Raw genomic sequence first — 56,784 nt, 5'->3', positions numbered from 1 at the left:
ATAGGTCTCCCGGGGAGTATGTCCGAACCGTTGACACTGCCCCACCGCCAATCATAAAGTCCAGGGCCTTGGAGCGCTCCAGAGGCGGTAGGCGTACGCCATGCCGTAGCTGGCGGTGCCGAGCGTGCGCAACCCGGGTCGGTCGAATTTCTCGAATCGATGGAGGTCAGGCGACAGCATGGCACTCGAAGAGCGGCGGCCTGGACAATCGCGTACAAGGGACAGTCGCAGGGGCGTGGAGGCGGATGTCGGCCGACCAATGCTCGAAGCCGTCCGTGAGTTGGTGAGTGATGGCGTCGAACCCGCGGAGAGGCGTCTCGTCCGTGGCGAGCGAACAGTCCTTCCGCACACGGTCCCCGACCGTTGGATCTCAGGCCGTGCGCCGCGTGGCGTGCTGACCAGTCACCGCAGTCAGGCGTCGATCCCGGCGCCCGGAGCGCTCGATCCGCACAGCCTCGTTGTGCGTTCTGTCGAAGGGCGGACGCTGCGACCAGGCGTCGACTATGCGGTCGACGACGTCTGGGGGACGATCGGTCTGGCCGAGGCAGACGCCTCCCCCTGCGAGGTCGACTACGCATACTCGCTGCTACGCATCGACAGTGTCGTGGAGACCGCGACCGGCGGACTCACGATCGTCGAAGGGCAGAGCCACCTCACCACGCCACGACCCCCTACCAGCTCCGTCGGCGCGCGGCTTGTAGCGACCATCTTCGTGCCGTACTTCAGCGATGGCCGCGATGTGCAGGTGCTCGTGCGACGCGATGGGCCGCGGACGGTCACAGCGCCTCAGCAACACCTGCTTGCGGCCACGAGCGCCCGGCTGCGGGCCGGTGAAGAGGTCAGGATCGTGTGCTGGGGGGACAGCGTGACCGCCGGAGGCGATGCCTCGTCGGACCGCGCGTCCTACGGCGCGTTGGTCGAGCACGGCTTGCGGACCATGGGCGCCGACGCTCGGGTCACGACCGTGGCGGTCGACGGTTCGAACTCCGCGCAGTGGCTGGGCCGAGGTGAGAAGGCCGGCTGTCGTTGGTCGCGTGTCGCCGAGGCGAGACCACATCTGGTGGTCGTGGAGTTCGTCAACGATGCCGAGCTCGACCCAGAGACGTGGCCCGGTCTCTACCTTGATCTGAAGTCCCGAACCGAGGCGATCGGTGCGGAGCTGCTCATCACGACGCCTCACTTCACGATGGCCTCAATGATGCGATCCGACCACGCTGCGGTGGATACCGACGAACGTCCGTACACGCGGTTCCTACGCGACTTCTGTCGCTCGGAGCAGATCGCACTTGCTGATGTGTCAAGACGCTACGAGCACCTGGCACTGGAGGCAGTGCCATACCACACCCTGCTGAACAACGGCATCAACCATCCTGACGACCGCGGACACGCTCTCGCGGCCGAGGAGATTCTCGCCTGCATGGGGCGCAACACCCCACGATCCGAAGGAGACGAGTCATGAACCGAGGCATGGACAGAAGGGCAGTCCTCCGTGGAGGGCTGGGGCTGGCCGCTGCCGCCGTCGGCGGCTCGTCACTCGCCGCCTGTACGGTCGGCGAGCAGACCGCGCCGACCACGAAGGCCAAGCGCAATCTGGTCATTGTGCAGTGGACGAACGTGCCCGCGGTGGAGGTGACCAAGAAGATCAACGCCGCGTTCGAAAAGGAGAACCCAGGCGTCACGGTTACGATGCGCCACGCACCGAACCCGAACAACGCCTATGGCGCACTCGTCAACAGCCAGCTGGCGGCGAAGTCGGTCGACATCATCGCCCAGTTCCCGCTGACTCCCTCGGCGTTCCCACCCAAGTACACCAAGCAGAAGCCGGGTGGCTTCGCCGCACTGGTTGCTGCGGGTAAGGCTGTTGATCTCAAGGACGCCGGGTTCATGAAGCGGTACGACAAGTCGCAGCAGCAGTACGCGTTCGGCTACGAAGGCGGCCAGTACGCGCTCATGGCCGCTCAGTATCCCGCCTACGGAGGCTTGTTCTACAAGAAGGCGCTCCTGGAGAAGCACAACGTTGCGCTGCCGTCTACCTGGGACGAGCTGATCCAGGCGTTCGACACGCTGAAGTCGAAGGGCGTAACTCCGGTCTTCCTTGCCGCCAAGGACGGATACCAGGCGTTCATCTGGCACGGCATTCTGACCCAGACGTTGATGGCAGGAAAACCGGCCGAGAGCGCCGCGGAGGTCGGTGCGGCACGGGCCGAGGCGTTCTGGCAGGGCACGGTGACCTGGAACGATCCCTTGCACCACGAGGTGGCGGCCAAGTACCTGAAGGTCATGCAGTACACCCAGAGCAACGCCTCTGGCGTGTCCGCTCTGACAGCGCCGGGAGTTTGGGCGGTGAAGGAGGACGACTTCCCGTTCCTCATCGATGGAACGTTCGACGCGGCCACCATCGTTAAGGCCAACCCCAAGCTCGATCTCGGCTTCTTCACGATGCCCTCGAGCAACGACGCAGCAGTCAATCGGGTCGTGCTCAATCCGGACCTGTCGTGGGTCGTTCCGACATCGGCGCCCAACAAGGACCTCGCCATGAAGTGGCTGGAGTTCTTCTCCCGCGAGGACAACTACAAGCAGTGGCTGACCGCGACCGGTTCCAACTCGACACAGCCCGGCGTGACGACCAACGAGGTGCCATGGATGGACTGGCTGAACGAGCATCAGGAGGGCGCCTGCCTGAACATTCCCGGTCCATGGATTCCGACCGGTGCCGCACCCGAGGCGGGCGGACCGGTCCTCGGAGACATGGTGCCCATAGGCAAGACGAGCGTGAATGACGAGCTGCGTCAGGCAGCGGATGCCTACGCGAAGGCCCGGAAGGCATAGTCGGATGGCAAGCTCAAACTCCTGTCCCTTCGGGACAAGGCGGACGCGAGCATGGATACCATGGCTGAGCATCGCAGTGCCGACCATCGGATGGACGATGTTCGGGCTCTATCCGTCGGTCGCGACCTTCTTCTACTCCTTCACGCAGTACTCAGGGGTTCCTGGTACCCCGCTAAATGTCTGCGGCCTCTGTAACTATGCGGCAGCGACTAGCAGTCTCCTGTCCAACGTCGCCGGCGCTATATGGACGACGGTGAAGTTCGCCGTGGGCGTCACCGTCGTCCAGACAGCCTTGTCACTCGGCCTCGCTCTCATTTTCCAGCGCCGCGGCCGGTCGTTCACCTTCTACCGAGCGATCATCTTCCTCCCCGGCATCCTGAGCGTTCCGATCGTAGGCGGGATGTTTTCGCTGCTCCTCGACCCAGTATCGGGGCCCGTAGGGGAACTGTTCCGTAACGCATTCGGCATCGAGTCGGCCTTTCTCGGATCCGGCAGGATCTCGCTGTTCCTGATCATGGGAATCACCATCTGGATGGGATGCGGCTATGGGATGATCATCTTCATCGCCGGGCTGAGGGCGATCCCCCGCGAGTCGTACGAGGCCGCTTCCGTGGACGGAGCCGGCCGGTTCCGCACCTTCAGGCACATCACGTGGCCGCTACTCGCGCCGGCAACGACGGTGTGCGTCTTCCTCACCTCAATGGCTGCGCTCGGTGAGTTCGCGCTGGTACTCGTCCTGACCGAAGGCAACTTCGGGACCAAGACGCTCGGCGTCTACATGTTCACCTCAGCCTTTGGCACGAGTAGCCAACTGGGATACGGGTCGATGATCGCGATCGTGCAGTTCTTTCTGACCTTGCTGATCGGTGGAGGCCTGTTGCTTGCACTGCGACGCCGGGAGGTGACCCTGTGAGCAACCAGCTCACCAAGGGTCTGGACCGAGGGCAGCCTGGAATGGGTACTCCACCTTGGAGCGATTCGGGAAGAGCGACGAAGGTGGTCGGTACGGGACGCTCCATCCTGCAGGTTCTCAGTCGCCATGGCGCGTATATCCTGTTGAGCGCAGGGATTTTCGCGCTGCCCCTCGTCTATCTGGCGGTCCAGGCATTCAAGCCCTACACGGAGTTCCTGCGGAACCCAACCGGTCTTCCGTCGGGATGGACGGCGACCAACTTCAGTGACGCATGGCAGCAAGGGGAGTTCGCCCGGCAACTGGTCAACAGCCTTGTCTATGCCAGCATGCCGACAGCTATCAGTATCCTCCTCGGCGTGTTCCTCGCCTTCCCAATCGCCCGCGGATACTTTAAGCAGACAAACCTCCTCTATGGACTCTTCGTCTTCTCCGGATTCCTCCCTGTCGGGTTGATCCCGCTATTCATCGAGGCCCAAGCGCTCGGCTTGTACAACTCGATGATGGGGTACGTCGTAATGAACAGCCTCGTGGGTGCGGGCTTCTTCTTCTTCGTCGGTTACATCAGGACGATCCCACGAGAACGCGACGAGGCAGCGGCAATGGACGGCTGCGGGTACGTCCGGTTCATATTGACGATCATCATCCCGGAGATGAAGCCGGCGTTGGCGGCCTTCGGCGTCTTCGGATTCGTTGCGGCATGGAACAACATGATCCTTCCCCTGGTCATGCTCGCCGACGAAGACCTCTGGCCAGTCACCAGGGGCCTCTACTCCTTCCTCGGCGAGAACGTCCAGAACTGGCCACTCATCTCAGCGGGCATCATCATCGTCGCCGCGCCGGTAGTCTGCGTCTTCGTACTTGCGCAGCGGTACCTCGTCGAAGGCGTGGCCGGCGGTGCAGTCGCCGGCGGCCACGCAGTCGCGGCCCAGGTGAGCCGGAACGACGGATAACGCAGCAGCGAAGAGAACACCCGCGTGCTAGCCGCGGACGACCGGGGCGACCCGGCCCGCCTCATCGGGCGCCGGGGCCCACGACCACCCGTCCGCCGACGATCACCGTGTCGCGCGAGGGCGCGCGGGTCACGGCGTCCTGGAGGTTCTCCGCGTCGAGGAGGACCATGTCGGCCGGGGCACCCGGCGCGAGGTCGTGAGCGGTCCGGCCGACGAACCCGGCGCCCGCGCACGTGGCAATCTCCACTGCCGAGCGGAGGTCCTCGTCGTACCGCCACCCGGAGAGTCGAGCCAGCGTCCCCGCGAGTCGCAGCATGTCGCCGTCGCCGAAGGGCCCCCACAGGTCGCGGATCCCGTCGGTGCCGAGGCCGACCGGAACACCGGCGTTCCGAAGCATGTCGAGGGGAAGCGGGGACGCCGTGATCGGCGCGACAGTGGTGAGCGAGACTCCGGCGTCAGCCAGTCGTTCCACCAGGTCCCGTTGCCGGGCCGGTGGGACATCGCCCAAGGCGAACCCGTGCGCGATGGTGACCCGCCCGGACATGCCGGTCGCCTTCGTGCGCTCAACGATCAGCTCGAACTGGAACGCGCCAAGCTCCCCGGAGTCATGCAGGTGGATGTCGAGCCCGACGCCTCGCCGCTCCGCGAGGTCGAACAGCGCGTCGAGTTGGCCCACCGGGTCGCGGTCGATCGACGCGGGATCGAGCCCGCCGACCAGGTCGGCGCCCTCGGCCGCCGCCCGGTCGAGCAGGTCGAGCACGCCCGGGCGACGCAGCACACCGTCCTGCGGGAACGCCACCACCGTGAGCGCGAGGCCCGGATCAACGGCCGCGACGGCCTCGCGTACGACCTGGATGCCGTCCAGACCGACGCCCAGGTCAACGTCCACATGGCTGCGGAACGCCGTCGTACCGGTCCGGACGAGCTCGCGCACCAGGGCGACCGTGCTCTCGAGGTCGGGAATGCCGAGTTCGCCGCGGTGGGCGCGCTCGTGGGCGATCCGGCCCTGCGTGCCGGACTCGCCGGCGTAGGACACCCACGGTTTGCCCCACCAGGACTTGTCCAGGTGCGCGTGGGCGTTCACGAACGACGGAATCGCGAGCAGGCCACGGCCGTCGACCACCTCACCGCGGACGTCCGGGGCCTGGGCCACAGTCGTAGCGGACGCCCGCTCGACCGCCACGATCGAACCGTTGTCGACATGGATGTCGCTGGCATCCCCACCCCAAGGACGGACGTTGCGCAAGACGATCCGGGACATCTGCTGCCTCCTCTGCTCCCACGGCCGCACCGAAACTCACGACCGGGCGACGACACTGCGGAAAAATGGTATACCAAATCTCAGGCGGCCCGGCCCGGCAGGCGGGGTCACGGGAGGCCGTTGCGGGCGACCAGAGGGGCGGATGACCTCGATACGATGCGGCCATGGGCGACCGGACCGAGGACGAGACTGAGTCAGCGCGGGTCGCACGAGTCCTGCGCGAACAGATCGTCGACGGCATTCGCACCCCGGGCTCCCGCCTCGTCGAACGCGACCTCGCGGCGGAGCTCGGCATCAGCCGCGTACCGGTACGGGAAGCGCTGCGCGCCCTGGCCGGCGAAGGCCTGGCCGTCCCCCGGCGAAACACCTGGATGACCGTCCGGACCTTCACCGACCGCGACATCGACGAGCTGAACGAAGTCCGCATCGCACTCGAGCCACTCGCCGTTCGCCGCGCCGCCGAGCGCCGCGACCCCGACGCCCTGCGCCGCATGAAGCAATGCCTCGACACGCAGGGCCGTGCGACCGCGCGCAGGGACGCGACCACCGCCCGGCGCGCCGCCGCCGATTTCCACGAAGCCATGACCGAAGCCAGCGGCAACTCACTGCTCGCCGAGATGTCCTCCTCGCTCGCCGGCCGGATGCGCTGGCTACTCGGCCAGTACGACGACCTGGAACCGGTATACGACGAGCACCGGGAGCTCTACCTCGCCATCGAGGCTGGCGACGCGAGTGCCGCCGCCGCGCTCGCTCGCCGCCATCTCCGCGCGGCCACGACCCGAGCGCGTAAGCCGACACGCCTCCGGACGTAGCGGCCACTCATCGATGAGGTCCAGCTTCATGAACATCGAGGCTGCCGTCGGGCCGGCGTAGAGCGCGATGTCCTTCCCAGATTGACGTTTCGACTCCTGGATCTGGCTGGCGATATCGCCTTTCAGTCGGGTGGTCGGACCCCATGGCGAGAGTGGTCCGGAGCCGTTGGAAGAGCACAAGCTTGGGAATGGAATTGACCAGCTTGGCCTGCACACGTTCGATCTCTGAGGCCGGGTCGACCTCCGCGCTGAGCCAGCACGGTGCGCAGGGTTCGTACGCCTTCCTTCCGTAGATCTGGATGTCGATCGTCTCGAGGACGTCGGCCAGAATGTGTTGTGGTATGGCACTATCACAGGCATGCTTCGTCGATATGGCGTCAGTGTTGCGCTGCTGACGGGGGTGGTGGCCGGTTGCTCCCAGCCGCCTTATCAGCTGCCGGACCGCACCACACAGGCCGTTCAGGCGGAGGAGCGACAGATCGCTGCGCGGCTGCCGGCCATGTTGTTTCAGGGCCCGGGCAGGTGTCAGGTCCGGTTCCTGGGCAGAGAGGGATCGTCGGCGTTTGTGTGGGCGGTCTGCGCGTCCGCACCGACAGCCGGAGTACCGTCAGAAGGCCTCTCGATGCCGCTGCGGCTGGACGAAGACCAGGTTGTGAAACCCGCCGACGGTGCCGGATACGCGGACAGTGTGAAGCGGATGTTGCCGCCCGGCCTGTCAGACCTTGTGCTCCGCGAGCACGACAAACTGCGCCCATAGCCGTCCTGGCCGGACCCGATCGGAATGCCGCACTCAGCGGCGCCCCTCGCCGACAAGACCCTTTCGGGTGCTCGCTGTAATTCCGCCGCCTTCGCACCATCCGAGAGGCTTGCTATTAGCGTCCGCGCCGTTGGCGGTAGTTGTCGATTGTCACGACGAGCAGGAAGGGTCCCCACAGCAATAGAGGCGCATATTCAGCGTAGGCGACAGTAAGCGTTCGTCGGCTGTTCGAAATGGTTTCTACCTCTTCCGGGTGCCAGATCAAGCGCCCGCGCGTTCCGACCACTGGTGGTTCACCACGGGCTCTTCCCCTGGTGCAGCGCAAACTCGACGCTGCGTCGCCCTTCGTGCAGTGCGAGCCGGAGTCGGTCCGGTTCCATACGCAGGTCTGGCCCACCGATCGCCACGGCCATCGGGTAGTCGGCATCGATCGAAGCCAGTGGGATCGCGCCGGACATCGACGTTCCCGACCAGCCTTCCAAGATCAGCACGTCGTGAACGACGTTCTCCATCGCCCAGGCCATCGCGGCACTCTCATCTGGTGGCAGGCCGGGCCCGCCCGTCCAGCCGTATTGTTCGCGAGAGGCACTCAGCACGGTGCAACCCTCGTCGAAGCCGAGCGTGACCAGCAGGCGCATCGCAGCCGACGACTGCTGCAGGGGAAGTGTCGTCGCCGTCACCGTTTCGTGGCCGGCCATGCTCCGAACCAGATAGATCAGCCGGCCATGGCGCAGCATGCACAGGTTGACGAAGCTGCCGTGATGCTGCTGTGCAAAGTCTTCGATGACGCCTCGCGCCCGGGCGATCGCGTCGATACTCGTCGCGGCCTGCACGAAATTCAGCAACCCGAAGTCGGCCCGGTACCCACCCGGACCCTTACGCGCGTAACCCATCGACGTCAGCGTGCCGATGATCCGCGAGATCGAACTCGGATGCAGACCGACCCGGCGACCGAGCTCAACTCCCGTGAGCGGGCCGCCGGCGGCGACCAGGTGCTCCAGGATCTCGATCCCGCGCGCCAACGCCTGCACTTGACCATCGCGGTCGATGCCGCCCGGGGAATCGTCTGCGGTGCGCACGACGAAAGTCTAGAGTTTGCCTGAGGCATACCAATAGGCCGCCTATTGCGTATTACGCAATAGGCCACCACGACAGCATCGCTATCCCGGCTGTCCCAGCAGCTCTCCTGCCCGCGGCGGTCGACGCACTCAACCCTGGCTGAACGACGCGGCCCACTCCGCCACGCGGGCGGCGCTCTCCTGCTCGGACAGATCCTCGACGCGCGTCATGATCGACCACCGCACGCCGAACGGATCCCGGATGCTCGCGTACCGATCGCCGGAGACGAAGGTCGACGGCGCCTCGCGGACGGTCGCGCCGGCGGCCACGGCCCTCGCGGCCGTCTCGTCGACGTCCGGGACGTACAGGCCCATCGAGTAGCAGTCGTCACCGCCCACAGGGGCGGCGACGAGGTGGTAGTCCGGCATGGGCTCGCCGATCTGGAGGTGCCCGCAGCCGAAGTCGAGCTCGGCATGGGCGACGACGCCGCCCATCTCGGTGACTTCGACGACGCGCGCGCCGAACACATCGACGTAGAACGCGATCGCCTCGCGGGCGCCGGAGATGGCGAGGAACGGGGTGAGCGAGGTGGATCCGTTCGGGCGGCCGCCGGTGGTGTGGGCGCCGGAGACGCCGCGGGTGCTCGCCGCGGGGGTGCCCGGCGCGTTGGGGGTGCTCGTCGTGCTCATGCCGCGACGGTACGGCGCGTCGCCTGCAGCGGTCTTGGAGATACGCGACACGTTCTACGCTGGAGCGATGACGGACGCGACGCGCGGGGTGATCTTCCCGGGCGCGGCCCCGCGGCTGACGCGAGCTCTCCCGGATCCCGCGCTCGCGGATCTCGTCGCGTGGTACTGGATCCCGGAGTGGGAGCTCGCCGACGGCACGGTCTCGCGACAGCTGATCCTGCCGTATCCGGCGTGCAACCTCGTCGTCGATCCCTCGGGGGTTGTGCTGTCCGGACCGGCCACCCGGCTCGCGGAACGCGAACTCACCGGACGGGGGTGGGCGGTAGGCGCGCTGCTGCGACCGGCGGCGACGGCCACGCTCCCGGTGGAACCCGCCGCGAGCGTGGACCGGGAGCTGCCGCTGGAGCTGCCGGACCTCCACGACGCGGTCTGTCGTGCGTTCGCCGGCCCCGACCGGCACGACCGCGCCGTCGCGGCCTTCGATGCGTGGTGGCAGACGCGCCGGGTGCCACCAACGCCGGAGGCCGAGCTCGCGGGACGCCTTACCGAGCTACTGATGAGCGACTCGCGCATCCTCCGCGTCGAGGACGCCGCCGCGGCGCTCGCGGCGTCGGCGCGCACCCTGCAGCGCGTCGCACACCGCTACTTGGGAGTGCCGCCGTCGGCGATGATCCGTCGCCGACGGCTGCAGGAGGCGGCGCAGCGGATCCGCGAGCATCCGGACGAGCCGCTGGCGGGCCTCGCCGCCGAGCTCGGCTACACCGACCAGGCGCACCTGGCGAACGACTTCCGCACCGTCCTCGGGTTCACGCCGAGCGCCTACCGCCGCGACGTCTGAGCGAGGCGATCCCCCGGATGCCCAGCCCTGCCACCCGTCACCTGTAGGCACGGAGCTTGATCACGTGCGCATAATCATGACCGTTGGTCGCGAGCACCCGGACCCGGAGCGCATCGCCGGTGCGCGGCGGCGTCAGGTGGTGCCGGCGGTGCCGGCGCCGGTTGCCCCGGACCCGGTCGATCGGCTGCCAACCGTCGCGGGTGTGTAGTTCCAGGTCGTAGTCGCGTACCAGCGTCGGCAGCACCTCGTCCGGGGTGCGGTGGTGGTGCAGGTTGATCAGGTCGGTGGCTACGTCGTCGTCAAGCACCAGTTGCACCTCCGACAGGGTGACCGGGGTGTCCCAGCGCAGCTCGACGGTCGGCGTCGGGTCGGTGTCCAGGTCGGCCGAGGACCACAGTTGCGGTCCGCCGTACGGACGGGCGTACCCGCCGACCAGCCGGTCCGCCGCGAGCGTGCGGATCGGGTCGACCACCCGGAACACCACCCCGTCGTGCGGACCGATGGCTCGCCACTCGCGGAACTGCTCGGACCACTTCTCGTCCTCACCCGCATCGCGCCGACGCAGGTGCGCCACGCCCGGCACCCAGTCGGTGCTCGCCCACAGCCGGACCGCCGGGTTCGCCCGGACCACGACCAACACGTTGTCGCCCGCGTCGGTCCGGTCCGGGCCATGATCATCGTGATCGTGGATGGCCGGGACCGGATCGATCTTCACCCACTGCTTCTCCCCCGGCACCAGCGGCACGTCGGCGCGCGCCACCAGCCGGTCCGGGAGGTAGTTGCGCGGTGCGCTGGTGCGACGGAACTCCGCCTGCAGTGTGGTCGGGCCGTCGACGTCGGCGAGCAACTCGAGCGCCCCGGGCGCGGCACCAAGGGGCAACACAATGCCGAGATCGCGATCCAGCGGCCATGTCTCGCCGGACAACTCGCTGCCGAGCACAGTCCGGGTGGAGCTGACGTGCACGGTCGCGGCCCGCGCCAGGTCGTCGGGGTCGTCGTTGAGCACCCCGACCACCGACGCGTCGGTCCGGACCAGCGCGCGACGCATCCGGGTGAACTCCGGCCCGGCGAGCTCGTGCGGGGTCAGTCCGGCGGCGAGCGCCACCGCCGCCCCGAGCCCGGCTGCCTCGCCGAGCACCGCACAGGTCGCCATCACCCGGGTCGAGCCGAACGCGACGTGCGACGCGGAGATGTTGCGGCCGGCCATCCAGAGGTTGGTGACGTTGCGGGAGTACAGCGAGCGCAGCGGGATGTCGTACGTACCGTCGGAGTACCAGTGCCGCGACCCCGGCTCGGTCGCGTAAACCCCGCCCGGCGGGTGCAGGTCGATCGACCAGCCGCCGAACCCGATCGCGTCGTCGAATACGGTCTGGCCGAGCACATTGTGCTGGGTGAGCACATGATCACCGACGAACCGGCGGTACTCCCGCTTGCCCGGCACCGACCCGATCCATTCCAGGGTGAGGTTCTCGACACCGTCGTACCGTCCGGAGTTCTTGATGTGGTCCCAGATCCCGTACACCACGGCCTGCAGCTCGTCCCGGATCCGCTCATTGTCGGCGACGACGTCGAGCTCGCCGCCCCATTCGATCCACCAGAACGCGCACCCCTTCATGTCGGTGCGGATCACCCGGTGGTCCGGGATCGCGGTGGTGCCGAGATCGACCGCGAAGCTCGGCGGGACGAACTTCGACGGCTGACCGGCATCCTTGCTGTAGAACAGGATCGTCGATCCGAGCGTGTTGTTGTCCGGCACCTCGGGTGCCCACGGTTCGCCGAACACCTCGCGCGCCTCGCGTCCGGTCATCACCTCGGCGCCGGCGAGATGACCGACCAGTCCATCGCCCGTACAGTCCAGGAACACCGGCGAGGTGAAGGTGATCGACTTTTCCGACCCCTGCTGCCAGCCGGTGACCGCGGTGATCGTACGCCGGTCGGCAGGCCCGCTCGCGGCTACCTCATGCACGTCGGTGTTCAGGAACAGGGCGATGTTCGGTTCGGCCCGGACCGCCTCGAGCACGGTGAGATCCCAGTAGTACGGGTTGCCCTCCGGGTTGCGGAACTGGTTCTCCACGAACAGCTCGCCCATGATCCCGGTCTCCCGGGCCCACTGGTGCACCCCGTGCGCGGTCGCCCCGCACACCCACACCCGGATCTCCGAGGAGGCGTTGCCGCCCAGCACCGGGCGGTTCTGCACCAGCGCGACCCGGGCGCCGTGCCGGGCCGCGGCGATCGCGGCGCACACTCCGGCCAGTCCGCCGCCGACAACCGTGATGTCACTGGCATGGTCGAGTCGGTGCACGATCGCGATCCTCCTTGGCGGACAGGGGTTGGGTCACTTCAGCCCAGCGTGGGCGAGCGATTCGACGAACCGATGCTGGAAGATCAGGAACACCACGAACACCGGCACGATGGCCGACACCGATACCGCTCGGCGGATCGTCTGCGGTGCGCACGACCGAGAGCCTAGGGTTTCGTTGAGGAATGTCAACGGGTGTCATTGCGCAATGCGCAATGAACCGCAACGTGCATTCCGACCGGGGTTCGGCGCTGTTAGCTACATGGTGAGCGTCAGCGGAGACAGGTTCACCCGCCGGGCGGTCATGCGAGCAGGGCTTCTCCGGTTCGGTAGAGCTCGATCATCAACGGCCGCAGCGCCTCTCCGCGCGGAGTCAGCTGGTAGGTCACGCGGGAGGGGAAGCCTCGCGTGATCTGTCGCTCCACGATGCCGTGTCCGCGGAGTTCGGCCAGGCGGTCGGTGAGGACCTTGTCGGTGAGGGTCGGCAGTCGTTTGCGGAAGGCCCCGTACGAGAGCGGTCCGTGGAGGAGCTCGCGGATGAGGAGGGTGCTCCACCGGCCACTGATCACGCGGAGGGCCACCTCGACGGGACAGGCCTCGTCGGGCCGGGCGCCGCGTCCGGCCGGTGTGGGCACCAACTCGGGATCCCAGCTGCGCACCGTTTGGTAAGCCACGACGCCTCCTGATCGACTCGTTGCATGAAGAATTCAATGATCCCGCTCACGACGGACCCCGCGAAGCACCCGCACGTGTTCGCCGCCGCGTTCAACACCGGCGACCCGGATCAGGTGGAGCGGGTTTACGAGCCGGACGGGCTCCTGGTCGCCCAGCCCGGTGGGCCGGTCGCGGGCGCTGCGCGTCGGGCCGCGAACGCGAAGCTCATGGCGCTGGGGCTGCCGATCACAGTTACGCCGCGACACGTGTACGTCAACGGAGATCTGGCCCTGCTGATCGTCGACTGGGTCATCGCGCCGACTGCCACCGACGGCCAACGTGTAGAAATGCGCGGCACAGCCACCGACGTCGCGCGACGCGGCACGGACGGGTTCTGGCGCTACGCCATCGACAACCCCTGGGGTACAACCGCCGGGTGACCGACCTCTCATGCCGGCCACGCTCGGGACGTACCCCATTAGGCCGGATCGACCTGGACCGGCTTGTGCTGAGTCACCCCTCCGGTATCTGAGCCAGGTCGACGTGCTGGACCTTGTAGTTGCCTTTGGTCACCGGGGCGAACGGGGCCGGAGCCATGCAGGTGCCGACCGGCGCTTCCTCCCATTCGCCTTTGGCGTTCTGGTCGAGGTTGACGACCGTCCAGGACAGGCCCACGCGGTCGTGTCGACCGTTGTCCTGGACGCTGAAGCCGAGCCGCTTGCCGACCCACTCCTGGACCGGCTGGTCCGCCTTGGTGATCTTCGCGGTGAGGGTGGCCATGCCAGGCGCGGTGACCAGGCAGTCCACTGTCCCCTCGGCATGGAAGGTCTTCTTCCAGGCAGCGACGTAATGCGAGATCTTCACCGTGCCGCGCGCGTCGGTTGGCAGCCCCTTCGGTGCGCCGGGGATCGGACGGGTGTAGGGGGTGGCGGTCGCGTCGAAGTCGAAGTGGCGGACGTCCTGGTCCGGGTAGAACGGCAGCATGAAGTCGGCCGCACCGGTAACGCGTGCGACCTTCGACTCGGCTGGTTCGGCCTGCGCGGTGGCGGCGATACCGGCGACGACGGTCGCGGCGACGGCGGTCAGGGCAGCGAGCTTTGTGGTGATGTTCATGGGACGATCCTCCACAAGCGGCCGGACCGAAGCCTCCCCCGAAGGAGGGATCGTCTTCCCCACAAGAGGGATCGATTGATCGTTTCCCCCGAAGGTAGCAAGCGGATAGATCTGATATAGGCAGTCTGCTCATTGATGAATATTGCGTGGCTGGATTCGGGAGGCATGGCTGGCCTCGGCTGACCGTGAGCCGTCGTGTAGCTCGATGAAGTCGGGCCGCAGTGAAGCCATGTCAGTCTCCAGTCCCCCGCGAGCACGCGACTCCGATGTTGAAGGCGAGCTGCGACGACAGCCTCGAGGCTCTCGCCACGCGGTGAGCGGAGTTTCACCTCTTCCGTTTCCCACGCGTCTTGGCGCCCGACACTCGTGTCAGTTGAGTTCGTACCAGGTCAGCGATCTGGTCGCGACTGATCGGTGTCGCAGGCTCCGTCGTCACCTGCTGGAAGAGGAGCCCATCCAGCAGCGGGGTGAGGCAACGGGCGAGCTCGGCGGCGTCCGAACCAGCGATCCCGCGAAGCATGGTCGCCAGCAACCGGTGAACCTGTTCGGTGGCGCGTGCGAGCGGCTCCCGCAGTTCTGAACGCCGCGTCGCTTCGAGTGCCAACTCGTACCGAGCAATCTGACGCCGGCGATCAGTGGTCGACCATCGGTTCAAGGTGGCGGTCAAGTAATCGATGAATCGATCGAAATCAAGATCCTGGTCCGGCACCTCCTGCTCATCCAGCGAGACGAGCCGATCCAGCACCGCCTGCACGAGGGCAGTTCGTGTCCGGAAGTAGTACGCGGTCGCCCCCTCAGGCAACCCGGCAGTGCGGTCAACGGCGCGATGGGTGAGCCCGCGCATACCCTCGGCCGCGAGCGTCCTGATCGCGGCATCAGCAATGTCGGTACGTCGTCCCATATCCGTCATCCCCGGGGATGCTGGCGCGCGCGGCCCGCCGAAAGCTGGGCAGCCGCCAGCAGTCCCACCGCCACGCTCCATAACAGCAGGTATCCGCCGAAGATGCCGCCCCCGAGTTCGGTCGTCGCGGCACGGATGACCCCGCCGAGCCCGAAGCTCAGCAAGAAGCAACCGATCGCGATCAGAGGCACGGCGATGATCCAGCGGTTCAACCGGGCTGCGAGCGGCGTCAATGGCACCAGGGTGATCAACAGGAAGAGCACCCCGACGGCGACGTTGCCCCACTGCGCGGCAGCAACCGCGTCGGTGTTACCGAAGCGTGCGTAGTCAGCCGGGGTGACCCGCGGACCGCCATGGATTCCGAGCTTTCCCTCGATCGCAAACTGAATCTTCGATGCGATGTAGGGCACCGCGTGGCCGGCTGCGACAACGTTGAGCACGCGCGACGAAATGTTGATCATGATCCGACGGTCCGATCTATGGCTGCATCTGCCCCATCGATCACCGTCGACCGTGCAGACGGCGATGCCATCCGAACCTCCTCCACTTGAATTTCTCTACACCTGTGGAGCACACTCTACACAGGTGTAGAGAGTAATTGCCTAAGGCAATCTCCCCCAAGGTAATCGCCCGCACACAGTTTGACTGGAGCCGTTCGATGACTATCGGTTTCGTTGCCTTTCACTACCCAAAGCCCGAACATGTCGACGAGTTCGTCGTCCGCACGCAGCAGGTCCGGAGCACATTGTCGGCCCAGGCCGGATGTTTGGATGCCGACGTCTGGGTCACTCCGGATGGCGACGCGGTTGTCACCACCGGCCGGTTCGTGTCCGAGGCCGCGTACCGTGCGGCATTCGGCGCAGCACAAGGTCTGGGAGACGTCGTCGCATTCGACGATCGCGAACGTAAGCCTCGCCAGATCGTCACCTTGATGTCGCCGCAGGTGAGTTGATCACGGTGAAGCTGCTGCCAAGCGCCGAGCATGCCTCGCGCCGTCTGATCGCTGTACGCGCCCTGCTCCGCCACTGGGAACAGACCTGGGCGCGACGGGGCGCGCCCTCGGCGCAGGTGACCCAGGTCGTCGGTGCCAGCAACCTGCCGGCGGACATCCGGTCACTCAGCTCACTGACCAAGATCGACTACGCCGATCATCTGTCCTACCCGACGTCGATCAATGCGACCGCCGAACGCTGGGCCCGCACCATGTTCGGCAACATCCCTGATTTCGCAGAGCGCCTTATCTGGAAGGGATGCCTACGACTTCGACTCAGCCCAACACCGTCACCGGATACCGCCGGAGGGTGGCGGATCGCCGCACGGGAGCCGGACTGGATCCGGCTTGAGGCAGCGTCGTGGTTCCTGACCGGCAATCTCGTCGTCACCGCCAGCCATGGCCAGGCGTCTCTGACAACCTGCATCCGTTTCGAGCACCCATTTGGCCGGGTCGTGTGGGGCGCACTCGGTCCTCTCCACCGGCTGATCAGTCCTGGCTTCCTTCCCGACGCGGCAGCAAAGATCCAGAAGGTCGAAGTCGCCACCGCCAACGGGTCGGCTACCAGACGATGACCAGCCCCGGCGAAGCACCTGGCAGCACACGCCTGCACGGGCTCGATGCACTGCGGGGCGGGGCGTTGATCCTGGGGATCGTCCTGCACGCGCTGATCCCGTTCACCGTCGAAACACCATGGCTCGTCAAGGATCAGGACCAGTCACCGGTTGCTGACGTGACCAACTATGTGATCCACCTGTTCCGGATGACGCTGTTCCTGGTACTGGCCGGCTACTTCGGCCGGATGATGCTCACTCGGCGAGGCGTACGCCGGTTCTTGGGCGACCGGCTCAAACGCATCGCGTTGCCCCTCGTGGTGTTCTGGCCGGTCGCGGTGCTGCCACTTGCGCTGCTGTCACTGCTGAACCTTCACGTGCGCAACCTTCCGCAGCCAACCGATGTGCCCACCGATCCGCTGCTGATGATCACGCCCGGGCACCTGTGGTTCCTCCTGATCTTGATGGAGTGCTACCTGCTGATGCTTGCCGTACGTGCCATGGCACCGCGCCTGCTCGGCACCCACACGGTCCAGCGCCTGACAACTCGCGCGACCCGAACGTTCACCGCGCCGCTTGGTGTGATGGTCGTCGCTCTGCCATACGCAGCGACGCTGCTGCTGCAGAACGAACCCATGACTGGCGGCATTGCCGCACCGACAACCATCCTCCCCGACCCGATCAGCCTGATCAGCTACTTCGGCGCATTCACCGTCGGCTGGTGCCTGCAGACCGATTCGAACGCCCTGCACAGGCTCAGCAGACCGGGCGCGTGGATTCACCTGGCAGTCGCCGCCGGGACGACTGCTCTCGGCTGGGTCCTTCTGCACCACGCTGCCATGCCCGCGATCACCGCCAGCGTGATGGCGATCGCCGCGTGGAGCTGGGTCTATGCGCTGCTCGGCCTCTGCATCCAGTACCTGACCCGCGAGCGCGCGTCCGTGAGGTACCTGGCCGACGCGTCGTACTGGATGTACCTAATGCACCTACCCCTGCTCGTCGCCATCGAGATCCCCCTCGCCGACCTCGGCTGGCCGATCATCGCCAAACTCGCCGTCGCCCTCACCACCACATTCCTGATCTTGCTCGCCAGCTACGCGCTGATGGTCCGCACCACCCCAATCGGCCGATGGCTCAACGGACGAACACCTACGCACCGGGCTGCACAGAAACCCGCGACCCACACCACACCATGAAGGGCAACCTCAACATGACCGTGGAACCCCGGCTCGCTGACCTGTTCACCACGCCCGACCGTGACGAGTTTTGGGCCGCCATCGGTCTCGAACCACCTGTCCGCCGCGCCAGCTACTTCGACGGGACACCGATCTGGCTCGTGACCGGGTACGACGCGACAATCGCTGTGATCAAGGACCCCGCAGTATCGCGCGCATTCACCGTCGGCCGCGTCAACGCACTCCGACCGCGCATCCAGCAGATCATCGACGAACTGATCGCCGACATCGGCGACGAAGAGTTCGACTACATCGAACGAATCGCCCACCCACTGCCGGTCCGCGTCATCTGCGAACTCCTCGGCGTGCCGCCAACTCAGATCGCCTGGCAGCCAGGACTCGCCCGTGCCCTGTCCGCACTCCCCGTGCGCTTCGAAGGAAGGGCCTAACATGGCTCGGCCACGCAGGTGTGTCGTGACCGGCGTTGTGCGCGCAGTGGGAAGAAGACCCCGATGAGCGCATTGCTCGAATCGCACGCTCGCGGCATCACGCTGCTTGCGATGGTCGCCGGGCTGCTGTCGGCCAGCTGCAGCGGCTTCGGGATGTATTGGCTTCTGATTCCGGACGCGCACCCGTGGGCCGATGTCGATCCGCGCCGCATCGACCTTGTCGGACGGTTGCCGACAACACTGACCGCCGGTTTGATCATGACGCTCGGTCTATTCGGCGTTCTCGCTGTAATGGCAAGACTCCTCATCGGCCAACGAGCCCGGCCGACCCTCTTCGCTGCAGGGGGTCTTCAGATGCTCGGGAACACGCTGCTGTCCTCGGTCGCGGCACTGACCCTGTTGGCGTATTTGGTCGCCTTGGTCATTCCGGCGGCAGGCATTGTCCTCTTGGTGCTCGCCTGCCGCCGCGTTGCCCTCATGCGCTACCTCACCGCCATGATCGTGATCGCCGTCGCCGCCTGGGGAACCGTCACCGCGGCCCTGAAGCCGTCCCACCTGCTCCGCCTCCTGCAGGACGTCGCGGATCGTGTGAGCGGCCTTCCGGCCGCGGCCTCCGTACCCATGCTGATCGCTGCCACCACCACCTGCTGGCTCTTTCTGATCATGCGCGACGGAGCGTTCCCAATCACGGGTCCCGTCGCAGACCAGATTGCGCGCTGGAGCCGACCGGTCACCTGGATCGCCGCGGCCTGCCCGCTGCCATATGGGTTGCAACGGCTCACCTGGCTGACGCCGTTGCCCTCCTTCGGTCTGCACGGAGAGATCCTGGACCCCGAGACGCGTCTTTGGGGCCTACTGTTGGGCGGCGGCGCCCTGATCGGTTGTGTCCTGACTCTCGGCCTGATCAGCCGATGGGGCCGCACCTTTCCTTCCTGGACGCCGCGGATCGCCGGTCAACCCGTCCCGGTCAGCCTCGCGGTCGTCCCCGGCTTGGTGGTCGCGATCTCGGTCACGATCACGGCGATCCCGATGGCGATGATGTCGGCCAGCACCGGCGGTTGGTGGAACCTGATCCTCCCGTTCTGGCTGTGGGGGCCAGCCCTCGCGTTGGCCGTGTGGGGCTACGCCGTACGTCGACGAGCGCTTCAGGCGACAGTGCCGAGCTGACCCGACGAGTGCGCGTTGACCTGAGGCAGAGAGGCGGAACGGGGCGACGGCACACGCAGCCAACTCGTCGTTCATGATCTCTACGGCACGATCGGGGTCGAGTCGACCTACTAGCGCTCGCCCTGGTTCAGTGGGACGAAGCCGCTCTCGTAGGCCCGGATGACGGCCTGCACCCGGTCGCGGACTCCGAGCTTGGCGAGGATCCGGCCGACGTGGGTCTTCACCGTTTCCACCGTCACGTACATCTGGCCTGCGATCTCGGCGTTTGACAGGCCCGAGGCGATGAGCCGGAGCACCTCGGCCTCACGCTCGCTCAGCATCGGCAGCCCCGGTCGGTCCGGGCGTGCCTGCACCCCGGGAGCGACCAGTCGGCGCAGGGCATCCGGATATAGGAGCGAGTCCCCGCTGTGCACCGTGCGGATCGCCGCGGCGACGGCCTCAGGTGCGGAGCGTTTCAGGAGAAATCCTTGTGCGCCTGTTCGTAGGGCTTCGGCAACGTAGTCATCGTTCTCGAAGGTAGTGAGGACAAGAACCTTCGTGTCAGGCTGGCGTTCGCGAATGATCCGGGTCGCCTCGATCCCGTCCACCCGAGGCATGCGTACATCCATACAGACGACGTGCGGCCGAAGGGACATCGTGGCGGACACGGCCTCGGCGCCGTCTCGAGCTTCGCCCACCACCGCGATGTCCTGACATTCGTCGAGCAGAGCGCAGACGCCAGCACGGACCAGGTCCTCATCGTCAGCGAGAAGGACTCGGATCTTCACCGACGAGCTCATCGGATCCCCTTCTCCGGTAGCGGGAGCCGCGCGTCCAGCACCCACCTACCATTCTCGGTGCCAACCTGGATGCGTCCGCCGAGGGCTCGCACCCGTTCCCGTGCACCGACCAGCCCCCGCCCGCCGCGGGCCTCACTGACCACCGGCGCCCGCTGGCCTAATGGGTTGGCCACGTGGACCTGTAGTCCCTCTGCCACCGGCGCCAGACGAACGTGTACCGGCTGGTCAGGAGCATGTCGGAGGGCATTGGTCAGCCCTTCCTGGACGATGCGATACGCCTCGCGTGACACAACCGCTGGAACCTTCGTCAGGTCGGTGACAAGCGATTCCAGGTCCACTGGCTGGCCACCTGCACGGGACGCTCGGACCAGCTCGTCGAGGCTTCGCAGGTCATGTGCTGGGTGTCGGGTTGCCGGCTGTGGCTCCCGCAGCATGCCGAGTACAACGTCCAGGTCCTCCAGCGCTCGGCGCGCCACGTCCTCGACGATCGCCAGGCTGCCGTCGGCCTGGGCGGCGTTCGGTGGGAGGCGACGGCGTGCCACGGCGGTGTGGAGAACGACGATGCTCAGTGCGTGTCCGACGCTGTCATGGAGCTCGCGAGCCAGCCGGGTGCGTTCGACGAGGTCCGTCGTACGGGACTCGAGTTCGGCCAGGAGCTCGGCGATGGACGGGCCCAGCAACACAGGCGCGATCCGTACCAACACCTCCCCGCAGCCCAGCAGAAGCAGCAGGCCCACCAACAGGAGGAACAGCCCCGCGAAGGTCAGCGCCGCCACTACCCATACGTCGCCGTCCGTCGCCCACGACAGACCAAGGAACGAGCCCTCCCCGGGTGCGTCGACCGAGCGCACCAGCCTCTCCATGATCAGCACCCAGCCCATCACCACGCAGCCGGTCAAGCCACCGGCGAACAGATGGGTCCAGAACCACACGACGGTACGCCAGCGCTGGTCCCAACCCCGGGTCAGCCCCGGCGCCTGTCCTTTGAAGTCCACACCAAGCAGCGACGCGGCAGCCGCACCCTCGATGTGCCTCAGCTGGGGAAGCATCCCCAGCAGGGTCGGCGGAACGAGCGCGACGAGTACGACGACCAACCGGCTGAGGATGACCGGTTCGTGGTCCCACAGTGCATCGGCAACGGCCAGGTCAACCGACAGGAACGACAGGACGAGGGCGGACCCGATGAGTAGAAAGAGGAATCGCAGCAGAAGCCAGGAGCCCCGCACCCCGCGAAGGAATGCTCCGATCCGCGGCGGCAAGCCATCCACCATGGCGGCATCCTCCCAGAGGTGATGTGGTTCCATCGGATGTCGGACCTGCTCCTAGGAGCAGAACACCGCTTCCTTGAGGTCCTCAACCGCCCGCTGGACCGCACGGGCCTTTTCGTCCTTCAGTCCCACGCTGTTGATGCTGTAGACGACCTGCCGAGTGCCGTCGCGGCTGGTGACCGACTCACTCGTGTAGCCGGGGAACTCGCCGTCCTTCGTCCATGTCTCCTGGCCGCAGATCTCGGACAGTCCGAAACCGAGCCCGTTCCTGATCTCCGGAAGCGACGTCGACTGGACGACCGTCGTGAGCTCTCCCAGCTGCGCGGGAGGGAGGAGGCGACCGGTGAACAGAGCATGGTGGAACGTCGCCACGTCACGCGGTGTGGAAATGATTGCACCGGCTGCGTCCGCGAACGAAGGGCTGAACCGGGTGACGTTCTGGTAGTCGAAGTAGTGATTGGAGAGATATCCCTCCAGATGAGCGCCGTGGATCGACGGGTCACGTTCGGGGAACGTCGTACGCCGAAGGCCCAGCGGGTGGATGATCCGTCGCGTCACCTCCGCCTGCACACTCCTGCCGGTAACTGCCTTGATGATCATCCCGGCGACGACGTAGTTCGTGTTCGAGTAGAGCGCGTCGGTTCCCGGAGCGAAGGCCGGTGGCAGTTTCATGGCGCTGTTCACCAGCTCGCGGGCGGTCCACACTCGATCGTAGTCGCCGGTGGCGAAATAGGACCGGAAGATCGCTTCATCTTGGAGGTACTCCGGAACGCCGCTGCTGTGGTTGAGCAGCATCCTGATCGTGATCTTCCGGCCGTCGTTGCCATTGCCGCGGACGACGCCGGGCAGCCACCTGTCCACGGTGTCGTCGAGTGAGAGTCGACCCTCGCTCTCCAGTTGCAGCATGACAACGGCGACGAAGGTCTTCGTGACGCTGCCCATTCGCACGCGGTCGTCTATTTGAGCCTTACGCTTGGTGGTCACGTCGGCCACGCCCGAAGCGAGGTCCCATTCCCGATCGCCTTCACGCACGTGGGCGATCACCCCTGGAACCCCGGCGGCAACCATGGCTCGCAGAGCCTCGGAAGTGCCTGTCGGCGGTCGCTTCTGCTGTTCAGGTGAGGTCGCGCCGGCAGGGGCGCTCACCGCCCCCGCCATGATCAGCGCGGACGAGGCAGTCGCGGCGGCAATGCGAAGCCATCTGCGACGAAGAGTGGGTGACGCCGTCCATGGCCGGGTGGGCTTGATTGGCATGAGCGCTCTCGCTTCCATTGGTCGGGATTCCGTGCACGCGGCACCGGCTCGAATCTGCCGCATCGTCTCCAGGAGGCGTGTCCCCCTGGAGAGGGATACGCGTCCCTCCCAGGTGGCCGAATCGATAGCTCGGCCGTCGGCCGACCGCGAGGGCACGACCGGCGACCGCCGTCCGCTGGGCAGCTTCCTGCAGTAGTGGGGGGTGAGCTGTGCTCGCCGATACTCCCCCGGGCGGGGGACCTGGTTCCCTCTAATGGGCGATGATCACGAGCCGACGGGGTTGCGATCTTTGATGCGAATCGGGCAGTCAGGCCCGCCGAAACCAAGGATCGACAATGACCGCTCTGACTGATCGGCCGAGGACCACCGGGCGGGTGCGCACCGCTTGGAGAGCCGCCCACGACCCGGTAGCCGGGGTTCCCCGCTGGGCGCGGATCGCCGCCTTCGCCGTCCCGTTCACGGTGCTGCCGTCCAGCCTCTGGCGACTCCCGGCCGCGTTCGACGAGAGGTTCGGGATCGGTGAGCGGGCCTACATCGTCTTCCTGTCGATCCTGTCCGAAGTCGTTGCGTTCACCGCGATCGGCTTGATCGCCCGCTGGGGCGAGGTGTTCCCGCAGTGGATCCCGTTCCTGCGTGGCCACCGGGTCCCGACGAAGGCGGCCGCCATCCCCGCGGCCCTCGGCGCCGTGGTGCTGACGATCCTGTGGACCGCCGCCTGGATCACCGAGTTCGCGGGGGTCACCCTCCGGGGTAAGCCGACTCCCTCGAACTTCCCCACACAGGAAGGTGGCTGGGAGGCCGCGATCTTCTACCTCTGTTACCTCCCGCTCCTGTTGTGGGGGCCGCTACTCGCCGCCGTCACCGTCGCCTATGTCCGGCGTCGCCGGAACGGGCGGCGATGACGGTGATGTCGGCCAGCACCCGCGGGCAGGGAGGCGGAACGGACCAAATCCTGCCGCGGCCAAGCAGTTCATAGGATTCCCGCATGGTTGGGGTGCGGGTTCGACGGGCGGCCGTCGAGGACATGGATGCGATGTGGCCGCTTGTCTGTGAGTTCGCGGCGTCGTTTCGTCCCGAGCGCGATCCGTTCGAAAGAACGTTTCGGACCCTGCTCAACTCTCGTGGCGGACTCGTTCTCGTCGCTCACGTGCAGGACAGAATCGTCGGGTACCTGCTGGCGCACACTCATCACACGTTCTTTGCCAATGGCCCAGTTGCCTGGGTCGAAGAAGTCATGGTCGACGAACGCGAACGCAGTATGGGCATAGGGCGCGCGCTCATGGCGGAGGCCGAACGGTGGGCGTGCGACCGAGGCGCCGCATACGTGTCGCTCGCCAGCCGTCGTGCGGGGAACTTTTATCTCCAACTCGGTTACGAGGACTCCGCTGTGTTCTACAAGAAGAACGCTCGATCCCCGAAGTGAGGCAATCGCCGACGCATGGCAGGCGAAGGAGCGCGAGGGGGCCGAGCAGGCCATGCCGAGGCGTCGCGCGCCCGCTGACCTGGCCGCGAGGCATGAGCCAACCCGTCGATGGTCAGTCGCGTGTTGACCTGAAGAGCAAGTCAACGCATCGTTGACCAGCGGCCAGAGTCAGCCTACCGTTGACCCATGACTCGCCGACCGACCCTCCGGGACTTGATCGAGACAGTGCAGCACGAGGCCGGTGACGACGTGGGCGAGCAGCTCGCGACCGCTCGCGGCTTGGTTGCTGAGCTCAACGCGGCCGGAGATGCTGTGCTGGGCCACTTCGTCTATCGGGCACGTCGTAGCGGCTGGAACTGGGTGCAGATCAGCGACGCTCTTGGCGTGACGAAGCAGGCTGTGCACAGACGCTTCGCCATGAACGTGTCCGGGTTGACGTACGAACGTCTCACACCACGCGCGAAACGCTCGTTGGACGCCGCGACCGAGCACGCCAGGTCACTCGGGCACGGCTATCTCGGAACCGAGCACATCCTGCTGGGTCTCTACAGCGAACCCGAGGGCGTCGCGGCGAAGATCCTGGTCGCCGCCGGCATCGGCCCGCAGGCTGCGGAGGCCGCGGTCCTGACCCTTGCGCCTCGAGGCGGCGGCAAGCCCAAACGAACGGACCTGCCCCATACGCCCCGGACCAATGCAGTGCTCTCCAGCGCCGTGAACGAGGCGCTCGAACTTGGCCACAACTACGTCGGGACCGAGCATCTTCTTCTCGGCCTTTACCAGGTGCCGGCCGGCCTCGCGGCGCAGATCCTTCAACGCCTGGGGCTGGATGAGGACGCCGCGCGACGCGAAGTTGTCACAGCCCTGTCCGCACTACAACAAGCTGCAACCGGCCGAGAGGACGAAGACTGATGTCGCTGAACAGGCTGGCGACTGGTGACGACGGCGGCGGGCCGGAGAATGGTCGAGCCACCTTGCGGCAGGTGATCAGGTTCGTCCGGCCGTACCAGTGGCGCCTGGCGGCATACGCAGCCTTGCTGGCCGCCTCGTCGATCGCCGGAATCGTGCCGCCCCTGATCTTCAAAGCGCTGCTAGACAACGCCATCCCGCATCGCAACGTTGTGCTGCTCAATCTGCTGATCGGTCTCGCCGTCGTCTGTTACCTCGCCTCGTCGGGGCTTCAACTGCTCGGGGGATACCTGGGCACGCTCATCGGAACCGGCATCATCCGCGACCTGCGGCAGGTCTTGTTCGATCATATTCAGCGACTCCCGTTGAGGTTCTTCGTCCACACCAAGACCGGCGCGATCCAGAGCCGCCTGTACACAGATGTGCTCAACGCCCAACAGATGTTCACCGGCCACCTCTACACCGGCAGTGTCGGCTCGATCGCAGCCGACGTGCTACTTCTGGCCTTCACCCTGACCGCGATGTTCGTGTTGAGCTGGCAGGTCACGCTCGCCGCTCTCGTCCTGATCCCGCTGCTGCTGGTCGCCACGCGGTGGGTGGGCGCGCGGATGCGGAGCATGGTGCGTGAGCAGATGGACCTGTACGGCAACATGAGCGGCTTCGCTGCCGAGCGATTCAATGTCGGTGGCGCTCTACTGGTCAAGCTGTTCGGCGGCTTCGACCGCGAATCACAGGGCTTCGCCGACCGAACCGGCGCGTTGCGGCGCAACAACATCGGCGTCAACATGCTGAGTCTGCTGGTCGGAACGATTGTCGCTCTCGTCGGCCTGCTTGGCGTAGCCGCGGTCTACTGGTCCGGCTCCCACCTCATCCTGTCCGGATCACTCACCATCGGCACTGTGGTGGCGCTGGCCGCCTATGCCCAACGCGCCTACGGCCCGCTGATGGACCTGGCGTCTGCCCGAATGAACGTGCACAGCGCGTTGGTGTCGTTCGAGCGGGTCTTCGAGGTCGTCGACGCACCGACCGGTATCGCCGAACGTCCGGATGCGACACCACACGTGGCACGAGGCGACATCACCCTCGAGAGGGTGTCGTTCCGGCACGAGCCTGCCAGTGCAGGTCTGGTGCCCTCCCTCATGGCAGCCGTTCCCAACCCCGCCGCGACGGACCCTGACCATGACGAGTGGGCGTTACGTGACGTGAGCCTGCAGCTGCCGGCGGGGACAATGACCGCCGTCGTGGGACCATCCGGCGCCGGCAAAACCACCCTGTGCATGCTGGTAGCGCGGCTGTACGACGTCACGCACGGGTCCTTGACGATCGGCGGCGTAGACATCCGCGACTACACCCTGGCAGGCCTGTCCGAAGCGGTAGGCGTCGTCACACAAGACGCACACTTCTTCCACGAATCCGTACGGGACAACCTCCTCTACGCCAAACCGACGGCATCACAATCGGAGATCGTCGCCGCCTGCAAGGCCGCACGTATCCACGACCTGATCACCGACATGCCCGACGGCTACGACACCATCGTCGGCGAAGGCGGCCACCGCTTCTCCGGCGGAGAAAAGCAGCGCCTGGCGATAGCGCGCATGCTCCTCCGCAACCCGCGCATCGTCGTGCTCGACGAAGCTACCGCCCACCTCGACTCCCGCACCGAGCAATCCGTCCAGCAAGCACTGCAGGCCGCCCTGGCCGGACGCACCTCGCTGGTCATCGCACACCGACTCTCCACCATCCAGCGCGCTCACCAGATCATCGTCCTCGATCGAGGGCGTGTCGTAGACACCGGAACACACGACACTCTGCTCCAACGCGACGGCATCTACCGCGAACTCCACGCCAGACAAGCCATTGCCACCAGCTCGCCATGACTTCACGCCTCAGCCACCCACCGATCGGCCACCGACCTGGTCGCCCGCCACCGGCGGACCCACCGCCCGCAGGCCACCGGACCAGGCCAGCACCGTCGCCAGCACGCCCGCGGCCAGCGACACCAGGAACCCCGCGTTCGCCCCGTGGCCGTCGATCACCCGGCCGGCGACGGCTCCACCAAGGGCGATCCCGCTGACCAGCGCACTCGTCGACCAGGCGATGCCCTCGCTGAGCCGACTGTTGGGCACGGTCTCCTCCACCCGGGCAACACTCGCGATCATGGTCGGCGAGATCGTCAGCCCGGTGAGGAACACGATCGGCGCCAGCACACCCAGATGGGAGACGAACGGCAACGGCACCATCGCCGCCGTGATCGCCGCCGCGCCGATCCGGAACCGTGTCAACGGCGGCTTGCGCAGCGTCCGGCTGCCGAGGACCGCGGCGGAGATCATCGAACCGGTCGCGGTGATCGCGAGCAGGACGCCGGACCACGCCCGCGCGTCGGCCTCGGTGGCGAGGGCGATGACGGCGATGTCGAACGCGCCGAAGAGGGTTCCGATCCCCACGCTCGCGGCGACCACGGGAAGCAGCGCCGGCCACCCCAGCGGCGCCAGCGCCGCGCCGCCCCCGTGGCGACCGTGGGCGGGTGGCTCGGTGTCCCGCAGGGCGGCCAGGAGCAGGGTGCCGACCAGGCCGCAGCCGAGGGCGACCAGGATGCCTGCGTTCGGGCTGATCCCGGTGGCCAGGAACGTCACCACCGGTGGCCCGACCATGAAGAGCAGCTCGTCCGCCACCGCTTCCAACGCGAACGCGGTCTGCAGTTCCGGCCGCCGTCCCAGCAGGTGGCTCCACCGCGCGCGTACGTACGAACCGATCGACGGCGAACTCGCCCCGGCCACACCGGCCAGAACGATCGGCACCACCAGCGGCGTGTCCACCTCGACCGCGACGACCAGCCCGCCCAGCGCGACCGCGTGCAGCCCGGCTATCCAGGGCAGGGTCCGGTGCTGGCCGTGCCGGTCGACCAGCCGCGCCTGCAGTGGCGAGCCGGCCGCCCGGAGGACGACGTAGGCCGCGGAAACGGTCCCGGCCAGGCCGTACGAACTCGTCTTCGCCGAGACCAGGATGACGAGCCCCAGCGCCACCATCGAGATCGGGAGCCGGGCGAGCAGTCCGCTGGCGGAGAACCTCAGGGCGCCGGGTTGGCGAAGCAGACTGCGGTAGGGGGCGAACACACCCTCGACAGTAGGACCTCTCCCCCGCGGCCGGTTACCAGGTAGGCGTCCCTGCCAGGATGAGGTCGCTGCTCGCTCTCGGCGCGCACGTCGAGGCCGCCGTCGCCGGCTCCAGCTGAGGGAGGTCGCGGGCCGGCGTCAGCCCGCCTCGCCGAGGATCTGGCGCAGGGTGACCGCGAAACCGTCGGGATCACCCTTCATGCCGAACTCCCCGCCCGCGAACCCGCCGTGGTGGCTGGGGAAGGTGACTGCCTTCGTACCGAGCCGCTCCGCGACCGCTTCCCCCGCCCGGTGGGCCATCTCACCCTCCGATTCGGCTCCGACTCCGACGACGACGCGAGTCGAGGCCGCACGCAGAACGTCGAAGTCGTGCTCGTAGTGCGTACACGTGCGGAGGTTCTGCCCGAACAGCACGTCGTCGCGGGAGCCGTCGTCCTCCGTCGGCAGCCCGAAGTCGGCCGGACTCGGCACGGGCAGTTCGGCGAGATCGGCCGGGATCGGACCGCGCAGGCTGGTGATCGCGATGAACTTCGCCATCGCCGGGCCGAAACCGTCCCGCTCGTACGTCTCGCAAATGTCCATCACTGCCGCCAGCGCTTCGTCGCGGTCGGGCAGGGCCGTGGCCGACGGCGGCTCGTGCGCCACGAGCGTACGCACCTGCTCCGGATGCCGGGCCACCAGCGCGAGCCCGTTGACCGCGCCCCCGCTGCTGGCGAAGATGTCCACCGGTCCATCGCCGAGCGCGGGGATCAGCCGGTGCAGGTCGTCGGCGTGCAGGTCAGGGGTGGACTCGCCGCCGACGGTTCGTTGGCTCCGCCCGATCCCACGTGGGTCGTAGGTCACCACCGTACGATCCTGGAAACGTTCGGCCAGGCTGGTGAACCCGCTGGCGTCCATCGGCGAGCCGATCATGAGCAGGATCGGTGCGCTGCTCGCCTCGGCCTCCCGCACGTCGTAGTGCAGGACGGCGCCGGGCACCTCGATGGTGTGGGTCTTCGGCTCGGACATGGGCTGATCCTTTCTCGTGGTCGATGCGGTCACTTGGACCGGCGGGAACGGTGCACCCATCCGGCCGCGCGGCACGGTGTACAGCAGCGGCAGCGCCCGCGCCGGGCACCCACCTGCTGATCCACTTCCCTCCCTTTGGGTCGGCCACGCCGAGCGAACGTAACGACCGGCCATCCCGGCACACAATGCGCAGCTGCGCCCGTGGCTGGAATCCTGGGAAACGTGTCCGCACAGCCGACGCCACGCGCTTTTAGCATCGTGGTCTCGAAGAACAAGGACGGTGACGGTCTGCCTGTATGGATCGCCAGCACGGCGCTTGTTACGCGTTGTCCTGGCGAAGACGATCCTCCACCGTGCTCGAGCGACTCGACGCGCGTCCCGCTGAGACGGTGCTGACCCATGGAGCTGCCGGCGGCGTCGGCACCACCGCGGTGCAGCAAGCACGCCACAGAGGTGCGCGCAGGCATCAGGCCAATCAGCAACCAGCAGCGACCGTTCGTCATCCGAGGTTCGCCGACGGTGCTCCGTGGGCTCAGCTAGCGGCCCAGCGGGCCTGCTCGGATGACGAGCATGACGCAGACATCGGGACATCCCTCACGACGCCAGGTCCTCAGGGCCGGCGGTGCCACCGCGGGGCTAGCGGTCGCTGGATCGCTGCTGCCGCCGTCCGTGCACCGAGCCATGGCGCAGCCGATGCGCACCGGCGGCATCGGTGCCGTCGAGCACGTGATCCTGCTGATGCAGGAGAACCGGTCGTTCGACCACTACTTCGGCACGCTGCGTGGGGTTCGTGGGTACGGCGACCGGAACCCGCTGCGCCGGCGCACCCCTGGCACGACCGTGCTCGCCCAGCCCAACGGCGCAGGCGGTGAGGTGTTGCCCTTCTCCTTACGGGAAGCGGCAGCCGACGGCGGGCGGCCCACCAGCCACATCCAGTACCTCGGCGACCTGCCCCACGGGTTCTCCGACGCGACCCAGGCGTGGGCGGGCGGCTGGTGGGACGGCTGGGTGCCCGCCAAGACCCCCGCGACGATGACCACTACAACCGGGCCGACATCCCGCTGCAGTACGAGCTCGCAGAGACCTTCACGATGCTCGACGCCTACCACTGTTTCGTGTTCGGGTCGACCAATCCGAACCGCAACTACTTCTGGTCCGGCACAACGGGCTACGAGCCGGACGGCGTACGGCGCGCGGTCACCAACGCGGCCTACTCGTACTCGCACGCGGGGTACGACTGGACTACGTATCCGGAGCGCCTGGAAGCCGCCGGCGTGAGCTGGCAGATCTACCAGGAGTGGGACAACTTCACCGACAATGCGGTCGAGTACTTCGTGCCGTTCAAACGTATCGGCCACAAGATGCTCAAGCTCGTCGACGGTGACTTCCGCACTACCGAGGAGCTCTACGACTCGCTACACGACAGGACCGCCGACGAGCAGGACCGCCTCCTAGCCCAGCTCGTGCAGGGACGGGCCGCACTCACCGACGCCGAGCGGTCAGTGTTCGACAAGGCGATGTACCGCAGTCGCCCCGGCACCCTCCTCCGCCGGTTGCGGGACGACATCGCGGCAGGGACTTTGCCGAAGGTCAGTTGGATCGTGCCGTCGGCGGCGCTGTCCGAGCACCCCAGCGCCTCCACACCGCTGGGCAGCGCGCACCTGGTCTACGACCTCCTCGATATCGTGGCCTCCGATCCCGACACCTGGTCCCGGACCGCAATCTTGATCAACTTCGACGAGAACGACGGCTTCTTCGACCACGTGCCACCGCCGGTGGCGCCCCGGCCCGCGACGGGCAACGGTGACGACTGGTACGCCGGCAAGCCGATCGGTCTCGGCCCCCGGGTGCCGATGACCATCCTGTCGCCGTGGACCATCGGTGGGTACGTCGACTCCTCAGTAGCCGACCACACCTCCACGATCCAGCTTCTCGAGCACCTCACCGGCGTGTCCGAACCGAACATCTCCGACTGGCGGCGCAGGATCTGTTCCGACCTGCTCTCAGCATTCGACTTCACGCAGCCGGGCACCCCGCCCACGCTCACCGAGCCCGACCCCATGCCGGCACCCGTGGCCCGGTGGCGGCCCACCCCACCGGCCGAGCAAAGCGTCCCCGAGCAGGAGCCGGGCCGGCGACCGGCGCGGGCCCTGGCGTACCGGCCCACCGTCGCGGCTCGGATGGTCGACGCTGGACTGCAGGTCACGCTCGAAAACCTGGGCTCCGCGACCGCGGCCTTCGCCGTCTACCCCTACGCGGGTGAGCTTCCCGAGCCGACGTACGTGGACGTCGACAGCGGAACCACCGACACGGTGCTGGCGCTTCTCCCGCAGGGGCGATGGGACCTCGTCGTCCAAGGCCCCAACCGCACCTGGCAGGAACTCGCTGGCTCGGTGGCCGGGGCAGCAGCAGGCGTGGACGTCCGGCAGCGCCTCGTGGCCCGCCGATCCAGCCTTGGGCTCCTGCTCGACAACCACGGTCCCGCACCGGTGACGTTGCTTGTCAAATCCCTGGCCTACAGGCGCGGCGACCCGCAGCGGATCCGCGTAGGCGCTGGCCGCACTATCGAGCTCACCTGGCCCACCGAGAAAGGCTGGTACGACCTCCAGGTCACGGCCATCGAGGACCCCACGTTCCGCCGCCGGCTCACCGGCCGCGTCGAAACCGGCCGTCCCACGGTCACTCCCTAAGGACCACGCCCCCTGGCCGAACCGTGACGCCGCCGTGCTGTCTCTGGAGGAGATGGTCCTGATTCGGCCAGGACGGGCCCCTGCTCGTGGTGCGCGGGCTGAGAACGCACTTCGAGCTCGACGAGGCGGCGTTTCGAATGAGGGCGTCCCTCTATCGGTCTATTCGACAGAGGGACGCCCTTATTCGAAACGGGATCGGCACGCACGCCACACGAGCCGGGCGGTCGCTATGAGCTCAGTACCACTTGACCTCGAGGAGTAGGCCGTTCTGCACGTAGAACTTGTTCGGTCCCGGTGAGATCGCGGCGAACCCGGTCACGTAGTTCGGGCCCACGTCGACCAGCGTGTCCGGGTCGATCCGCCGGGTCCGGCCGTTGGTCGCGTAGATCGCCCCGTCGCCCGGGTCGTACTCCATGTTCACCGCGCGCGGCTGGAAGTTCGTCACCGTCGACCAGGGGTAGTCAAACTCCTTCACCGAACGGATCAGCGAGCCGTCGGTCGGCGAGATCTCGAACACCGTCCCGTACGTTATGCCGAACAGCCGGCCCTGGCCGTCGAACGTCAGCCCGTTCACACCCTGCTCGTCCGGCAACGGCGTCGACCGCCAGAGCACCGAGCCGGTGGCGGCGTCGAGCGCGAACACCTGCCCCGGATGCTTCGAGTTGTCCGAGGGGTTGCAGCAGCCGAGCGAACCGCCGTAGATGATCCCGTCGCGGTAGGTCACCGTCGAGATCTGGTTCGCGCCCTCGACCAGGCCCGAGTTCCATGTCCGCCGCTCCCCCGTCGCGGGGTCGTAGAGCGTCAAAGCGCCGTTGTCCTGGCTGTTCTTCGGCGACGTGCCGATCGCGACGTACGGACCGGCGCTCACGACGGCCCACGGACGCTCCTGCCCCTCCTCCTTGAGGTCGAACAGCTTCTTCGGGTTCGAATCGCCGAACGGCAGCGCCGGGTCGTACTCCCACAGCTCCGCGTTCGCATAGACGCCGAAGTACATCTTGCCGTTGTGGGCGCTCATGCCCTCGATCTGGTGCTTGAAGACGTACTCGGTCCACTTCGTGGTCGCCGGGTCGTACGCGACGAGGCCGCCCTGGAAGTAGCCGCCGCCGTAGATGCGGCCGTCCGGTCCCTTCGCCAACGAGCGTGGGGCGGTCGGCGTCCCGACCAGGCCGTCGGCGTAGGCGAACGTGCCCTGCTTCGTGGCCGGGTCGTAGGTCCACATGTCACCACCGCCGGTCGAGCCGTAGATCAGCTCGTGCCCGACACGCTTGTCGACGAGCCGCGCGAGGGCCTTGCCGGCACCGAGACCGCCCTTGTCGGCCTGCTCGGCTCCACCCTGGAACCCGGTCGGCGTCAGCGAGCCGTTCCGAGGATCGAACAGTGTCAATTCGCTGTTGACGTTCAGGTAGACCCGTCCCTGCTTGTCGGCCTGAGTGATCGTCTGCCCCATGTAGCCGGGGATCCGCCACTTCCACTTCAGCGTCTTCAGGTCCAGCACCCAGCCGACCTGCTCGGTCGTGCCGCCCGCGAACAGGATGTACAGGTACCCGGCCTCGTCCTCCATCTGGTACGTGTACTTGTCCGTCGGCATCCCCGGGGGTGGCGGGATCTCGACCCGCTTGCCGGTCCGTGGATCGACCTGGAAGAGCGCTGTCGTCTGCCCGAGACCGGCGTAGATCTTGCCGCCGCTCGCCTCGACCGACCGGACGTAGAGGTACTTCGAGCCGAAGTCACCGTAGTCGCGGTACTGCCGCGTCGCCGGGTCCCAGGAGAACAGCCGCCCGGGAGGCAACGGCGCCGTGCCGAAGCCCTCGGTGGTCCCGAAGTAGAAGACCCCCTGCTCGTCGGTGTCGCCCTCCCAGGTGAAGCTCGTCCGCGGCGACGGGCGGCCGAGGTCCTCGACCGCGTCCGCCTTCCAGGGGAGGCGATACACATGGCCGTAGCCGTACGTGCTCACGTACACCGTGCCGCGCTTGTCGATCGACACACCCCACGCCCCCTGCGCGCCGAGGTCTGCCGGCACCTCGCCGGACGGAGGCCCGGGAACGTAGAGCGGCAGCATGCGCATGACCCGCTTGGTGAGCGTGTCGATCTCGGCGAGGTATCCGGGCTTGCCGCTGAACGCCTGGTACGTGCGGACGGTGCCGTCCGGCATCCGCGCGGTTTCCCCGCCCGCCGCGGTGGTCGAGTACAGGGGGATCGTGCCGCGGTTCCACCACTGCGGCGTGGTCGGTGTGACGGCGGCCGTCGCTGACAAGCCGGCCACGACGGCCAGTCCCGCGATCAGCAACCGGCGCCAGCGTCGGGTTCGCATGCTCGTGCCCTCCACCTCGGGAGCTCTTGTGGTCATGACCGTAAACACGTGTGGTGTGGCCGTCAACGGCGATGCCCGGAACTGGTGCGGACCTGTTATGGACGCGGACCGAGGGGGCGCCTACCCTCTCGGTTACGGCCCCGTCCGTAACAGGAGGTGCAATGATTTCCGTCAGGAACGCCTTGGCCCTTACGACCCTCACCGTGTTACTCGTCGCGGGCTTGGTCCCGCCCGCCCAAGCGGCCAGCGCGATGACCTACGGCCCGCAGCGGATCACCGCCATTCCCGCCGCCGGCGGGGTCAAGGTCCAGTTGCTCGGCACTGTCGACGTTCCCATGCAGGCGGGCCAAACCGCCTATGTCTACTCGTCCATGAACGCGTACGCCGCGGAGCAGGTCACACTCGTCGACAACGAGGTGCTCTGCTCCGGAGCCGGCGCCAGCAACGTGGTGATGGGCGAGAACATCGACCCCGCCGGGAGCGCCAACACCGACCGCGTCAACATCACGATCCTCACCCGATTCCTCGTCTCGGCAACCTCGACCGGAACGATGGTCTGCAGGGTCTACTACCGCGGTCACTCGCTCTCCGAGCTGACCTCGGCGATCACGGTCAAAGGCGAGCTCAGGTTCGCCGCTGCCTCCGTCGGCGAGGACGTCAACGGATTCGCCATGCAGACCTCGTTGCCGAACGGGAACACCACGGTGTCGTCGATCGTGCGTACCCCGATTCTCGACCGCACACTCACGGCGAGCCAGACGAAGGTGGACGTGATCGCCGACGTCGAGTTCATGGCGTGCCACCCCTTCGACGCGAACACCTGCGGACACTCCTCGGACCGGTCCAACGCCAAGTTCACGCTCTTCGTCAACCAGATGGACGGGGACAGGGTCTGCACGTCAGCCACAGCTGCGCAAAGTTCGGTGTCGGTGCTGAAACAAACGCACCACAAGGCCGTTCCGCTCTACACCTCGCTCGATCTCGCCCCCGGCTGCCGGCGCCTGTATGCGTACGTCAAGGCCGAGTACGTGTCGGGCGCGGTCGGTTCGATCCAGGGCGAGACAAGCCCCTTGCCAGACGCCGACGGCAGCGGCACGCACACCTCGGTCATGACGCACATGTTCGCTCTTCCTCGTTGACCCGCGAGAGGATTCCGCGTGAGGCAAGGCAAAACTCTGCTCGTCCTGGTTGCGCTCGTCGCGGCCGCGCTCACGTCCACCGCCGCGGTGGCCGCGCCACCTGCTCCGGTTGGCCCACGGTCGCTGGGGATTCCCTTGCAGGACGTGCTCATGATCGGCGGCACCGTGGGTTCGCTGCCGGACGGGCGCCGGGTGATCTGGTCGGCCGTGTCCGGCACGCCCGCGTACCTCAACGCCGTCGACACATCCACGGGCACTCCCCTGCTGTCCGTCCCGCTGACGGGAGCGAGCGGCGCCTACGGCGTCGAGCAGGCACCCGACGGCTCGCTGTACGTGGGCACGTACGGCACTGGACGGCTGTACCGGCTCGCGCCCGGAGCGACACAGGCCGAAGACCTCGGCGTGCCGATCGCCGGCGAGGCGTACGTGTGGAACATCGTCGTCGCGCCCGACGGCACGGTGTACGGAGGAACCTCGCCGGGCGGCAAGGTGTTCAGCTGGAGTCCCACCACGAAGACGTTCCGCGACTTCGGCACGATGGCGCCGGGTCAGACGTACGTGAAGAGCATCGCCTACTCCCACGGCAAGATCTACGCCGGCGCGCTCGCGTCGTGGATCGTCACCGAGCTCGACCCGGCGACCGGCGCGAAGCGTCAGCTGCCAATGCCGCCCGGCATCGGCGACCCGACGAGCAAGGTCGTCAACGACCTCCGCGCCTACGGCGACTTCCTCTACGCGCGCGAGCAGACAGGCCCCGGCCCACTGCGCGTCTACGACGTCACGGCCGGGGCCTGGACCGACACGGTCGAGAGCGCCGCCGGGCTGGATGTCACACCGCCTGGACCCGACGGCCGCGTCTGGTTCTTCCGCCAGTTCGAGGCCGGGTCGTCGGAGCTCATCGCGTACGACCCGATCACCCACGCGCAGCAGCGCACCGGGTTGAAGGCGTACGGGCGCGTCGTCAACACCCGCGGCATCGGCTGGGACGGCGACGCGGTCGTCGGGCTGTTCTGGCGCGGGCTGATGTTCCGCTACGACACGTCGACCGGCCAGTCGTCGACGCTGCGGACGACCGTCGCCGGGCAGCCGACTCCCGTGCTCGCGCTCGCGTCGGGCGCGCCCGGAACGGTGTACGCCGGCGGGTTCCTGCAGGGCGGCGTCGCGACCGTGTCGACGGCCGACGGCAAGACGACGTACAACCGGTTCAGCCAGGTCGAGTCGCTCATGCCGACGAGCCGCGGCCTGGTCATCGGTGCCTACCCGTCCGCCCGGATCTACCGCTACGACGAGGCGAAGCCGTGGTACAGCTCGGAGTACTCCGACGAGGCGACGCAGGGCACGGCGAACCCGGTCAAGCTGCTCGACCTCGAGTCGCACGTGCAGAGCCGCCCGCAGGGGCTGGCCGAGGTGCCCGGCAAGATCGTGTCCGGGTCGACCCCGTCCGGCGACACGTTGGGCGGATCGTTGTCGGTCATCGACGCGCGGACAGGCAAGGTCGACCGGATCATCGACGACTTCGTGACCGACGAGGGCATCACCGCGATGGCCGCCGGCAAGCACGGCATCGTGTACGGAGCGACGTCCGTCGCCGGTGGGCTGTCGACGACGCCGCCGACGCAGGAGAGCGCGACGATCTTCGCGTACGACGTGTTCCGCAACCGCAAGCTGTGGGAGGTCAACCCGTCCGCGACGGTGACGACGATCTCAGCCGTCGCCGTCGACTCCCGCAACCGGCTGTGGGCGGTCGTCGACGGCGACGTGCTCGAGCTCGACCCGGCGACGGGGCGAACGATCCGTACGTTCGACACGTTCGTGGGCCATTCGGCGGCGGCACAGCTCGCGCTCGACGAGAGCCGCACGACGCTCTACGCCCTGGTGGGCGGGACGAAGGTCGTGCTCGTCGACACCAACAAGAAGACCTGGCGGCCGCTGCTCGACCAGCCGGCGTTGCGCATGGTCTACAACGCCGGCGAGCTGATCTTCGCCCGTGACGCCGAGCTGATCGCCTGGCAGGTTCCGAAGCGCTGACCGGGGAGCGATGCTGGTCTGCCGCCGGTAGGACCTAGGCAGGGTCCAGACCGCCCTTGAACATGAGCAGAGTTGTGAAGTTGTCCGCGTACGGCGCGTTGAGCATGATCGGGTCGTCGTCGGCAGGCCACTGTTTGACGCGGACACCTTCGAGGGCGGGATTGTTTCCGTAACGTTCCTCGATGGGGATGATCGGGAGCAGCTCGTTGAAGGCTCGCGCAGCTATCGTCACGTTGCGCTTCTGGTCCTCCTCATCGAGACCTGAACCAGCGTCATTGACGATCTTTTCCAGGTCGATCTTCCCGAACGCTTTGGTCTCCTGGACGAGGGGGAACGCGATTCCTTTGCCACCTTGGTTGGCGGCGATAGGGATGTTGTGGGTGAAGAAATCACTCACGAACGAGAAATGGGGATGGGGGTCACTTGAGGCACCCCAGGACTGCATGGCGAACTCGAAGTTGCCCTTGTCGAGATCGATGGGTTGCTGGGTGAATGTCACGCCGCGCATCGTGAGCTGGATCCCAAAGTCCTTGAGCTCGCGGCCGATGCTCTGCGCAGCGGCCACATAGTCGAAGTACTCCGCGGGGTAGGAGATATCGTACCTCGCAGGTTTCCCCTGCGGCGTGTGCCACGTGCCAGCTCGCTTGGTCCAGCCCGCCTCCTTGAACAGCGCCGCGGCCTTGGCCTGGTCATGCTCGTAGCGGTTGAGCCGAGCCTGGTCCTCCTCGGACAGCCAGGCGGGTACCAGAATGTCGGAGAAGCCGGCCATCAGCTTCACCCCCTTGTAGGACTCTCCTCCTACCTCGGCGGCCAGGTCCCGGTCGATCGCGTGCGCGAGCGCCTGCCGAGCCCGGACGTCGCGAAACTCGGGAAGCGTATCGAGGTTGAGGAAGAGACCCCCACCAGCGTAGGTGGGTGGACGCAGGATGCGGATCCCCTTGTTGACGATCTCCTTCTCGGAAGCGGTCGGGAAGCCGTGCGTGGCGTAGTCAACGCTCTTGGCGAGTACGACCGGGGTGACGTCGGTCGTCTCACCGTTGTAGAGCTTTATCCTGTCGAACTTGATCCTGTCCGCGGCCCATCCCTTGCTGTTCTTGACCAGGGTGAGCTGCGCGTTGGTGATGCTTGCGAAGTCGTAGCGGAACGGGCCGCTGGTCAGGACGTCCTTGTTGGGGTCCTTGGGACGGTAGGCCTGGAGTTCCTTGTTGAGCTTCTTGCCCTCGTCGCTGTCCAGGTCCTCGCCTGCCTCGAACAGGTCGGTTGCCCGTTGTGCGAACTCGCCGTACGTCGCGTGTGGGAGGACGTGGGCTCGCACCACGTACCGTTCGATCACCGTCGAAGGGTTGTTCATGCTGAACACCACAGTCTGTTCGTCGGTGGCTTCCACCTTGTTCACGAACTGCCATTCGGTCTGCCGCATCACCCGCCGGCACAGGAAGGTCGACAGGACGTCCTGGCTGGTGATCGGTGATCCGTCGTTCCAGGTCAGACCACTCTTGATCGTGTAGGAGAACGTTCCGGCGTCCTGGTCGAAGTGCCACTTCGCGCCCAGGAGCGGCTCCCACTTCTTCTCCTGCCAATACCACATGCCGCCGGGCAGGAAGATCAGGTCGCGGTAGATCCCCAACTCGATCGCATCAGTCACGCCCGCCATCAGGTTGAAGTGACCTTTCGGCGGCACCTGGTAGGGCCATGCGCCATGGAACTCCCGCGTCCCCTCACTACCACCTACCTCGCTGCCTCTGGCAGCGCAGGCAGCCGCAGTCACCGCTCCCGCAGCACCGAGACCCACGAGTTCCAGCAACCTCCGTCGGGACAGCTTCCGCACCGATGAGCTCGACGTCATCCTCATCCCCGCTCCTCAACCTCGGTGGTTGTCGTATCGCGACTGCCTCCATCACTCCTTCGACTGCTGTGCTCGTTGGGCTCGGGCCGTCGTCTGTTGCCCTTCCCGCCACGGGAACACCGCCGCCTCCGCTGCTGGCTGCTTGGGCGTGCTGCCTCCGATGATGTAGGCGCGCCGGTAGTCGTCGGACTTGTTGGCCGACGTGTAGTGCACAGTCCTGCTGTCGTGGATCGTGGCACCACCGGGCGGGAGGGGACATGCCACCGCGGTCGACACGTCCACAACCCCAGGTACTACCTCGAGACCGTGGACCCGCGGGTCGTTGCCGATCGGCCGGTGCGGTAGGACCTCACCACGGTGGGATCCGGGTATGAACTGCATGCATCCGTTCTCCAGCGTCGCTTCCTGCAGGGGAATCCAGATGCTGAGGGAGGAGTACGTGTAGCCCGGATCCCAGTACGCTTCGTCCTGATGCCAGGGAGTCTCCGCCCCATGGTGCGGGGGCTTGTTGATCGCGTGGTCACCGCCAACCGTGGCCGAAGGCCCCAGCAGCGCACGCACCAGAGCCTCCACGCGTGCGATGGTCTCGCTGTGGAGGATCTCCGGGGCGTACTGTGACGGCCTCATGATCTGAGGTAGGCGGGCAACCGCGTCATCGTCGTCGGGCCCTGCAAGGTCGAACTGGTCGCCGTTGGCGCGGCCCGTCCGAGCACCGAAGAGCCGATCGTAGATCGCACGCATACGCAGAACCTCGTCGGCCGAGATGACGGAAGGCAACGCGAGGAAGCCCTGCTCGTGATAACGGGCGACGTCGTCTGCGGTGAGACCAGCGTCGGCGTCCGAGCTCGCGTGCGCCGCGTCGGAGCCGGTGGACTTGTTGACAGAAGCCATCCCACGACGCTAGGGCCGAGGGAACTGAGATGCGTCCACAATCGAACGCGAGAGGAAATCGAAGGTGGGATCCTCCGATCGACTGGAACTACGCGACGTCGGCGTCCCAGGCATCCTCGTCCTTGGCCGTTACCGACACTCCTACGCCCACGTCGGTCTGGAGCCGCACTCACACCCTGGCTGTGTCGAAGTCTGCTTCCTCGCTCGAGGAAGACAGCGGTATCGCCTCGGTGGACGGGTATACGACCTCACCGGCGGCGAGCAGTTCGTGGCACTCCCGGACGAGGAGCACGACACCGCCAACGAGCCTCAGGACAAAGGCGTGCTGTACTGGCTGATCGCTCAGCTCACCCCGGAGGATGCGCCGCTGCTCTACCTCGATCGGCGTCAGAGACGGCAGGTCAAGAAGGCGCTGTTCGACATACCTTCTCGACAGTTCACCGCATGCGCGGATGCGCGCACGCTCCTGGACGACGCGATCGGCGCTCTACTTCGACCGCAGAATGCCCTCAGCCGGCTGCGGGCCGCCATGCTGCTGGCGCAGTATCTCCTCGGAACGATCGCTGCCGCCACGGCCGAACAAGAGCGCCTGGTATCCGAGCCTGTCAGGCAAAGTAGGCAGTACATCGCCGATCACCTTGCTGAGCCGATCAATGTCGCCACGCTGGCTCACGTCGCCGGTCTTTCGGCCACCCGCCTGCACGCCCGATTCCGCCAGGAGATCGGCCAGTCCCCGGGCGAGTACATCCTCCACGCCAAGATTGAACGAGCGCGCGACCTCCTGGCTGACACCGACCTGTCCGTGACCGACATCGCCCACTCACTCAGCTTCTCGAGTGCCCAGTACTTCGCCACCGCCTTCAAACGCCTGACCCGGGCCACACCGACGTCGTTCCGGCGCAGCCTCCACAGTGAACGCGGGCAGTAGAGCGCCCGGAGGCGGGCTCGGGACTCACCGATTCAAGGGTTGGAGGATCTTCGCGGCTCGTCGGCCCGTACTGGGGAGACGATCCTGCTACGTTACGAATGCCCAGTGAACCTGGCGCATCCGCTCGACCCGGAGCGCGGGGAGTACGAGCTTCATTGCGACTGGCTCGACGGGGGCCGTCAGGTCTATCTCGGCTATTCCGGGCGCTACCCTCAACCACTCCCTGCGCGCACAACGCGTACATCCGCTCGGACGAGGGCAACACCAAATCATCGCATTGAGCCCGGCAGCAGCGAGGAGTCGACAGTGACCGATCAGTCGAGCAGTAACCAACCCACGAACCAGGCACCTCAGACGGGCTACGCGCCGGTGAACGGCCTGCAGATGTATTACGAGATCCATGGCTCGGGCGGGACGCCGCTGCTCCTACTCCATGGCGGCTTGTTCAACATCGACCTGCAGTTCGGCCAGGTCCTGCCCGCATTGGCGCAGACGCGGCAGGTCATCGCCGCGGACTTCCAGGCACACGGACGGACGAACGACATCGACCGCCCGCTCACCACCGCCGACCTCGCGTCCGACGTCGTGGGACTGCTTCAGCACCTGGGGGTTCGGCAGGTCGACGTGTTCGGATTCAGCGTTGGCGGCGCTGTGGCGCTGTACCTCGCGATCAAGCACCCGGAGCTGCTGCGCAAGCTGATCGTGTCGTCCGCGTCGTTCCACCCGGACGGAATGCGGCCCGAGAACGCCGAGGCGGTCGGCGGGATGACAGTCGACATGATCGCCGGCACCCCGATGGAACAGGACTACCTGGCCAAGTCCCCGAACCCGGACATGCTGCAGGACCTGCTGGACAAGCTGGGGACGTTCGACAAGGGCATCACCGGCTGGTCCGACGCCGAGATCAAGGGGATCGCCGCGCCCACGCTGATCACCGTGGGTGACTGCGACGCGGTCACTCTCCAACATGCCGTCCGCTTCCTGGAGCTACGCGGCGGCAACGTCAACGGCGACTTCGTGGGTGTCCCGGCCTCGCAGCTGGCGGTGTTCCCGGGCAGCACACACTTCTTCGGGATGGCCCGAACCGCGCTGGTTCTGGACGTCGTGACCACTTTCCTTGACGCACCGGAGACTGCTTCCTGACCGAGAAGACCGGCCAGTGGTCCCAGACGGTCCGCTGGCAGGCGCTGAAGCTGTTCGGCTGGTGAAACCCGGGGTCTCCGAGGCACGTCCAGACTCAGGTCCCAACGGGCGCGGGTTCGGGTGTGGACTGCCCGGACGCGGCGGGATCCGGAGCGGCGCCTGGGCGAGCCGCCCCGCGCAGACGGGCCGCCTTGCGCGGATGGAGTAGCGCGATCAGCGCCCCGGCCGCGGTCACGCTCGCGCCGGCCACCACCGCGGGGGCTGTCCCGTCCAGTAGGGCCTGCGGCGAGCTGAACCCTCCGTTGTGGGCGAAGATCGTCCCCAGAACGGCGATGCCGAAGACACCGCCGACCTCGCGTACAGCGTTGTTGACTCCCGACGCCTGCCCGGCCCGCTCAGGACGTACGGACGCGAGGACCGCGCTCGCGGACGGCGCGAAGCTCAACGCCATCCCGGCACCAGCGAGCGCGAACGGCGGGATGAGCGGCGTCCACGCCATCCCGACCTCGGACACGGCCGCGATCCAGTACAACGCCGTGGCCTGCAGTGCGAGTCCGGCCGCCATGAACGGCCTGGGTCCGAAGCGCTCAGCCATCGGCCCGGCCAGCGGCGCCACCAGCAAGGTCGCACCTGTCCACACCAGCATCCGCAGGCCTGCCTCCAGTGGCCCGTACCCGAAGAGTCCCTGAAGGAGCTGGGTGAGCAGGAAAATCGAACCGAACGTCCCGAACATCATGAAGAGCCCGGCGAGGTTGGTCACGGCGAAGCCCCGGCTGGCGAACAGGTTGAGCGGCACCATCGGCGTTGCGGCCCGGTGTTCCCACCAGACGAAGAGCGCGAGTACGACTGCGCCGCCGCCGAGGGTTCCGATGATCTCGGGGCTGCTCCAGCCTGCGGCGTTGGCGCGTACGAGCCCGAAGACCACGCCCGACAACCCGAGCGCGACCAGGCCGAAGCCCACGATGTCAAGGCGTCCTTGCGGCCCGAAGCTCTCCCGCAACAGGAATCCGGCAACGGGTAGGAGGACAAGACCGACTGGCACGTTGATCCAAAAGATCCATTGCCAGCTGGCCGCCTCGATGACCGCACCACCCACGAGCGGTCCGAGAGCTACACCGATCCCGCTGATCGCCGACCAGATCCCGATAGCGAGGCCACGCCTCTCCCGGGGTACGCCGGCCGCGAGCAAGGTCAGTGTGAGCGGAGCGATGATCGCACCGCCGATCCCCTGGGCCATCCGGGCCACGATCAGCGCACCCGCCGTCGTGGCGAGAGCGGCCGCGGCCGAACTCGCCGTGAACAGCAGCAGCCCCACGAGGAAGAGCCGGCGGCGCCCGAACCGGTCGCCCAACGCGGCGGCCGGGATCAGCGCGACCGCGAACGCGAGCGTGTAGGCGTTGACGGTCCATTCCAACGACTCGAGTGAGGCGCCGAGTGATTCGCGAATCGAGGGCAGTCCCACGATCACGATGAGGTTGTCGAGCGTGACCATGAAGAGGGCGACCGAGACAGTGATCACGGTGATCCAGCGCCGGCGGCCCGCAGCGACTGGCGAGCTGGTGTCAGGCATCGTCGATGTACTCCCATTTGTTAGTGACTGCTCACTTGGTTGTGGAATTTAGTGGCCACTCACTAAGCTGTCAAACCTGATGAGCTCCACACGACAGACCTCAGACGAACGCCGGGCCGCTCTGGTCGAGGCAGCCCTGGTGGCGTTCGCGCGTTCCGGCCTGCACGGCACCGCGGTCAGCACCGTGACCGAGGCCGTCGGCATCACCCAGCCCTATGCGTTCAGCCTGTTCGGCACCAAGAAGGGCCTGTTCCTCGCGGCAGTGGAGCACTGCTTCGACCGGGTGAGCGAGACCTTCGAAAAGGCCGCTGCTGGCGTTCCCAAACGGAAGCGGCTCAAGGCGATGGGCAGTGCGTACACCGAGCTGCTGTCCGACCGCACCGTGCTCCAGATGCAGATGCAGTGCTTCGCCGCCTGCGGTGACGACGAGATCCGTGCCGTGGTGCGCTCCCGGCTCGAGCGACTCTTCGAACTCATCCAGGATCTCGCCGGCGTGAGCGCCGAGAAGGCGCGTGAGTTCCTCGCTGCCGGCATGATGTGCAACCTCGCCGCGACCGTCGACCTGCCGCTGCTCCTCCCCGGAGACCTCGCTGGGCCTGACTGCCCCTCGATCCCGTGAGCTCGCACGCCAAGGGCCGGTAGCGGCGGCTCCAGCAGATCGGCCGGACGAGGGGTTGCCGGACGTCACCGTGTCGGCTCAATGGCCGGGCCGGCGTGGGCGCAAGCCGTTGAGGGCGGTGGTGACGACGCGGTCGGCGAATTCGGCGGTGAGCGGCCCATTGTGCTGCAGCCATCGGTTAAGCACCGGCCCCCACACCATCTCCACGGCCACGTCGAGGTCGAGGTCTTCGGCGAGTTGTCCGGCCTGCTGGGCGCTGCGCAGTCGTTGTCGCTTGAGTTCCTTCAACGGCCCGTCCAGCCGTTCGGCGTAAGCGGCTGCCAGTTCAGGGTCGTGCGCGATCTCGGTGGCCAGCGCGCGCATCGGTTGGTCGTACCTGGGATCGTTCAACTCCGCGACCGTGGCGCGCAGCACCGCCGTCAGGTCGGCCTCCAGGTCACCGGTGTCGGGCAGCGCCGCGGGCTCGCCGTCGTTGCCCTCACTGAGCATGAGGAAGGCGTCGAAGAGGATCGTGCCCTTGGACGGCCACCAGCGGTAGATGGTCTGTTTGCCGACACCGGCCCGCGCGGCGATGCCCTCGATGCTGAGTTTGGCGTATCCCACCTCCTGTACCAGGTCGAACGCCGCGGTGAGGATGGCCCTCCGGGAGGTCTCCTTCCGGCGGGCCGCGTTGGCGGGGGCCTTGCGCTGCGTCGTCATGCGACCAACGTACTAGAGACAAGACGGACCGTCTCGTCTTGACGCGGAGGATCTGATCGCCTACGGTTCCAAGCAATAACGAGACGGACCGTCTCGTCTCGTCGTGAACTCGGAGGCCTCATACATGCGCACCTCATCGAGCACTGCTCCACGTACCTGGTTCATCAGCGGCGCCAGCCGCGGTCTGGGCCGCGCGTTCACCGTGGCCGCGCTCGAACGTGGTGACCGGGTGGTCGCCGTGGCCCGGACCATCGTCCGGGAAGACTTCGACGAGCGTCACGGCGACAGACTGCTGACCCTGACGCTCGACGTGACCGACCGGGCGGCGGTCTTCGCCGCCGTGGCCACCGCAGTCGATCACTTCGGGCGGCTCGACGTCGTCGTCAACAACGCCGGCACGATGTCCATGGGCATGATCGAAGAGTTCACCGAGGCTGAGGCGCGGGCCCAGTTCGAGGTCAACTTCTTCGGCGCGTTGTGGGTCTGCCAGGCCGTGCTGCCGCACCTACGCGCCCAACGGGCCGGCCACATCGTGCAGATCTCCAGCATCGCCGCTCTCGGCGGCTTCCCGAGCACCGGGATGTACAGCGCGAGCAAGTTCGCGCTGGAAGGCATGAGCGAGGCCCTGGCGATGGAGGCGGCGACCTTCGGTATCACGGTCAGCATCGTGCAGCCCGGCGGCTATTGGACCGACCTGTACTCCAGCATGACGTCGACCACGCCGGTGGAAGCGTACGGCCCGCTACGCGCCGAACTGGAGCGGCAGTGGGCGGAAGGCTCGATCGACAGTGAGCCCCGGCTGGCCGCCGAAGCAGTGCAGAAGCTGGTCGACAGCGACGACCCGCCGTTGCGGCTCCTCCTCGGCAGCATGGTGTACGACCTCGCGTTCGACATCTCACGCCAGCGGATGGACACCTGGGCGGGCTGGGAGCAGGTCAGCCGGACCGCCGAGCATGCCATCCCCGCGCCCGGGTGTGCACACTGACGACCTGGCCCCTCGCGTCTTACCTCAATGCGGATGACCTTTGGGCCGGCGCAGTCTGAAGATGCCGGGCGTGGGTGCGCAGTGTCAGATGATTTCGAGGTTGGCCATCATTCCCATGTCTTCGTGTTCGGCGTTGTGGCAGTGGAAGAGATAGCGGCCGCGGTAGCCGTCGAAACGGGTGATGATCTCCGCCGATTCGCCTGGCCGCAAGGAGATGGTGTCCTTGAGGCCTGCGTCGTGGGGCAGCGGCGGCCGGCCGCCGCGCGAGAGCACCTGGAAGCCGACCAGATGCAGGTGGACGGGATGGTGGACGTCGGCGATCAGCCGCCACACTTCGACATCGCCGAGACTGACGGTGACGTCGGATCGGGTGGGGTCGAACGGTAGCCCGCCGATCAGCCATCCGTGACCGCCGCGCATGCGCCCGGCGCGGAAGGAGAAGTCGCGCACCCTCACGGCGTCCGACCGGCGCCAGGCCGGCAGTTCGTTCGAGAGGGTGCGTGGGATGCGGCTGTCGTCGGCGGCTTTGCGTACGACCCTGAAGGCCATCACGTCGCGGGTACGGCCGGAGCCAAGCCGGTTGACGACTCTGACTCGGCTGCCGACCGGGAGGTGCGAGAAGTCGATGATCACGTCGTAGCGTTCGGCCGGCGCGATCGGCAGGCGCCGGTGGGTGACCGGCGCCGCGAGCAGCCCCTGGTCGGCGCCGATCTGGACGAGATCGAGCCGGCGTCCGTCGTCACTGACCGCTTCGAACTCGTAGTGCCGGGCGTTCGAGGCGTTCAGGAGGCGCAGCCGGTACCGAGCTGCGTCGACCTCGTGCACCGGCCACGGGGCGCCGTTGACCAGGATCACGTCGCCGAGGACTCCGGCGAGATAGGACCCGCGAACGCCCGGTCGCTCTCGCAAGGTGGGGTCGAGGGCGGGGTAGTCGAGGCTGCCGTCAGCGGCGAACGCACGGTCGGCGATCATGAGAGGCAGTTCGCGCCGCCCCGCTGGGAGGCCGAGCGAGTCCTCGGCGTCGTCGCGTACGATCTGCAGCCCGGCCAGGCCCCGCCAGATCGCGGGGGCGGTGAAGTCCATCCGGTGGTCGTGATACCACAGCAGCGCCGGCCGCTGGTCCAGCGGGAAGGTGTAGTCCCGCGTCAGCTCGGTCAGCACCGCCCGCGGGTCACGCATGCCGTGCATGCCGTGCTCAGGGCCGTGCCCGCCTTCGCCGGTGCGCCTCAGGTGGGCGGCGTCCGGCCAGCCCTCGGGCAGGACAAGGTCGGTCGGGTACCCATCGGAAGCTGCCGGAGTCCGCCCGCCGTGCAGGTGTACGACGGTCGGCACGGGCAGGTCGTTGCGATGCGTCACGGTGATCGGCCGGCCGCGGCGCGACTCGATCGTCGGCCCCGGAAAGGTGCCCTCGTACGTCCACAGCGGTGTCCTGACACCGGGCAGGATCTCCGCGGTCGATTCACGCTGGGTGATCTCGTAGCGGTCGACACCGCCCTCCGTGCTGACCGGCGCCAGCACAGAGGGAAGCGGCAACGGCACCTGGAACGCGGGCGGCAGCGGCACGGCGCTGCGTAGTTCGGCACCGGTGATCGGCGGGCGGCGGGACAGTGCGGCCGAGGCCGACAGCCCGGTGGCTGCCATCAGTCCGAGCGCCCCGCCGATGCCCAGCACCTGTCGCCTGGTCATGCCGCGGGCGTGGCCGGTTCGGTCGTCGTAGGGCTCACGCATGGCCGGCTTCCCGCTGCTCAGGCTCCTGCACGGTCTGCGCCCGCTCGCGTGGGGGGCGCGGTCGCCGCCGCAGCGGCCGGCGCCATACGGCGATGAACAGCACGACGAGCCCGACGATGGTCATCACTCCCAGCGGGAGGTGCAACCACAGCGCGCCGTTCAAGCCCGCGAAGTACTGCACCGTCTCGGCCGCCACCACAGCCGCCGTGGCAAGCAACGGCCAGATCTGACGCAGCCGAACCCAGATCACGATCGCCACGATCACCTGCAGGTAGCCGATGGAGGTGACGACGTCGGCACCGGCCGCATGCCAGCGCAGGCCGTCATAGTCACCGCTCAGATACACCCCGGCGAACACCGGCTGACCGACGATCGCCACCACGTGGGCGCTGACGACGACCCGCAGAACCCACCCGCTGGGCTTCGTCTGATGCGCGGTATCGGGTCGGACCGGCATCGCCGGGCGGAACCTGTTGGCTGCGGTGGCCATCATGCGTCCTCCTCGCTCTGTTCTCGCTTGCGGCCGCACGGTGAACCGCCGCCCGGCATGCTCGTCGGTGGTCACGGGGACGTGACCACCCGCGCAGCGGTGGCCGGCTGCTCAGGACGCGGGCCGCCCTTGACCCAGACCGTGGAACCCGGCTTGCGGGCCTCGCGGCGGATCCGCGACACCGCGAGGTTGCAGGTGAATTCCTTGATCGCCGCACCCATGCGGCCGCCGACGTAGACGTTCACCGCGGAATCGTCCTTTCGGGCGAGCTGTCGTATGCCGGCGTGCCGGCCGAGGCTGACACACGCCCCCGTGAAGGCCAGGCTGATCACCGCCGGATCGGTCCCCGCGATGCGGCTCAGCACGGTGTTGGCGGCCTGCGCCCCGAGCGGCCCGGCGGCGTAGCAGCTCATCCGCAGCGGCTGGTCCGACGGTGCGGCTGCGTCCCCGGCCGCGATGATGCGGTCGTCGTCGACGCTGGTCAGCGTCTCGTCGGTGAGCAACCGACCGAAGGCGTCGGTGCGCAGCCCGCTCGCGGCCGCCAACTCCGGCAGGCCGAAACCGCCCGCCCAGATGGTCAGTGCGCTCGCACGCACTGCACCGTTGGAAAGGGCAACCACATCCGGCCGGACCTCGCTCACCACGGCGGCCTCGAGCACCGCGACACCGTGCCGGGACAGCCACTTGGCCACGGATCGGCGAGCCGACGCACTGAATGACGGCGCCAGGGTTCGGCCACACACCAGCGTGACCCTGCGTCCTTGCTCGGTCAGCTCGGCGGCCGTCTCGATGCCGGTCAACCCACCGCCGACCACGGTGACCGGAGCATCGAGGGGCAACTCCTCCAGCCTGGCACGCAGCCGCTGCGCGGACTCGAACTCAGCGAGGTCGTACGCGAACTCGGCCGCGCCAGGCACCGATGACGGTATCGCTCCGGTGCTGCCGACCGCGTAGATGACGTAGTCGTAATCCAGCGCGCGGCCCGACGCCAGCCGCACCGTGTGGGCGGCGGTGTCGATGCGCGTGGCACTGTCGACAACCAACTGGATGCCCTCACCGAGCAGCGTGCCGTAGTCAACCGTGGCCTCGCCGGTGCCGGCCACGAACTGGTGCAGCCGGATTCGTTCGACGAACTTCGGGCGGGGATTGACCAAAGTGATGTCGACGTCGGCGCGCATCCGCAGATGGTTGGCCGCGAGCGTGCCGGCGTAACCGCCGCCGATGACGACGACCTTGTTGGGTGTGTGGTGTCCAGGTGTGGGCATGGCGAGGTTTCCATTCTCGATCTCAGCAGGTGTTCGAGGCTGTGAACCCGATGGGGTTGGTGATCCGACAACGCAACACCTCGGAACGTGAGGCGACATGTGAGGCGACGCGGAACCTCACAGTTCGCTGCGCTGTCTTGTCTAACTGGTAGGGGCAGAACGTGACCAAGGGAGCGCCGACACCATGACAACTCAGTCCGAGCCAGGAGACGGCCCGCTCGATCCGAGCCTGAGCGTGATCATGAGCGAGCGGCGCCAGCTGATCAATCTCGCCTACCGACTCCTCGGCTCCCTGGCCGACGCCGAAGATGCCGTCCAAGAGACCTACGCCCGCTGGTACGCCATGTCCCGACAGCAGCAGGACGCCATCGAGTCCCCCGGCGCCTGGTTGACCAAGGTCGCCAGCCGCATCTGCCTCAATGTGCTCTCCTCGGCACGGGTCCGGCGAGAGACCTACGTGGGCGAATGGATCCCCGAGCCGCTACCCGAACCTACGGAGTGGATCAACGGGCAGTCAGGCGGCATCACCATCGACCCGGCCGACCGGGTCACCCTCGACGAGTCGATCAACATGGCCTTCCTCGTCGTACTCGAAGCGATGACCCCAGCCGAGCGCGTCGCGTTCATCCTCCACGACGTCTTCCGCTACCCCTTCGCCGAAGTTGCCGAGATCGTCGGCCGTACCCCGGCGGCCTGCCGCCAGCTGGCCTCCTCCGCCCGCCGTCGCATCCGCGCAGCGCAGGCTCCCGCGACTCCGACAGCCCAGCAGGCCCGGATCGTCAGGGACTTCAAACAGGCATGGGAAGCCAAGGACATCGACGCCCTCATCAGCCTCCTCGACCCAAATGTCACGGCGATCAGCGACGGCGGCGGCCTCGTCGCCACCGCGCTCCGCCCGGTCGAAGGCGCCGATCAGATCGTCCGATCTCTGGTCCGCCTCGAGGGCAGGCTCCGCAATCTGACGCTCCTGGAGCGTACGGTCAACGGCCAACCCGGCCTGATCGCTCAGCAAGACGGCGTCACCGTATCGGTGTACGCGTTCGAAGTCGCAGGGGACCGGATCAAGCACATCTGGGCGGTACGCAACCCCGACAAGCTCCGGCCGTGGGCGATGAGCCTCAGCGCTAGTACTGCAGCGGTAGATCGTGACCTTGGCTGAGTTCCCTTGTGGCTAAGGGATTTGGGGCGTGGCGGGTTGGTGCGTGAGGGTTGGTGAGTGGGACAGGGCGGCGGGGATGACGTCGGCGTCGCAGGCCAGCAGTCTCGCGGTTTCGGCGGAGATCTGTTCACCGCTGTCCAGCGTCGCGTAGCCGATTCCGGTGACGAGTTGGGCCAGTGTCATGGTGATGATGATCTGCGGTTTGGTCCCACCCCTGGTAGGGGCTTCACCCGCGGCGAGGGCGAGATCGAGCAACTCTACGAACGCGTCGCCCAGTCGGCGGGAGGCGGTGCGGGTGTCGGGTCCGTTCGCGTCCGTCTTCCGTGGTCTGGCCAGCGGCCGTCTCCGGAACCATGACCAACCACTCGGGGCCAGGACACGAGGATCCGACGCAGGCGTGAGCGAAGCGTCCCCTTGACTGCGGGTCCTTCTCCCCTCATACCTGGGCAAGGCCTCCGTCGACAAAGAGTTCGGCGCCGGTGGTGTAACTGCTGGCGTCGGTTGCAAGGAACAGCACGGCGGCGGCGACTTCGCCCGGATCCCCCATTCGGCCGAGGGGCATGTGCGTCAACTGCAGGTCTTTGAGCATTCTCGCCTGGGCTGGGTCTGCCGTGAGCCCGGCGAGCCCCGGCGTCTCGATCGGTCCCGGACTGACTGCGTTGACCCGGATCCCGCGACCTGCAAGCTCGGCGGCCCAGGTGCGCGTGAAGCTGCGGATAGCGGCCTTGGTGGCGTTATAGACGCTCGCTGCTTCGAGGCCCTTGGACGCGGCGATAGAGGAGGGCAGGATGACCGAGGCTCCATCCGATAGGAGCGGCAGCGCCTTTTGCACCGTGAACAGCAATCCCCTGACGTTAATGCCGAAGGTGCGATCGAAGTGTTCTTCGGTGATGTCCCCAAGCCGCATCAGTTCGGCAACACCGGCGTTCGCGAACAGCACATCAATGCGGTTGCTGTGGTCCTTCACCCGCGCGTAGAGCCGGTCCAAGTCCGCGAGTACCGACACGTCGCATCGCACCGCGATAGCTTGGCCCCCGCGGTTCTGTGCATTGATCGCCTTCGCCGCGCTGTCCAACTCGGCTTCGCGTCTGCCACTGATAAACACCGTCGCCCCTTCAGAGGCAAAACGCCCAGCGGTGGCCGCGCCGATACCCTCAGAGCCACCGGTAACGACAGCGATCTTCCCGTCAAGCTGGCCCATATATGTCCCCTCCTCCAGCCCAAGGCTCCCCCTGCCCGACGCCCACTACCTGGGCCCTTCGCCCTTCACGGCGCAGGGCTTGTGGGGGCCGCTGGCGCCACCTAGCAGGATGATCAGACGTCGCCTGCGGCATTTGCGTACGTCAAATCGGTGGCGAGGGTTCCGGAAATATTGATCCCAATAGGTACCCTCACCGGGTATCGGCGGCGTAAAGCACTTCCTGTGGTCTGGGGTTACGGTGGGGAGATGGGCGGCGAGCTGACTCCGTTCACGGTCAGCGTTGCCGAGGATTCGCTCGACGATCTGCGGCAGCGCTTGGCCCGTGCCCGGTGGCCCGAGCCGGCGACGGTGGCGGACTGGAACCAGGGCGTGCCGCTGGACTGGCTGCGGGACCTGTGCGAGTACTGGGAACGCCGGTACGACTGGCGACGCCTGGAGGCCCAGCTCAACGCGCTGCCGCAGTTCACCACCGAACTGGACGGCCTCGACGTCCACTTCGTACACCTGCGCTCGCCGCAGCCGGACGCGCTGCCGCTGATCCTCACGCATGGCTGGCCGGGCTCGGTGGTGGAGTTCCTCGACGTCCTCGCACCGCTGGCCGACCCAGGCGCCCACGGCGGCGATGCCGGCGACGCGTTCCACGTGGTGTGCCCGTCGCTGCCCGGCTTCGGGTTCAGCGCGAAACCTACCGAGCCCGGCTGGGGGCCAGCGCGGATCGCACAGGCGTGGTCGGCGCTGATGACCCGGCTGGGCTACGAGCGGTTCGGCGCTCAGGGCGGCGACTGGGGGTCTGCCGTCACCGCGGAACTGGCCATACAGCGGCCCGAGCGCCTGGTGGGTATCCACCTCAACATGTTGCCGATCGGTGGCCGCGAGCAGTCGACCACCGAGGATGTGACCGACTTCGAGCGGCAGAGCTTGGCCGACGCCGCGTACTTCCAGGAATGGGGCAGCGGCTACGCCCTCGAGCAGGCGACCCGCCCGCAGACCGCCGGCTATGGGCTGGTCGACTCCCCGGTGGGCCAGTGTGCCTGGATCGCCCAGATGTACTGGGCCGGGACCGACCACAACAGCGATCCCCTCGAGGCGCTCAGCCGCGACCAGATGCTCGACAACATCAGCGTCTACTGGCACACCGCCACGGCTGCGTCTTCGGCCCGCATCTACTGGGAGCAGGGCTTCGCCCGGCCATCCGGCCGCGGCGCTCGCCACCCCGAGGCGCTCGTTGTACCGGTCGGCTTTTCGGTCTTCCCACGTGAGATCTTCCGGCCGTCGCGGCGCTGGTGCGAGCGATACTTCACGGATCTTCGCTTCTATGAGCAACTCCCCCGCGGTGGCCATTTCGCCGCCTTCGAGCAGCCGGAGCTGTTCGTCGACCAGGTGCGGCGGGCCTTCCGAACGATGCGTTGACCCGGTGTCGCCAACAATGCTTCGTGTCGGCAGAGGCACGCCGCCGCTGGCGGGTGTGGTCGGGCCTACTAAGCCGGGCTCACTACGACAAGGACTAACATGTTCGACACGGATCAACGCTCGTGGGGTAATACGGTAAGCACCTGGGTGATGAACGTTCTGAATTCGTTCATGAACCGCTGGAGGAATTGCGCCGTGCTCTGGTCGGCGACTTCGCCGGTATCGGTGATCAGGCCGGGCTGGTAATTGATGTAGGCCTCTGGCGCGTTCATCTGCGGGGCGTTGAGGTAGCCCAGGACGCTTCGCAGGTGCTGCTGGGCGATCGCGGTTCCGATCCGCCCCGGGGATATACCGATCACGGCGCAGGGCTTATCCGCGAAAGAGTTTTGCCCCGGCGGGCGGCTGGCCCAGTCGATGGCGTTCTTCAAGCCGCCCGGGATTGAACGGTTGTACTCCGGGGTTACGAACAGCACGGCGTCGATGGAGGCGATAGCGTCCTTGAGTGCCCTACCTGCCGCTGGGTAGTCGGCGTCGTAGTCGTAGCTGTACACCGGCAGATCCTTGATCGGAATCTCCACGAATTCCAGGTCTGGCGGGGACATGCGAATCAACGCCTTGGACAGCATGCGGTTGATGGATGCTGTCGCGAGGCTGCCGACGAAGTAGCCAACCTTGTACGTGGTCATACGATCTACCTTCCTGCTCCCTCAACCAGGGAATGTGGCTGGAGTTCTACGGTGACCTGATCGAAAGGGCCGCGCCGCTGGGCCCCTGGCATTGAACGGGTCACGGCAGCAGGACGATCTTTCCTCGGGTATGGCCGCGTTCCAGTTGTTTGAATGCAGCGCGGACGTCGTCGAGCGGGAACGTCGCGGCGATCGGCACTTCCAGGTCACCGGAGGCGACCTGCCCTGCGAGTTCGGCGAGAACCGCGGCGTTCCTCGCAGATGCGGAGCCTTCAGCCTTCACCCCGTACTCCTCTGGGGCGGCGAAGTCGACGATCGTGTCGATCCGCTCCGGTGACACGCCCAGATCGATCGCCAGTTTGACGTAGCCGTCTCCGTAGGTGTCGATGAACGCGTCGATCCCGGCCTCACGCAGCCGGTCGGCCAAGCCCTCGCCGTACGTCACAGGTCTTACTCCGTGCGCGGCCAGCCAGTCGTGATTGGCCGGACCGGCGATGCCGATCACCTCCGCCCCGGCCCGCCTGGCCAGCTGGACGACGATCGATCCCACGCCACCCGCCGCACCAGAGACGGCGAGTGTGTCACCCGGCTCCACCGACACGGCACGTACCGATGCGTATGCCGTGCTTCCGGCGACCGGCAACGACCCGGCGACCTCCCAGGCCACATTCGCCGGCTTGGCCGCGAGGTTCTCCGCCGGAACGCTCACGTACTCGGCGTGGCTGGCCCGCTCGTCGGTGAAGCCGATGACCTCGTCGCCTGCCGCGACCCCCTCGACCCCGGGGCCGATCTCCGTCACGACTCCGGCAAGATCAGTCCCCTCACCCGACGGGAACGTGGCCGGCCAGATCGCGCGATAAAGCCCCTGCCGGATCTTCGTCTCACCGGGATTGATCGACGTCGCCCTGACCTTGACCAGCACCTGCCCCTGAGCCGGCTCAGTGACAGGCACGTCGGCCACATACAGGACGTCGGTCCCGCCGTACTCGTCGAACCGCACCGCCTTCATAACCACTCCACTACCCAACTCACACCGTTGTTGCTCGCAGCAGACCTGAGCTGCACGGGCACACCCAGAGCCTGCTGGTACGGCAGAAGACTCCTTGAAGGGCGCGGATGGCCTGTGCGACCATTCGTGCCGCCGGCTCGACATCCGATGTTTGACGGGGCACAAGAGCGCCCAGATTGTGCGCGTCGGGCACTAATAGAATGTTCGGATGGAACCGGAGTCGTGCTTCGACATCATCGCCCGGGAGCCGGTCCAAGGCGGACACAGCTCGATGACCAAGGAAAAGCTGCGCGTTGCTGTCACCGAGGCCGGCGTTGACGGCGAGCTAACCGTGTTCCTGAAGCGGACGTCCCTGACGGAGGTGGTCGCGCTACGCGCCGCCAACCGGCTGTCGGACGCCACCGCGATTCCGCAGCTACTTCGATCCGGACAAGACTCGCGCGGCCACTGGATCGCCATCCCGTTCTACCCAGGGCAGCCGGCGTCGACGGAGACCGCTATCCCCGAGAATGTCGCGGAAACACTGGCCGCGATGCACGCCTACTACCTGAACTCCGAGGCACCCGAGAGAAAGACATCCGCTCATGGATCCAAACCTGGAACGAAAACCCCCGACCCTACGTATGGACCAAAACCGCAGACGAGATCCTCGACAGCATCACAGCCCTTTGTAAACGAATCTAAGGCGAGGGACACTAGAGGCGGTACGCCATATCAGCTCCTGCTTCAGCATGATCTCAAAAAACGAGGAACGGCCTCTACGGCCCAGGGCTGGACGTCCACCTTCCATACAGACTCTCAGAAATCAGAAACCTGCTGCCACTGTTCTGACCGGACGCCGCCGTTGTAGTCCTGCTCCCCCGGCGGCGAAACCACAAGACGTCGGGCTTCCATGCTCCTCTCCTGTCGGTCGGACAGCTTGTCCACACCCGGGGTTCCGTGCAGGGTATGCCGCTTGCGGTGGCCGTCCGATGGAGAGGAGCCCGGCGCTTCCCTCCCGGAGTGAGGGCTGGGTTCGAGGGCGAAGCCCCTGAGGTCTTCGATGAATGCAGGTCCCGCGCCGGACGCCGGCCGTCCGAGGACGGCCCCCAGCTCCCTAAGTCAACCTTCGACTTCTTGTGCTAAGCCCAGAAGGGGCTGTCGTACCTGCCGTTAGCCATGACCAGGGGGTGGGTCCGAGATCGTGGGTATCGGCGCTGGTGGCGCGTTTGAAGTTGGTGATGAGGGCGCGGCTTCGTCTGAGGGGCGTGAGTCGGAGGGCGTGGCTGAGGATGTCTCTTAGTTCCTGGAGGCTGGCGTAGTCAGTCCAGGCTCGAAGGTAAGAGTCGGTGATCATCTGCAGGGAAGGATGGTCGAGACTGTCGCTGAAGGGACCCGGCAGTGACCAGCAACGGTGACATCCGAAGAGGAGCGGCATGAGGGACAGGAAGGGATGGGTCCAGGCAGCGTCGCCGAAGTCGATGAAGCGGTGGTGGCCGCCGGGCCGGGCGATCAGGACGTTACCTGGCCAGAGATCGCCTTGGTCGATGCAGAAAGGGATGGGCGAGTTGGCGAGGGCTGTTCCGGACCCAGTGAGAGCGTCGAGGTTTGTGAGCAGTAGATCCTTTTGCACGGTGGTGATGCGGCGCGGGTCCGATCTGGGCAGGTCCTGGAGGATGTCGGCCTGTTGCTCGGCCTCATGAGCTGCGTCGGCCGGATCCCAGGCTGGTACGCCGGCTGCCTCGGCTTGACGTTGACGGCCGATAGTGGCGTGCTGCAGGTGGGCGTAGCGGTAGTTGTCAAGTCAAATGAGACAGGTTGTGCCTACGGGGTTGGTTGTGGCTGG

The 56,784-nt window shown here is 66.8% G+C and carries 52 protein-coding genes and 1 pseudogene; 28 read left to right on the top strand and 25 right to left on the bottom strand.

The features are described from left to right. Positions 1–235 precede the first annotated feature (235 nt). The 4 genes from B141_RS41520 to B141_RS0119125 all read left to right on the top strand — a co-directional run bounded on the left by B141_RS41520 (position 236) and on the right by B141_RS0119125 (position 4,692). Positions 236–1,459: an SGNH/GDSL hydrolase family protein gene (locus B141_RS41520; protein ID WP_157181117.1), complete on the top strand. Its 1,224-nt coding sequence runs from the start codon at positions 236–238 to the stop codon at positions 1,457–1,459. After that, entirely contained in the window at positions 1,456–2,829 is a 1,374-nt protein-coding gene (locus B141_RS0119135) for an ABC transporter substrate-binding protein (RefSeq protein ID WP_020576799.1), read from the top strand. Before B141_RS41520 ends, B141_RS0119135 begins: the two co-directional genes overlap by 4 nt. A 76-nt stretch (positions 2,830–2,905) precedes the next feature. Then, positions 2,906–3,742: a carbohydrate ABC transporter permease gene (locus B141_RS0119130; protein ID WP_202805842.1), complete on the top strand. Its 837-nt coding sequence runs from the start codon at positions 2,906–2,908 to the stop codon at positions 3,740–3,742. Further along, complete coding sequence (locus B141_RS0119125; RefSeq protein ID WP_202805841.1) at positions 3,739–4,692, top strand: carbohydrate ABC transporter permease; 954 nt, start codon at positions 3,739–3,741, stop codon at positions 4,690–4,692. Before B141_RS0119130 ends, B141_RS0119125 begins: the two co-directional genes overlap by 4 nt. Before the next feature lie 61 nt (positions 4,693–4,753). On the opposite strand, the gene B141_RS0119120 is transcribed toward B141_RS0119125, so the two are convergent. Continuing rightward, positions 4,754–5,953, bottom strand: coding sequence for an amidohydrolase (locus B141_RS0119120; RefSeq protein WP_020576796.1), 1,200 nt, complete (start codon positions 5,951–5,953; stop codon positions 4,754–4,756). Between the two features lie 164 nt (positions 5,954–6,117). Between B141_RS0119120 and B141_RS0119115 the strand changes: the two genes are divergently transcribed. Continuing rightward, positions 6,118–6,765, top strand: a complete 648-nt coding sequence (locus B141_RS0119115) for a GntR family transcriptional regulator (RefSeq protein WP_020576795.1) — start codon at positions 6,118–6,120, stop codon at positions 6,763–6,765. Positions 6,766–7,123: 358 nt separating this feature from the next. Continuing rightward, positions 7,124–7,522, top strand: coding sequence for a hypothetical protein (locus tag B141_RS0119110; RefSeq protein ID WP_157181116.1), 399 nt, complete (start codon positions 7,124–7,126; stop codon positions 7,520–7,522). Between the two features lie 293 nt (positions 7,523–7,815). On the opposite strand, the gene B141_RS0119105 is transcribed toward B141_RS0119110, so the two are convergent. Together B141_RS0119105 and B141_RS0119100 are read right to left on the bottom strand one after the other, a co-directional pair. Further along, complete coding sequence (locus B141_RS0119105) at positions 7,816–8,601, bottom strand: helix-turn-helix domain-containing protein (protein WP_084678382.1); 786 nt, start codon at positions 8,599–8,601, stop codon at positions 7,816–7,818. 129 nt (positions 8,602–8,730) lie between these two features. Continuing rightward, complete coding sequence (locus B141_RS0119100; protein ID WP_020576792.1) at positions 8,731–9,270, bottom strand: VOC family protein; 540 nt, start codon at positions 9,268–9,270, stop codon at positions 8,731–8,733. A gap of 67 nt (positions 9,271–9,337) precedes the next feature. On the opposite strand from B141_RS0119100, the gene B141_RS0119095 reads away from it, so the two are divergent. After that, complete coding sequence (locus B141_RS0119095; protein WP_026257365.1) at positions 9,338–10,108, top strand: helix-turn-helix domain-containing protein; 771 nt, start codon at positions 9,338–9,340, stop codon at positions 10,106–10,108. Positions 10,109–10,145: 37 nt separating this feature from the next. Here the strand turns inward: B141_RS0119095 and B141_RS0119090 are convergent, their stop codons facing one another. Together B141_RS0119090 and B141_RS0119080 are read right to left on the bottom strand one after the other, a co-directional pair. After that, on the bottom strand, positions 10,146–12,410 hold the full coding sequence (locus B141_RS0119090) for an FAD-dependent oxidoreductase (protein WP_020576790.1): 2,265 nt from the start codon (positions 12,408–12,410) through the stop codon (positions 10,146–10,148). Positions 12,411–12,709: 299 nt separating this feature from the next. Beyond that, a complete protein-coding gene (locus B141_RS0119080) occupies positions 12,710–13,081 on the bottom strand; it encodes a winged helix-turn-helix transcriptional regulator (protein ID WP_020576789.1) in 372 nt (123 codons plus the stop codon). Between the two features lie 24 nt (positions 13,082–13,105). Here B141_RS0119080 and B141_RS0119075 point away from each other — a divergent pair, with 24 nt between their 5' ends. Beyond that, positions 13,106–13,501: a YybH family protein gene (locus tag B141_RS0119075; protein WP_040421762.1), complete on the top strand. Its 396-nt coding sequence runs from the start codon at positions 13,106–13,108 to the stop codon at positions 13,499–13,501. Positions 13,502–13,574: 73 nt separating this feature from the next. On the opposite strand, the gene B141_RS0119070 is transcribed toward B141_RS0119075, so the two are convergent. From B141_RS0119070 to B141_RS0119060, 3 genes are all read right to left on the bottom strand, one after another. Continuing rightward, positions 13,575–14,174, bottom strand: a complete 600-nt coding sequence (locus B141_RS0119070) for a hypothetical protein (protein ID WP_020576787.1) — start codon at positions 14,172–14,174, stop codon at positions 13,575–13,577. 325 nt (positions 14,175–14,499) lie between these two features. Then, a complete protein-coding gene (locus tag B141_RS41515) occupies positions 14,500–15,075 on the bottom strand; it encodes a TetR/AcrR family transcriptional regulator (protein WP_020576786.1) in 576 nt (191 codons plus the stop codon). Between the two features lie 5 nt (positions 15,076–15,080). After that, positions 15,081–15,536, bottom strand: coding sequence for a hypothetical protein (locus tag B141_RS0119060; RefSeq protein WP_020576785.1), 456 nt, complete (start codon positions 15,534–15,536; stop codon positions 15,081–15,083). A 197-nt stretch (positions 15,537–15,733) separates the two neighbouring features. Here B141_RS0119060 and B141_RS0119055 point away from each other — a divergent pair, with 197 nt between their 5' ends. From B141_RS0119055 to B141_RS45850, 5 genes are all read left to right on the top strand, one after another. Further along, positions 15,734–16,027, top strand: a complete 294-nt coding sequence (locus B141_RS0119055) for an antibiotic biosynthesis monooxygenase (RefSeq protein WP_020576784.1) — start codon at positions 15,734–15,736, stop codon at positions 16,025–16,027. A 5-nt stretch (positions 16,028–16,032) separates the two neighbouring features. Then, the gene (locus B141_RS0119050; RefSeq protein WP_202805840.1) at positions 16,033–16,641 is read left to right on the top strand and encodes a hypothetical protein; all 609 of its coding nucleotides are present in this window, start codon (positions 16,033–16,035) and stop codon (positions 16,639–16,641) included. Further along, on the top strand, positions 16,638–17,816 hold the full coding sequence (locus B141_RS41510) for an acyltransferase family protein (RefSeq protein WP_020576782.1): 1,179 nt from the start codon (positions 16,638–16,640) through the stop codon (positions 17,814–17,816). The genes B141_RS0119050 and B141_RS41510 overlap by 4 nt, the downstream gene beginning before the upstream one ends. A 14-nt stretch (positions 17,817–17,830) precedes the next feature. Beyond that, positions 17,831–18,244 (top strand): cytochrome P450, encoded by a 414-nt coding sequence (locus B141_RS0119040; RefSeq protein WP_237742733.1) that lies wholly within the window; start codon positions 17,831–17,833, stop codon positions 18,242–18,244. A 63-nt stretch (positions 18,245–18,307) separates the two neighbouring features. Next, positions 18,308–19,411 carry a hypothetical protein gene (locus B141_RS45850; protein ID WP_020576780.1) on the top strand — a complete coding sequence of 368 codons (1,104 nt, stop codon included), beginning with the start codon at positions 18,308–18,310 and terminating at the stop codon, positions 19,409–19,411. Between the two features lie 110 nt (positions 19,412–19,521). On the opposite strand, the gene B141_RS0119030 is transcribed toward B141_RS45850, so the two are convergent. The 3 genes from B141_RS0119030 to B141_RS41500 are packed head-to-tail and all read right to left on the bottom strand — an operon-like array spanning position 19,522 to position 22,526. After that, positions 19,522–20,190: a response regulator transcription factor gene (locus B141_RS0119030; RefSeq protein WP_020576779.1), complete on the bottom strand. Its 669-nt coding sequence runs from the start codon at positions 20,188–20,190 to the stop codon at positions 19,522–19,524. Further along, positions 20,187–21,461 carry a sensor histidine kinase gene (locus B141_RS0119025; protein WP_051114122.1) on the bottom strand — a complete coding sequence of 425 codons (1,275 nt, stop codon included), beginning with the start codon at positions 21,459–21,461 and terminating at the stop codon, positions 20,187–20,189. Before B141_RS0119025 ends, B141_RS0119030 begins: the two co-directional genes overlap by 4 nt. A gap of 51 nt (positions 21,462–21,512) precedes the next feature. Beyond that, positions 21,513–22,526, bottom strand: coding sequence for a serine hydrolase domain-containing protein (locus B141_RS41500; RefSeq protein ID WP_272944091.1), 1,014 nt, complete (start codon positions 22,524–22,526; stop codon positions 21,513–21,515). Between the two features lie 521 nt (positions 22,527–23,047). Here B141_RS41500 and B141_RS0119015 point away from each other — a divergent pair. The 4 genes from B141_RS0119015 to B141_RS41495 all read left to right on the top strand — a co-directional run bounded on the left by B141_RS0119015 (position 23,048) and on the right by B141_RS41495 (position 26,918). Continuing rightward, a complete protein-coding gene (locus B141_RS0119015) occupies positions 23,048–23,614 on the top strand; it encodes a hypothetical protein (protein ID WP_020576776.1) in 567 nt (188 codons plus the stop codon). A gap of 83 nt (positions 23,615–23,697) precedes the next feature. Further along, positions 23,698–24,135: a GNAT family N-acetyltransferase gene (locus tag B141_RS0119010; RefSeq protein WP_020576775.1), complete on the top strand. Its 438-nt coding sequence runs from the start codon at positions 23,698–23,700 to the stop codon at positions 24,133–24,135. A 186-nt stretch (positions 24,136–24,321) separates the two neighbouring features. Then, entirely contained in the window at positions 24,322–25,044 is a 723-nt protein-coding gene (locus B141_RS0119005; RefSeq protein ID WP_020576774.1) for a Clp protease N-terminal domain-containing protein, read from the top strand. Next, positions 25,044–26,918: an ABC transporter ATP-binding protein gene (locus tag B141_RS41495; protein ID WP_020576773.1), complete on the top strand. Its 1,875-nt coding sequence runs from the start codon at positions 25,044–25,046 to the stop codon at positions 26,916–26,918. The genes B141_RS0119005 and B141_RS41495 overlap by 1 nt, the downstream gene beginning before the upstream one ends. A gap of 9 nt (positions 26,919–26,927) precedes the next feature. On the opposite strand, the gene B141_RS41490 is transcribed toward B141_RS41495, so the two are convergent. Beyond that, a complete protein-coding gene (locus B141_RS41490) occupies positions 26,928–28,154 on the bottom strand; it encodes an MFS transporter (protein WP_020576772.1) in 1,227 nt (408 codons plus the stop codon). 138 nt (positions 28,155–28,292) lie between these two features. Continuing rightward, positions 28,293–29,162: an alpha/beta fold hydrolase gene (locus tag B141_RS0118990; RefSeq protein ID WP_020576771.1), complete on the bottom strand. Its 870-nt coding sequence runs from the start codon at positions 29,160–29,162 to the stop codon at positions 28,293–28,295. Positions 29,163–29,723: 561 nt separating this feature from the next. Here B141_RS0118990 and B141_RS51520 point away from each other — a divergent pair. Both B141_RS51520 and B141_RS51515 read left to right on the top strand, forming a co-directional pair. Continuing rightward, positions 29,724–31,054 (top strand): annotated as a pseudogene (locus B141_RS51520) (alkaline phosphatase family protein); the annotation flags it as partial. A gap of 168 nt (positions 31,055–31,222) precedes the next feature. Beyond that, on the top strand, positions 31,223–31,852 hold the full coding sequence (locus B141_RS51515) for a phospholipase domain-containing protein (protein WP_337587609.1): 630 nt from the start codon (positions 31,223–31,225) through the stop codon (positions 31,850–31,852). A 235-nt stretch (positions 31,853–32,087) separates the two neighbouring features. Here the strand turns inward: B141_RS51515 and B141_RS0118975 are convergent, their stop codons facing one another. Continuing rightward, on the bottom strand, positions 32,088–34,163 hold the full coding sequence (locus B141_RS0118975) for an outer membrane protein assembly factor BamB family protein (protein ID WP_020576768.1): 2,076 nt from the start codon (positions 34,161–34,163) through the stop codon (positions 32,088–32,090). Positions 34,164–34,324: 161 nt separating this feature from the next. On the opposite strand from B141_RS0118975, the gene B141_RS0118970 reads away from it, so the two are divergent. Both B141_RS0118970 and B141_RS0118965 read left to right on the top strand, forming a co-directional pair. Next, a complete protein-coding gene (locus tag B141_RS0118970) occupies positions 34,325–35,302 on the top strand; it encodes a hypothetical protein (protein ID WP_020576767.1) in 978 nt (325 codons plus the stop codon). A gap of 18 nt (positions 35,303–35,320) precedes the next feature. Next, positions 35,321–37,330, top strand: coding sequence for an NHL repeat-containing protein (locus tag B141_RS0118965; RefSeq protein WP_020576766.1), 2,010 nt, complete (start codon positions 35,321–35,323; stop codon positions 37,328–37,330). Between the two features lie 34 nt (positions 37,331–37,364). Here B141_RS0118965 and B141_RS0118960 read toward each other — a convergent pair whose 3' ends face one another. Then, positions 37,365–38,984 carry an ABC transporter substrate-binding protein gene (locus B141_RS0118960; protein ID WP_237742738.1) on the bottom strand — a complete coding sequence of 540 codons (1,620 nt, stop codon included), beginning with the start codon at positions 38,982–38,984 and terminating at the stop codon, positions 37,365–37,367. A 243-nt stretch (positions 38,985–39,227) separates the two neighbouring features. Then, positions 39,228–40,067 (bottom strand): phytanoyl-CoA dioxygenase family protein, encoded by an 840-nt coding sequence (locus tag B141_RS41480; RefSeq protein ID WP_020576764.1) that lies wholly within the window; start codon positions 40,065–40,067, stop codon positions 39,228–39,230. Between the two features lie 64 nt (positions 40,068–40,131). On the opposite strand from B141_RS41480, the gene B141_RS45840 reads away from it, so the two are divergent. Continuing rightward, a complete protein-coding gene (locus tag B141_RS45840; protein ID WP_020576763.1) occupies positions 40,132–40,995 on the top strand; it encodes an AraC family transcriptional regulator in 864 nt (287 codons plus the stop codon). Between the two features lie 306 nt (positions 40,996–41,301). Beyond that, positions 41,302–42,138, top strand: coding sequence for an alpha/beta fold hydrolase (locus B141_RS0118945; protein ID WP_020576762.1), 837 nt, complete (start codon positions 41,302–41,304; stop codon positions 42,136–42,138). 94 nt (positions 42,139–42,232) lie between these two features. Here B141_RS0118945 and B141_RS0118940 read toward each other — a convergent pair whose 3' ends face one another. Next, on the bottom strand, positions 42,233–43,708 hold the full coding sequence (locus B141_RS0118940; protein WP_020576761.1) for a DHA2 family efflux MFS transporter permease subunit: 1,476 nt from the start codon (positions 43,706–43,708) through the stop codon (positions 42,233–42,235). Positions 43,709–43,787: 79 nt separating this feature from the next. On the opposite strand from B141_RS0118940, the gene B141_RS0118935 reads away from it, so the two are divergent. After that, positions 43,788–44,327, top strand: coding sequence for a TetR/AcrR family transcriptional regulator (locus B141_RS0118935; RefSeq protein WP_020576760.1), 540 nt, complete (start codon positions 43,788–43,790; stop codon positions 44,325–44,327). A 78-nt stretch (positions 44,328–44,405) separates the two neighbouring features. Here the strand turns inward: B141_RS0118935 and B141_RS0118930 are convergent, their stop codons facing one another. Next, positions 44,406–45,026 (bottom strand): TetR/AcrR family transcriptional regulator, encoded by a 621-nt coding sequence (locus B141_RS0118930; RefSeq protein WP_020576759.1) that lies wholly within the window; start codon positions 45,024–45,026, stop codon positions 44,406–44,408. A 124-nt stretch (positions 45,027–45,150) separates the two neighbouring features. Here B141_RS0118930 and B141_RS0118925 point away from each other — a divergent pair, with 124 nt between their 5' ends. After that, positions 45,151–46,011 (top strand): SDR family oxidoreductase, encoded by an 861-nt coding sequence (locus B141_RS0118925; protein ID WP_026257361.1) that lies wholly within the window; start codon positions 45,151–45,153, stop codon positions 46,009–46,011. An 84-nt stretch (positions 46,012–46,095) separates the two neighbouring features. Here B141_RS0118925 and B141_RS0118920 read toward each other — a convergent pair whose 3' ends face one another. From B141_RS0118920 to B141_RS0118910, 3 genes are all read right to left on the bottom strand, one after another. Beyond that, positions 46,096–47,739, bottom strand: a complete 1,644-nt coding sequence (locus B141_RS0118920; RefSeq protein WP_020576757.1) for a multicopper oxidase family protein — start codon at positions 47,737–47,739, stop codon at positions 46,096–46,098. Beyond that, positions 47,732–48,232 (bottom strand): hypothetical protein, encoded by a 501-nt coding sequence (locus B141_RS41470; protein ID WP_020576756.1) that lies wholly within the window; start codon positions 48,230–48,232, stop codon positions 47,732–47,734. The genes B141_RS0118920 and B141_RS41470 overlap by 8 nt, the downstream gene beginning before the upstream one ends. A gap of 68 nt (positions 48,233–48,300) precedes the next feature. Then, a complete protein-coding gene (locus tag B141_RS0118910) occupies positions 48,301–49,494 on the bottom strand; it encodes an NAD(P)/FAD-dependent oxidoreductase (RefSeq protein WP_020576755.1) in 1,194 nt (397 codons plus the stop codon). Between the two features lie 184 nt (positions 49,495–49,678). On the opposite strand from B141_RS0118910, the gene sigJ reads away from it, so the two are divergent. Continuing rightward, positions 49,679–50,653 (top strand): RNA polymerase sigma factor SigJ, encoded by a 975-nt coding sequence (sigJ, locus tag B141_RS0118905; protein WP_020576754.1) that lies wholly within the window; start codon positions 49,679–49,681, stop codon positions 50,651–50,653. A gap of 12 nt (positions 50,654–50,665) precedes the next feature. Here the strand turns inward: sigJ and B141_RS51510 are convergent, their stop codons facing one another. Together B141_RS51510 and B141_RS0118895 are read right to left on the bottom strand one after the other, a co-directional pair. Beyond that, complete coding sequence (locus B141_RS51510) at positions 50,666–51,103, bottom strand: DUF222 domain-containing protein (protein ID WP_237742732.1); 438 nt, start codon at positions 51,101–51,103, stop codon at positions 50,666–50,668. Continuing rightward, the gene (locus tag B141_RS0118895; protein WP_020576752.1) at positions 51,090–51,854 is read right to left on the bottom strand and encodes an SDR family NAD(P)-dependent oxidoreductase; all 765 of its coding nucleotides are present in this window, start codon (positions 51,852–51,854) and stop codon (positions 51,090–51,092) included. The genes B141_RS51510 and B141_RS0118895 overlap by 14 nt, the downstream gene beginning before the upstream one ends. Before the next feature lie 246 nt (positions 51,855–52,100). Between B141_RS0118895 and B141_RS0118890 the strand changes: the two genes are divergently transcribed. Next, the gene (locus tag B141_RS0118890) at positions 52,101–53,264 is read left to right on the top strand and encodes an epoxide hydrolase family protein (RefSeq protein WP_020576751.1); all 1,164 of its coding nucleotides are present in this window, start codon (positions 52,101–52,103) and stop codon (positions 53,262–53,264) included. A 113-nt stretch (positions 53,265–53,377) separates the two neighbouring features. Here B141_RS0118890 and B141_RS0118885 read toward each other — a convergent pair whose 3' ends face one another. Both B141_RS0118885 and B141_RS0118880 read right to left on the bottom strand, forming a co-directional pair. Further along, the gene (locus B141_RS0118885; protein WP_020576750.1) at positions 53,378–53,950 is read right to left on the bottom strand and encodes an NADPH-dependent FMN reductase; all 573 of its coding nucleotides are present in this window, start codon (positions 53,948–53,950) and stop codon (positions 53,378–53,380) included. 100 nt (positions 53,951–54,050) lie between these two features. Then, a complete protein-coding gene (locus B141_RS0118880) occupies positions 54,051–54,959 on the bottom strand; it encodes an NADP-dependent oxidoreductase (RefSeq protein WP_020576749.1) in 909 nt (302 codons plus the stop codon). A gap of 208 nt (positions 54,960–55,167) precedes the next feature. On the opposite strand from B141_RS0118880, the gene B141_RS50780 reads away from it, so the two are divergent. Continuing rightward, entirely contained in the window at positions 55,168–55,809 is a 642-nt protein-coding gene (locus tag B141_RS50780) for a hypothetical protein (protein WP_202805838.1), read from the top strand. The last annotated feature ends 975 nt before the right edge of the window (positions 55,810–56,784 follow it).

It is taken from the genome of Actinopolymorpha alba DSM 45243, assembly GCF_000373925.1.
GTDB lineage: Bacteria > Actinomycetota > Actinomycetes > Propionibacteriales > Actinopolymorphaceae > Actinopolymorpha > Actinopolymorpha alba.
This window is presented reverse-complemented; position numbering and strand designations above follow the sequence as displayed.

What these genes read in the sequence shown, in the direction of transcription:
- B141_RS0119010 (WP_020576775.1), top strand. Translation starts at nt 23,698, where the DNA reads ATGGTTGGGGTGCGGGTTCGACGGGCGGCCGTCGAGGACATGGATGCG.
- B141_RS51515 (WP_337587609.1), top strand. Translation starts at nt 31,223, where the DNA reads ATGCCGGCACCCGTGGCCCGGTGGCGGCCCACCCCACCGGCCGAGCAA.
- B141_RS0119015 (WP_020576776.1), top strand. Translation starts at nt 23,048, where the DNA reads ATGACCGCTCTGACTGATCGGCCGAGGACCACCGGGCGGGTGCGCACC.
- B141_RS41495 (WP_020576773.1), top strand. Translation starts at nt 25,044, where the DNA reads ATGTCGCTGAACAGGCTGGCGACTGGTGACGACGGCGGCGGGCCGGAG.
- B141_RS0118910 (WP_020576755.1), bottom strand. Translation starts at nt 49,494, where the DNA reads ATGCCCACACCTGGACACCACACACCCAACAAGGTCGTCGTCATCGGC.
- B141_RS0119075 (WP_040421762.1), top strand. Translation starts at nt 13,106, where the DNA reads ATGAAGAATTCAATGATCCCGCTCACGACGGACCCCGCGAAGCACCCG.
- B141_RS0119135 (WP_020576799.1), top strand. Translation starts at nt 1,456, where the DNA reads ATGAACCGAGGCATGGACAGAAGGGCAGTCCTCCGTGGAGGGCTGGGG.
- B141_RS0118880 (WP_020576749.1), bottom strand. Translation starts at nt 54,959, where the DNA reads ATGAAGGCGGTGCGGTTCGACGAGTACGGCGGGACCGACGTCCTGTAT.
- B141_RS0119025 (WP_051114122.1), bottom strand. Translation starts at nt 21,461, where the DNA reads ATGGTGGATGGCTTGCCGCCGCGGATCGGAGCATTCCTTCGCGGGGTG.
- B141_RS45850 (WP_020576780.1), top strand. Translation starts at nt 18,308, where the DNA reads ATGAGCGCATTGCTCGAATCGCACGCTCGCGGCATCACGCTGCTTGCG.
- B141_RS0119120 (WP_020576796.1), bottom strand. Translation starts at nt 5,953, where the DNA reads ATGTCCCGGATCGTCTTGCGCAACGTCCGTCCTTGGGGTGGGGATGCC.
- B141_RS41470 (WP_020576756.1), bottom strand. Translation starts at nt 48,232, where the DNA reads ATGATGGCCACCGCAGCCAACAGGTTCCGCCCGGCGATGCCGGTCCGA.
- B141_RS0119060 (WP_020576785.1), bottom strand. Translation starts at nt 15,536, where the DNA reads ATGATCAACATTTCGTCGCGCGTGCTCAACGTTGTCGCAGCCGGCCAC.
- B141_RS0118960 (WP_237742738.1), bottom strand. Translation starts at nt 38,984, where the DNA reads ATGGCGGGCGTGACTGATGCGATCGAGTTGGGGATCTACCGCGACCTG.
- B141_RS0119055 (WP_020576784.1), top strand. Translation starts at nt 15,734, where the DNA reads ATGACTATCGGTTTCGTTGCCTTTCACTACCCAAAGCCCGAACATGTC.
- B141_RS0119040 (WP_237742733.1), top strand. Translation starts at nt 17,831, where the DNA reads ATGACCGTGGAACCCCGGCTCGCTGACCTGTTCACCACGCCCGACCGT.
- B141_RS0119030 (WP_020576779.1), bottom strand. Translation starts at nt 20,190, where the DNA reads ATGAGCTCGTCGGTGAAGATCCGAGTCCTTCTCGCTGACGATGAGGAC.
- B141_RS0119110 (WP_157181116.1), top strand. Translation starts at nt 7,124, where the DNA reads ATGCTTCGTCGATATGGCGTCAGTGTTGCGCTGCTGACGGGGGTGGTG.
- B141_RS50780 (WP_202805838.1), top strand. Translation starts at nt 55,168, where the DNA reads ATGGAACCGGAGTCGTGCTTCGACATCATCGCCCGGGAGCCGGTCCAA.
- B141_RS0118990 (WP_020576771.1), bottom strand. Translation starts at nt 29,162, where the DNA reads ATGTCCGAGCCGAAGACCCACACCATCGAGGTGCCCGGCGCCGTCCTG.
- B141_RS0118970 (WP_020576767.1), top strand. Translation starts at nt 34,325, where the DNA reads ATGATTTCCGTCAGGAACGCCTTGGCCCTTACGACCCTCACCGTGTTA.
- sigJ (WP_020576754.1), top strand. Translation starts at nt 49,679, where the DNA reads ATGACAACTCAGTCCGAGCCAGGAGACGGCCCGCTCGATCCGAGCCTG.
- B141_RS41500 (WP_272944091.1), bottom strand. Translation starts at nt 22,526, where the DNA reads ATGGTTGCCGCCGGGGTTCCAGGGGTGATCGCCCACGTGCGTGAAGGC.
- B141_RS0118930 (WP_020576759.1), bottom strand. Translation starts at nt 45,026, where the DNA reads ATGACGACGCAGCGCAAGGCCCCCGCCAACGCGGCCCGCCGGAAGGAG.
- B141_RS0119070 (WP_020576787.1), bottom strand. Translation starts at nt 14,174, where the DNA reads ATGAACATCACCACAAAGCTCGCTGCCCTGACCGCCGTCGCCGCGACC.
- B141_RS41480 (WP_020576764.1), bottom strand. Translation starts at nt 40,067, where the DNA reads ATGGCTTCTGTCAACAAGTCCACCGGCTCCGACGCGGCGCACGCGAGC.
- B141_RS0119005 (WP_020576774.1), top strand. Translation starts at nt 24,322, where the DNA reads ATGACTCGCCGACCGACCCTCCGGGACTTGATCGAGACAGTGCAGCAC.
- B141_RS41515 (WP_020576786.1), bottom strand. Translation starts at nt 15,075, where the DNA reads ATGGGACGACGTACCGACATTGCTGATGCCGCGATCAGGACGCTCGCG.
- B141_RS0119100 (WP_020576792.1), bottom strand. Translation starts at nt 9,270, where the DNA reads ATGAGCACGACGAGCACCCCCAACGCGCCGGGCACCCCCGCGGCGAGC.
- B141_RS0118895 (WP_020576752.1), bottom strand. Translation starts at nt 51,854, where the DNA reads ATGGGCCAGCTTGACGGGAAGATCGCTGTCGTTACCGGTGGCTCTGAG.
- B141_RS0118885 (WP_020576750.1), bottom strand. Translation starts at nt 53,950, where the DNA reads ATGACCACGTACAAGGTTGGCTACTTCGTCGGCAGCCTCGCGACAGCA.
- B141_RS0119115 (WP_020576795.1), top strand. Translation starts at nt 6,118, where the DNA reads ATGGGCGACCGGACCGAGGACGAGACTGAGTCAGCGCGGGTCGCACGA.
- B141_RS0118975 (WP_020576768.1), bottom strand. Translation starts at nt 34,163, where the DNA reads ATGCGAACCCGACGCTGGCGCCGGTTGCTGATCGCGGGACTGGCCGTC.
- B141_RS41510 (WP_020576782.1), top strand. Translation starts at nt 16,638, where the DNA reads ATGACCAGCCCCGGCGAAGCACCTGGCAGCACACGCCTGCACGGGCTC.
- B141_RS0118935 (WP_020576760.1), top strand. Translation starts at nt 43,788, where the DNA reads ATGAGCTCCACACGACAGACCTCAGACGAACGCCGGGCCGCTCTGGTC.
- B141_RS0118920 (WP_020576757.1), bottom strand. Translation starts at nt 47,739, where the DNA reads ATGCGTGAGCCCTACGACGACCGAACCGGCCACGCCCGCGGCATGACC.
- B141_RS0118925 (WP_026257361.1), top strand. Translation starts at nt 45,151, where the DNA reads ATGCGCACCTCATCGAGCACTGCTCCACGTACCTGGTTCATCAGCGGC.
- B141_RS0119095 (WP_026257365.1), top strand. Translation starts at nt 9,338, where the DNA reads ATGACGGACGCGACGCGCGGGGTGATCTTCCCGGGCGCGGCCCCGCGG.
- B141_RS0118890 (WP_020576751.1), top strand. Translation starts at nt 52,101, where the DNA reads ATGGGCGGCGAGCTGACTCCGTTCACGGTCAGCGTTGCCGAGGATTCG.
- B141_RS0118940 (WP_020576761.1), bottom strand. Translation starts at nt 43,708, where the DNA reads ATGCCTGACACCAGCTCGCCAGTCGCTGCGGGCCGCCGGCGCTGGATC.